Origin of the sequence: Burkholderia anthina, assembly GCF_902498995.1 — a bacterium.
Lineage (GTDB): Bacteria > Pseudomonadota > Gammaproteobacteria > Burkholderiales > Burkholderiaceae > Burkholderia > Burkholderia anthina.
Genome location: NZ_CABVLY010000022.1, coordinates 1 through 55,650, shown reverse-complemented (window position 1 = coordinate 55,650; position 55,650 = coordinate 1). Strand labels below are relative to the sequence as shown.

At 67.1% G+C, this 55,650-nt stretch carries 57 protein-coding genes and 2 pseudogenes (1 of these 59 only partly in view); 30 read left to right on the top strand and 29 right to left on the bottom strand.

Annotation, left to right across the window (positions count from 1 at the left end; genetic code table 11):
- From BME24068_RS25320 to BME24068_RS25310, 3 genes are all read left to right on the top strand, one after another.
- Positions 1–612, top strand: partial view of an acetate/propionate family kinase gene (locus BME24068_RS25320; RefSeq protein WP_174927755.1) — the 3' portion only. 588 nt of this gene lie to the left of the window's left edge; the window shows 612 of its 1,200 coding nt (coding positions 589–1,200); the start codon falls outside the window, past its left edge; its stop codon occupies positions 610–612.
- 69 nt (positions 613–681) lie between these two features.
- Positions 682–1,185, top strand: a complete 504-nt coding sequence (locus tag BME24068_RS25315; protein ID WP_174927754.1) for a universal stress protein — start codon at positions 682–684, stop codon at positions 1,183–1,185.
- Entirely contained in the window at positions 1,182–2,018 is an 837-nt protein-coding gene (locus tag BME24068_RS25310; protein ID WP_174927753.1) for a universal stress protein, read from the top strand. Before BME24068_RS25315 ends, BME24068_RS25310 begins: the two co-directional genes overlap by 4 nt.
- A 55-nt stretch (positions 2,019–2,073) precedes the next feature.
- Here BME24068_RS25310 and BME24068_RS25305 read toward each other — a convergent pair whose 3' ends face one another.
- The gene (locus BME24068_RS25305) at positions 2,074–2,544 is read right to left on the bottom strand and encodes a universal stress protein (RefSeq protein WP_096505896.1); all 471 of its coding nucleotides are present in this window, start codon (positions 2,542–2,544) and stop codon (positions 2,074–2,076) included.
- A gap of 248 nt (positions 2,545–2,792) precedes the next feature.
- Here BME24068_RS25305 and BME24068_RS25300 point away from each other — a divergent pair, with 248 nt between their 5' ends.
- The 3 genes from BME24068_RS25300 (at position 2,793) to BME24068_RS25290 (ending at position 6,576) form a co-directional block, all read left to right on the top strand.
- Positions 2,793–4,790, top strand: a complete 1,998-nt coding sequence (locus tag BME24068_RS25300) for a PAS domain S-box protein (RefSeq protein ID WP_174927752.1) — start codon at positions 2,793–2,795, stop codon at positions 4,788–4,790.
- Positions 4,787–5,434, top strand: coding sequence for a response regulator (locus tag BME24068_RS25295; protein ID WP_096505892.1), 648 nt, complete (start codon positions 4,787–4,789; stop codon positions 5,432–5,434). Before BME24068_RS25300 ends, BME24068_RS25295 begins: the two co-directional genes overlap by 4 nt.
- A gap of 368 nt (positions 5,435–5,802) precedes the next feature.
- Complete coding sequence (locus BME24068_RS25290) at positions 5,803–6,576, top strand: helix-turn-helix domain-containing protein (protein WP_096505890.1); 774 nt, start codon at positions 5,803–5,805, stop codon at positions 6,574–6,576.
- 25 nt (positions 6,577–6,601) lie between these two features.
- Here BME24068_RS25290 and BME24068_RS25285 read toward each other — a convergent pair whose 3' ends face one another.
- Complete coding sequence (locus BME24068_RS25285; protein ID WP_174927751.1) at positions 6,602–7,591, bottom strand: zinc-dependent alcohol dehydrogenase family protein; 990 nt, start codon at positions 7,589–7,591, stop codon at positions 6,602–6,604.
- Between the two features lie 175 nt (positions 7,592–7,766).
- On the opposite strand from BME24068_RS25285, the gene BME24068_RS25280 reads away from it, so the two are divergent.
- From BME24068_RS25280 to BME24068_RS25260, 5 genes are all read left to right on the top strand, one after another.
- Positions 7,767–8,774 (top strand): Acg family FMN-binding oxidoreductase, encoded by a 1,008-nt coding sequence (locus BME24068_RS25280; RefSeq protein ID WP_174927750.1) that lies wholly within the window; start codon positions 7,767–7,769, stop codon positions 8,772–8,774.
- 19 nt (positions 8,775–8,793) lie between these two features.
- Complete coding sequence (locus BME24068_RS25275; RefSeq protein WP_174927749.1) at positions 8,794–9,129, top strand: c-type cytochrome; 336 nt, start codon at positions 8,794–8,796, stop codon at positions 9,127–9,129.
- Positions 9,130–9,184: 55 nt separating this feature from the next.
- A complete protein-coding gene (locus tag BME24068_RS25270; protein WP_239008019.1) occupies positions 9,185–10,093 on the top strand; it encodes an LOG family protein in 909 nt (302 codons plus the stop codon).
- 137 nt (positions 10,094–10,230) lie between these two features.
- Positions 10,231–10,446, top strand: coding sequence for a hypothetical protein (locus BME24068_RS25265; protein ID WP_174927748.1), 216 nt, complete (start codon positions 10,231–10,233; stop codon positions 10,444–10,446).
- A gap of 194 nt (positions 10,447–10,640) precedes the next feature.
- Positions 10,641–12,410, top strand: coding sequence for a SulP family inorganic anion transporter (locus BME24068_RS25260; protein ID WP_174927747.1), 1,770 nt, complete (start codon positions 10,641–10,643; stop codon positions 12,408–12,410).
- A 48-nt stretch (positions 12,411–12,458) separates the two neighbouring features.
- Here BME24068_RS25260 and BME24068_RS25255 read toward each other — a convergent pair whose 3' ends face one another.
- Both BME24068_RS25255 and BME24068_RS25250 read right to left on the bottom strand, forming a co-directional pair.
- Positions 12,459–12,698 (bottom strand): hypothetical protein, encoded by a 240-nt coding sequence (locus BME24068_RS25255; RefSeq protein ID WP_174927746.1) that lies wholly within the window; start codon positions 12,696–12,698, stop codon positions 12,459–12,461.
- Positions 12,699–12,753: 55 nt separating this feature from the next.
- Positions 12,754–13,404, bottom strand: coding sequence for a BON domain-containing protein (locus BME24068_RS25250; RefSeq protein ID WP_174927745.1), 651 nt, complete (start codon positions 13,402–13,404; stop codon positions 12,754–12,756).
- Between the two features lie 230 nt (positions 13,405–13,634).
- On the opposite strand from BME24068_RS25250, the gene BME24068_RS25245 reads away from it, so the two are divergent.
- The gene (locus tag BME24068_RS25245) at positions 13,635–14,300 is read left to right on the top strand and encodes a nitroreductase family protein (protein ID WP_096505878.1); all 666 of its coding nucleotides are present in this window, start codon (positions 13,635–13,637) and stop codon (positions 14,298–14,300) included.
- Positions 14,301–14,405: 105 nt separating this feature from the next.
- Here the strand turns inward: BME24068_RS25245 and BME24068_RS25240 are convergent, their stop codons facing one another.
- The 4 genes from BME24068_RS25240 to BME24068_RS25225 form a co-directional block, all read right to left on the bottom strand.
- On the bottom strand, positions 14,406–14,840 hold the full coding sequence (locus BME24068_RS25240) for an Hsp20/alpha crystallin family protein (protein WP_174927744.1): 435 nt from the start codon (positions 14,838–14,840) through the stop codon (positions 14,406–14,408).
- A gap of 178 nt (positions 14,841–15,018) precedes the next feature.
- On the bottom strand, positions 15,019–15,294 hold the full coding sequence (locus BME24068_RS25235; RefSeq protein WP_174927806.1) for a DUF1488 family protein: 276 nt from the start codon (positions 15,292–15,294) through the stop codon (positions 15,019–15,021).
- 23 nt (positions 15,295–15,317) lie between these two features.
- Entirely contained in the window at positions 15,318–15,791 is a 474-nt protein-coding gene (locus BME24068_RS25230) for a universal stress protein (RefSeq protein ID WP_174927805.1), read from the bottom strand.
- A 143-nt stretch (positions 15,792–15,934) separates the two neighbouring features.
- Positions 15,935–16,573: a hypothetical protein gene (locus BME24068_RS25225; RefSeq protein WP_239008020.1), complete on the bottom strand. Its 639-nt coding sequence runs from the start codon at positions 16,571–16,573 to the stop codon at positions 15,935–15,937.
- Between the two features lie 207 nt (positions 16,574–16,780).
- On the opposite strand from BME24068_RS25225, the gene atpD reads away from it, so the two are divergent.
- The 9 genes from atpD to BME24068_RS25180 all read left to right on the top strand — a co-directional run bounded on the left by atpD (position 16,781) and on the right by BME24068_RS25180 (position 23,379).
- Positions 16,781–18,211, top strand: coding sequence for a F0F1 ATP synthase subunit beta (gene atpD / locus BME24068_RS25220; RefSeq protein ID WP_174927803.1), 1,431 nt, complete (start codon positions 16,781–16,783; stop codon positions 18,209–18,211).
- A complete protein-coding gene (locus BME24068_RS25215; RefSeq protein ID WP_096505868.1) occupies positions 18,208–18,666 on the top strand; it encodes a F0F1 ATP synthase subunit epsilon in 459 nt (152 codons plus the stop codon). The genes atpD and BME24068_RS25215 overlap by 4 nt, the downstream gene beginning before the upstream one ends.
- Positions 18,667–18,740: 74 nt before the next feature.
- Positions 18,741–19,010, top strand: a complete 270-nt coding sequence (locus BME24068_RS25210) for an AtpZ/AtpI family protein (RefSeq protein WP_425117364.1) — start codon at positions 18,741–18,743, stop codon at positions 19,008–19,010.
- A 3-nt stretch (positions 19,011–19,013) separates the two neighbouring features.
- Positions 19,014–19,298 (top strand): N-ATPase subunit AtpR, encoded by a 285-nt coding sequence (locus tag BME24068_RS25205; protein ID WP_174927743.1) that lies wholly within the window; start codon positions 19,014–19,016, stop codon positions 19,296–19,298.
- On the top strand, positions 19,295–19,993 hold the full coding sequence (locus BME24068_RS25200) for a F0F1 ATP synthase subunit A (RefSeq protein ID WP_174927742.1): 699 nt from the start codon (positions 19,295–19,297) through the stop codon (positions 19,991–19,993). Before BME24068_RS25205 ends, BME24068_RS25200 begins: the two co-directional genes overlap by 4 nt.
- Positions 19,990–20,238, top strand: a complete 249-nt coding sequence (locus tag BME24068_RS25195) for a F0F1 ATP synthase subunit C (RefSeq protein WP_096505860.1) — start codon at positions 19,990–19,992, stop codon at positions 20,236–20,238. Before BME24068_RS25200 ends, BME24068_RS25195 begins: the two co-directional genes overlap by 4 nt.
- Positions 20,239–20,247: 9 nt before the next feature.
- Positions 20,248–21,000 (top strand): F0F1 ATP synthase subunit B family protein, encoded by a 753-nt coding sequence (locus tag BME24068_RS25190; protein ID WP_174927741.1) that lies wholly within the window; start codon positions 20,248–20,250, stop codon positions 20,998–21,000.
- Complete coding sequence (locus BME24068_RS25185) at positions 20,978–22,525, top strand: F0F1 ATP synthase subunit alpha (RefSeq protein ID WP_174927740.1); 1,548 nt, start codon at positions 20,978–20,980, stop codon at positions 22,523–22,525. The genes BME24068_RS25190 and BME24068_RS25185 overlap by 23 nt, the downstream gene beginning before the upstream one ends.
- Positions 22,522–23,379 (top strand): F0F1 ATP synthase subunit gamma, encoded by an 858-nt coding sequence (locus BME24068_RS25180; RefSeq protein WP_174927739.1) that lies wholly within the window; start codon positions 22,522–22,524, stop codon positions 23,377–23,379. Before BME24068_RS25185 ends, BME24068_RS25180 begins: the two co-directional genes overlap by 4 nt.
- Positions 23,380–23,508: 129 nt before the next feature.
- Here BME24068_RS25180 and BME24068_RS25175 read toward each other — a convergent pair whose 3' ends face one another.
- Together BME24068_RS25175 and BME24068_RS25170 are read right to left on the bottom strand one after the other, a co-directional pair.
- Positions 23,509–24,828 carry a chloride channel protein gene (locus BME24068_RS25175; RefSeq protein ID WP_174927738.1) on the bottom strand — a complete coding sequence of 440 codons (1,320 nt, stop codon included), beginning with the start codon at positions 24,826–24,828 and terminating at the stop codon, positions 23,509–23,511.
- 81 nt (positions 24,829–24,909) lie between these two features.
- Positions 24,910–25,068, bottom strand: a pseudogene (locus BME24068_RS25170) (MFS transporter); the annotation flags it as partial.
- Positions 25,069–25,263: 195 nt separating this feature from the next.
- Between BME24068_RS25170 and BME24068_RS25165 the strand changes: the two are divergent.
- A complete protein-coding gene (locus tag BME24068_RS25165) occupies positions 25,264–25,566 on the top strand; it encodes a hypothetical protein (RefSeq protein ID WP_174927736.1) in 303 nt (100 codons plus the stop codon).
- A 216-nt stretch (positions 25,567–25,782) separates the two neighbouring features.
- Here the strand turns inward: BME24068_RS25165 and BME24068_RS25160 are convergent, their stop codons facing one another.
- The 8 genes and pseudogenes from BME24068_RS25160 to BME24068_RS35115 form a co-directional block, all read right to left on the bottom strand.
- The gene (locus tag BME24068_RS25160; RefSeq protein ID WP_174927735.1) at positions 25,783–26,208 is read right to left on the bottom strand and encodes a MarR family winged helix-turn-helix transcriptional regulator; all 426 of its coding nucleotides are present in this window, start codon (positions 26,206–26,208) and stop codon (positions 25,783–25,785) included.
- Between the two features lie 548 nt (positions 26,209–26,756).
- A complete protein-coding gene (gene arsN2 / locus BME24068_RS25155; protein ID WP_174927734.1) occupies positions 26,757–27,185 on the bottom strand; it encodes an arsenic resistance N-acetyltransferase ArsN2 in 429 nt (142 codons plus the stop codon).
- 22 nt (positions 27,186–27,207) lie between these two features.
- The gene (arsH, locus tag BME24068_RS25150) at positions 27,208–27,945 is read right to left on the bottom strand and encodes an arsenical resistance protein ArsH (protein ID WP_239008021.1); all 738 of its coding nucleotides are present in this window, start codon (positions 27,943–27,945) and stop codon (positions 27,208–27,210) included.
- Entirely contained in the window at positions 27,923–28,345 is a 423-nt protein-coding gene (arsC, locus tag BME24068_RS25145) for an arsenate reductase (glutaredoxin) (RefSeq protein ID WP_174927732.1), read from the bottom strand. The genes arsH and arsC overlap by 23 nt, the downstream gene beginning before the upstream one ends.
- A gap of 21 nt (positions 28,346–28,366) precedes the next feature.
- On the bottom strand, positions 28,367–29,446 hold the full coding sequence (gene arsB / locus BME24068_RS25140; RefSeq protein ID WP_096505846.1) for an ACR3 family arsenite efflux transporter: 1,080 nt from the start codon (positions 29,444–29,446) through the stop codon (positions 28,367–28,369).
- 65 nt (positions 29,447–29,511) lie between these two features.
- Positions 29,512–30,006: an arsenate reductase ArsC gene (locus BME24068_RS25135; protein ID WP_174927731.1), complete on the bottom strand. Its 495-nt coding sequence runs from the start codon at positions 30,004–30,006 to the stop codon at positions 29,512–29,514.
- Between the two features lie 23 nt (positions 30,007–30,029).
- Positions 30,030–30,365: an ArsR/SmtB family transcription factor gene (locus tag BME24068_RS25130; protein WP_096505844.1), complete on the bottom strand. Its 336-nt coding sequence runs from the start codon at positions 30,363–30,365 to the stop codon at positions 30,030–30,032.
- A gap of 184 nt (positions 30,366–30,549) precedes the next feature.
- Positions 30,550–30,645, bottom strand: a pseudogene (locus tag BME24068_RS35115) (ABC transporter substrate-binding protein); the annotation flags it as partial.
- Between the two features lie 559 nt (positions 30,646–31,204).
- Here BME24068_RS35115 and msrB point away from each other — a divergent pair.
- From msrB to BME24068_RS25110, 4 genes are all read left to right on the top strand, one after another.
- Entirely contained in the window at positions 31,205–31,783 is a 579-nt protein-coding gene (gene msrB / locus BME24068_RS25125) for a peptide-methionine (R)-S-oxide reductase MsrB (RefSeq protein ID WP_174927730.1), read from the top strand.
- A 42-nt stretch (positions 31,784–31,825) separates the two neighbouring features.
- Positions 31,826–33,709 carry a cytochrome c biogenesis protein DipZ gene (locus BME24068_RS25120; RefSeq protein WP_174927729.1) on the top strand — a complete coding sequence of 628 codons (1,884 nt, stop codon included), beginning with the start codon at positions 31,826–31,828 and terminating at the stop codon, positions 33,707–33,709.
- A gap of 54 nt (positions 33,710–33,763) precedes the next feature.
- Positions 33,764–34,507 carry a peptide-methionine (S)-S-oxide reductase MsrA gene (msrA, locus tag BME24068_RS25115; protein ID WP_096505838.1) on the top strand — a complete coding sequence of 248 codons (744 nt, stop codon included), beginning with the start codon at positions 33,764–33,766 and terminating at the stop codon, positions 34,505–34,507.
- Between the two features lie 199 nt (positions 34,508–34,706).
- Positions 34,707–35,828 carry an aromatic ring-hydroxylating oxygenase subunit alpha gene (locus BME24068_RS25110; RefSeq protein ID WP_174927728.1) on the top strand — a complete coding sequence of 374 codons (1,122 nt, stop codon included), beginning with the start codon at positions 34,707–34,709 and terminating at the stop codon, positions 35,826–35,828.
- Positions 35,829–35,913: 85 nt separating this feature from the next.
- Here BME24068_RS25110 and hydA read toward each other — a convergent pair whose 3' ends face one another.
- The 5 genes from hydA to BME24068_RS25085 form a co-directional block, all read right to left on the bottom strand.
- Positions 35,914–37,371 (bottom strand): dihydropyrimidinase, encoded by a 1,458-nt coding sequence (gene hydA / locus BME24068_RS25105; RefSeq protein WP_096505834.1) that lies wholly within the window; start codon positions 37,369–37,371, stop codon positions 35,914–35,916.
- A gap of 82 nt (positions 37,372–37,453) precedes the next feature.
- A complete protein-coding gene (locus BME24068_RS25100; RefSeq protein WP_174927727.1) occupies positions 37,454–38,962 on the bottom strand; it encodes an NCS1 family nucleobase:cation symporter-1 in 1,509 nt (502 codons plus the stop codon).
- Positions 38,963–39,061: 99 nt separating this feature from the next.
- Positions 39,062–40,369 carry an NAD-dependent dihydropyrimidine dehydrogenase subunit PreA gene (gene preA / locus BME24068_RS25095; protein WP_096506094.1) on the bottom strand — a complete coding sequence of 436 codons (1,308 nt, stop codon included), beginning with the start codon at positions 40,367–40,369 and terminating at the stop codon, positions 39,062–39,064.
- Between the two features lie 73 nt (positions 40,370–40,442).
- Entirely contained in the window at positions 40,443–41,780 is a 1,338-nt protein-coding gene (locus BME24068_RS25090) for an NAD(P)-dependent oxidoreductase (RefSeq protein WP_174927726.1), read from the bottom strand.
- A gap of 129 nt (positions 41,781–41,909) precedes the next feature.
- The gene (locus BME24068_RS25085) at positions 41,910–43,190 is read right to left on the bottom strand and encodes a Zn-dependent hydrolase (protein WP_174927725.1); all 1,281 of its coding nucleotides are present in this window, start codon (positions 43,188–43,190) and stop codon (positions 41,910–41,912) included.
- 364 nt (positions 43,191–43,554) lie between these two features.
- On the opposite strand from BME24068_RS25085, the gene BME24068_RS25080 reads away from it, so the two are divergent.
- Positions 43,555–44,247, top strand: coding sequence for a TetR/AcrR family transcriptional regulator (locus BME24068_RS25080; protein WP_096505826.1), 693 nt, complete (start codon positions 43,555–43,557; stop codon positions 44,245–44,247).
- A gap of 135 nt (positions 44,248–44,382) precedes the next feature.
- On the opposite strand, the gene BME24068_RS25075 is transcribed toward BME24068_RS25080, so the two are convergent.
- From BME24068_RS25075 to BME24068_RS25065, 3 genes are read right to left on the bottom strand one after another with little or no spacing between them, the layout of a single operon-like run.
- Positions 44,383–45,573, bottom strand: a complete 1,191-nt coding sequence (locus BME24068_RS25075) for an acetyl-CoA C-acetyltransferase (protein ID WP_096505824.1) — start codon at positions 45,571–45,573, stop codon at positions 44,383–44,385.
- Between the two features lie 18 nt (positions 45,574–45,591).
- Complete coding sequence (locus BME24068_RS25070) at positions 45,592–46,359, bottom strand: 3-hydroxyacyl-CoA dehydrogenase (protein WP_174927724.1); 768 nt, start codon at positions 46,357–46,359, stop codon at positions 45,592–45,594.
- 20 nt (positions 46,360–46,379) lie between these two features.
- The gene (locus tag BME24068_RS25065) at positions 46,380–48,053 is read right to left on the bottom strand and encodes an acyl-CoA synthetase (protein ID WP_174927723.1); all 1,674 of its coding nucleotides are present in this window, start codon (positions 48,051–48,053) and stop codon (positions 46,380–46,382) included.
- Positions 48,054–48,188: 135 nt separating this feature from the next.
- Between BME24068_RS25065 and BME24068_RS25060 the strand changes: the two genes are divergently transcribed.
- Positions 48,189–49,193, top strand: coding sequence for an AraC family transcriptional regulator (locus BME24068_RS25060; RefSeq protein ID WP_174927722.1), 1,005 nt, complete (start codon positions 48,189–48,191; stop codon positions 49,191–49,193).
- A gap of 17 nt (positions 49,194–49,210) precedes the next feature.
- Here BME24068_RS25060 and BME24068_RS25055 read toward each other — a convergent pair whose 3' ends face one another.
- The 3 genes from BME24068_RS25055 to BME24068_RS25045 form a co-directional block, all read right to left on the bottom strand.
- Positions 49,211–50,620 (bottom strand): purine-cytosine permease family protein, encoded by a 1,410-nt coding sequence (locus BME24068_RS25055; RefSeq protein WP_174927721.1) that lies wholly within the window; start codon positions 50,618–50,620, stop codon positions 49,211–49,213.
- A gap of 320 nt (positions 50,621–50,940) precedes the next feature.
- Complete coding sequence (locus tag BME24068_RS25050; protein WP_174927720.1) at positions 50,941–52,332, bottom strand: aspartate aminotransferase family protein; 1,392 nt, start codon at positions 52,330–52,332, stop codon at positions 50,941–50,943.
- 109 nt (positions 52,333–52,441) lie between these two features.
- Positions 52,442–53,947, bottom strand: coding sequence for an aldehyde dehydrogenase (locus tag BME24068_RS25045; RefSeq protein WP_174927719.1), 1,506 nt, complete (start codon positions 53,945–53,947; stop codon positions 52,442–52,444).
- A 383-nt stretch (positions 53,948–54,330) separates the two neighbouring features.
- On the opposite strand from BME24068_RS25045, the gene BME24068_RS25040 reads away from it, so the two are divergent.
- Positions 54,331–54,930, top strand: a complete 600-nt coding sequence (locus BME24068_RS25040; protein ID WP_174927718.1) for a hypothetical protein — start codon at positions 54,331–54,333, stop codon at positions 54,928–54,930.
- Positions 54,931–55,040: 110 nt separating this feature from the next.
- Entirely contained in the window at positions 55,041–55,424 is a 384-nt protein-coding gene (locus BME24068_RS25035) for a nuclear transport factor 2 family protein (RefSeq protein WP_174927802.1), read from the top strand.
- Positions 55,425–55,650: the final 226 nt, after the last annotated feature.

Below are 55,650 nucleotides of genomic sequence, written 5' to 3'. Positions count from 1 at the left end.
GCACGCGCGCACGGCCGCGTGATCGCCGCGCACCTCGGCAGCGGCGCGAGCCTGTGCGCGCTGCGCGAGCGCCGCAGCGTCGCGACGACGATGGGCTTCTCGGCACTCGACGGATTGATGATGAGCACGCGCTGCGGGACGCTCGATCCCGGCGTCGTCCTGCACCTGCTCGAGGCCGGGCAATTGTCGGGCGACGCACTCGGGCACCTGCTCTATCACGAGTCGGGGCTCAAGGGCGTCTCCGGTGCGTCGGGCGATCCGCGTGTCCTGCTCGCGTGCGAAGCGGCCGGCGACGCGCAGGCCCGCGATGCGCTCGCACTGTACGTCCATCGCATCGTGCGCGAAGCGGGTGCGCTTGCCGCGCTGCTCGGCGGCCTCGACATGCTGGTCTTCACGGCCGGCATCGGCGAACACTCGGCGCCATTGCGCGAGCGGATCTGCGCGTCGCTCGGCTGGCTCGGCATCGCGCTCGACCCGGGCGCGAATGCCGCTCATGCGCACGTCGTGTCGTCCGCGTCGAGCGCGGTCACGGTGGTCGTCGAACCGACCAACGAAGCATGGGTCGCGGCGCGCGCCGCGGTACGCGTGCTTCGCGGCAATCGGGACGCTTGATCCAGATCAGCGCGGGCGGCGCGCATGCGCCGAAGATGATTCCATCGCCATCCGTTCAAGGGAAACGCCATGTACTCGAACATTCTGGTTGCGCTCGACGGCAGCGATACGTCGTCCCGCGCACTCGACGCCGCGCTGAACCTCGCGTCGGAGACGGGTGCGCGGCTGACCCCCGTCTATGTCGTCGATTTCCTGGTGCCGGCCTACGACACGTACGGCTACGATCCGTCGATCCTGATCGATGCATTCCGGGAGGAGGGGCTGCGCGTCACGGAGGACGCCGCGAAACGCATGAAGGCACACGGCGTGACCGGCACGCCGCAGATCTCCAATGTCGCGCCGGCGGGCGAAGACATTGCGCAACGGATCGTCAGTCTCGCCGCCGAGATCGAGGCCGACCTGATCGTGATGGGCACGCACGGCCGGCGCGGTTTTCGTCGCCTCGTCCTCGGCAGCGTGGCCGAACGCGTGCTGCGCCATGCCACGCGCCCGGTCCTGATGATTCCGGCGGGTTGTGCGTCGACGGCATCCGCCGGAACCCCTGCCGCATCGACCGAAAAGGAACCGTCATGAGCTACAAGACCCTGCTCGTCCATCTCGACGACAGCGCGCGCTGCGCGACGCGCGTCGAGCTCGCGCTCGAACTCGCGGGACGCTGGAACGCGCATCTGACCGGCCTCTACGTGGTCTGCCAGGATCTGTTCGAACCGTTGCGACGCCCTGACGAACCGCTGAAGCTGGCCGTCTACGAACGCCTGTGCGACCAGCGGCGCCAGGAAGCCGAGGAGCGGTTCCTGGCGGCCGCCGAGCGCGCGGGACGCAACAACGTCGAGTGGCAGGCGCCGACCGGCGACGCGACGGCCGCCGCGATCCTGCATGCGCGCCACGCCGACCTGCTGGTGCTCGGCCAGGAGGATCCGGACGACCGCATGACCTACGTGGCCCGCCATTTCGTCGAGGACGTCGTGATGGGCAGCGGACGGCCGGCGCTCGTCGTGCCCTACGCGGGCGACGTGCGAACGCTCGGCGAGAACGTGCTGATCGGCTGGGACGGCGGACGCGAAGCCGCTCGCGCGATGGCCGACGCACTGCCGCTGCTCGCCCGCGCGCGCTTCGTCAACGTCGAGACGGTCACCCACGGGCATCCCGATCCGGACAGGACGCCGGCGGGCGTCGACGTCGCCGCGTATCTCGAACGGCACGGCATTCGCGCGTCGTTCTCCGCCACGCCGCGCGATCGGTCGGTGAGCGTGGGCGCGACGCTGCTGAACCGGGTGACCGACCTGCATGCGGATCTGCTGGTGATGGGGCTGTACAGTCATGCCCGCATGCACGAACGCGTGCTGGGCGGTGCCACGCGCACGATCCTCGAGACGATGACGGTACCGGTCCTGCTGTCTCACTGAGTGAGCGCGTGAAAGCGGGTAGCCGCATCCGGCTGCCCGCCTCCCGTCACGACCGTCACAACACGCCGGCGCACGCGCCCGGCCCCTCCCGTACGACCAGCACCGGCCGGTCCGCGATGCGCACCAGCGATTCGGCGACGCTGCCGAGCACCGCCCGGCGCACGCCGCGACGGCCATGCGTGCCCATCACGATCAGGTCCGCGTCGCATTCGGCGGCGGCGCGCGCCAGCACCTCCGCAACGTCCTCGCCATACGCGTCGATCGTTTGCGCGATGCCGCGCACGCCGGACAGCTGAAACGCCGTTTCCGCGTCCGAGACCGCGATCGCGGCCTTGTCCGCGTCCAGTCCGCCCGGCGCGTACTGGTCGATATAGCCGCTGTCCACATCGGCCAGCCGCAGCGCGTCCGATACCACGCACATGGCGATGACCAGGCTGCCCGCATCGCGGGCGAGCGAAATCGCCTCGTCGAGCGCGAGCCGCGCACTGCGGCTGCCATCGAGTGCCGCGAAGATCCTTTGGTACATGACGCCTCCCTGCTGTCGTCCGGGTTCGATCGGCCGGTCCAGCCAGTCTGCTCCCCGCGGGCACCTTTCCGTTGATGCCGGTCAAGCGCGCGACGCGCCGCCCGTCCGCACCGGTCCCGATTGGCGAACGCCGGCAAAGCGGGCACAATTTCGGGCGACATCGCAGTTCCGGCCTGCCCCGCTTTTCGTGCCCCGCGCCCGGCCCGCCGCCAGCCAGCCGCCGGCGCAATCCGTCAGGATGAACGGCAATGACAGTGAATGCGCCCCCCTTCAAGGCCGGGCCGGTTCCGCACCGGACGCGCCCCGCCCGCCATGCAGCCGCGGCCGCGCTGCTGACGCTGGCGCTGGGTCTGGCCGCAACGTTTGCGGCGTCCCGGTCGCTGCAGAACGCGGCCCGGCAAGCCGCCCAGGCCCGGTTCGAGCAAACCGCGACGCTCGCGACCGCCGACCTCAGGCGCAGCCTCCTCGGCGCGGCCGCCATCTTGCGCGGCGCGCGCGGCTTCGCGTCGGCACTGGCCGCGCCGCAATCCGGCGCGGCGTGGCGCGGCTATCTCGCCAGTCTCGATCTGGACGGATTGCAATCCCCAGTCCGCAGCCTCGGAAGAATCGAACCGGGCGCCGCCATCGGCGATCTGTCGACCCGGCAGGCACTGCGGCGCGCGGCGGAAACCGGCAAGGTCGCGCTGGCCGCGAACGCGCTCCAGGACGGCACCGATGCGGCGCTCGCCCGGACGGCACTGACGCTGTACTTGCCGATTGATGCGAACGCCGAAGACGGGCCGTTGTCCGGGCCCCGGCACGCGAGCGCGACCGGATACGTCTATGCGTCGCTGAATCCCGATCGTCTCGTCGATGCGTCCGTGCTCGGCCGGCTTCACATGGAAATCGTCGCCGACGATCCGGCGGCGCCCGTGTATTCCGGCGGCTTCGGCGGCGGCGATGACGCCGACGTCCGCGATACGTTCAGGCGAACCGACTCGCTGACGTTCGGCGGCACGCCGCTCACGCTGCGCTACGGCGCACCGCGCGCCGCCCTGTCCGGCGCCGCGACGGCCGTGCTGCCGGCCGGCATCGCGCTGTCGCTGACGCTGGCCGCGCTCGTGCTGCAGATCACCGCGAAGCGCGCGCGCGCCGGTACGACACACGCCAACGACAACCCGCCCGGCGATGACCGGATGATGGCCATCATCCGGTCGTCGATGGAGGCCATCATGACCGTCGACGAACGCCAGACGATCGTGATCTTCAATCCGGCCGCCGAACGCGTGTTCGGCGTCTCGGCGATGGATGCGATCGGTGCGCCGCTCGCCCGCTTCATCCCCGAGCGCTTCCGCGCCGCGCATGCGGCGCACGTCGAGCAATTCGGCGTGACCGGCGTGTCGGAGCGGCAGATGGGGCGGCAACGCGTGCTGTTCGGCTTGCGCGGCGACGGCACCGAGTTTCCGATCGAGGCGTCGATCTCGCAGATCCGCGACGGCGCCGGCAAGCTGTATACGGTCATGCTGCGCGACGTCACCGAGCGGGTGCGCGCCGAAAACGCGCTCAAGCAGTCGCGCGAGGAGCTGCGCGAGCTGTCCGCCAACCTGCAGAACGTGCGGGAGGAAGAGAAAACGCGCATCGCCCGCGAGCTGCACGACGATCTCGGCCAGCAGCTCACCGCGCTCAAGATGGATCTCTCCGCCGTCGAGCTGGGGCTCGCGGGCGGCGTCGTCCCCAACACCGGCGTGCGCGAGCAGTTGGGCGGCATGCATCGCCTGATCGATTCGACCGTCGCGTCGGTCCGGCGCATCGCGGCCGATCTGCGGCCCGTGATGCTCGACGACCTGGGCCTCGTCCCGGCGATCGAATGGCTGGCGAACGATTTCACGCGCCGTTACCGGATCACGGTCGAGCGCGACCTCGCCCCCGTCGATGCCGCGCTCACCAGCGCCGGCGCAACCACGCTGTTCCGCATCGTGCAGGAGGCGCTGACCAACGTCGCGCGGCACGCGGACGCGACGAACGTGAAGCTCGCGCTGAAAATCGAAGACGGCTACTGCATGCTGCGCATCGCCGACAACGGTCACGGCGTGCCCGCCCCCCGCCGCGACGCGCACGATCGGCCGTCGTTCGGCCTGATCGGCATCCGCGAGCGCGCGCACATGCTCGACGGGACGGTGACGATCGACAACCGGCCGGGAGCGGGATTCACGATCACCGTGGCGCTGCCGCTTCACGCCATCCAGCAAGGAGACGTGCTGTCATGATCAGGGTACTCATCGCCGACGACCACGCCCTCGTCAGGGACGGCCTGCGGCACATCCTGCAGAACGCAAGCGGTTTCGACGTCGTCGGCGAAGCGCAGGACAGCGCGTCGACGATCGCGCTCGTGCGCGGCAAGGACGCGAACGTGCTCGTGCTCGACCTGTCGATGCCCGGCCGAAACGGCGTCGAGCTCATCAAGCAGATCAAGGACGAGAAGCCCGCCTTGCAGATCCTCGTGCTGACGATGCATGCCGAACAGCAATATGCGGTGCGCGCGTTCCGCGCGGGCGCGTCCGGCTACATGACCAAGGAAAGCGCCAGCGCCGAACTGGTCGCCGCGCTGACCAAGATCGCGGCCGGCGGCGTCTATGTCAGCCTGACGATGGCCGAGCAATTCGCGCAGAGCCTGAACGAGCCGACCGATCTCCTGCCGCACCAGCGCCTGTCCGACCGCGAGTTCGACGTCTTCCGCCGCGTGACGTCCGGCGAGCCGATTTCCGAAATCGCGCAGGCGCTCTGCGTCAGCGTCAAGACCGTCAGCACGTACAAGACGCGGATCCTCGAGAAGATGCAGATGCCGAACGACACGGCGCTCGTGCGCTACGCGATGCGCCACAAGCTGTTCGACGACCCGGACGAGCTCTGACGGCGGCAAGGCCGCCGGCTGCCGTCGCGTTGCCGCGGCATGCGCTCCCCGCCCGCAACACGCGCGACAAGACGCCGCACCGCTGTAGGAATCGGCCTACAGCGCTTCCACCTCACCTACCGCATCTTCAATTCCGGCTGATTTTCTTGACGCCGCGCAACGTCCATACTGCACCTCAAGAAAAACAACCCAGCGTGCCTCCCGGAGCAAAGGCAGCATCACCGTCGAGACCTGTGTACCGGTTTCTCGGCCCGCCCGGTGCGGCGCTTCCATCAGGAAGGCGGCAACAGCCAGGGCCGCCGGTACAACGGCCAGCGCGATCCCGTCTGACGGCGATTCGCCGCTGCCGCCACGAATTGGAGCCGATCATGCAGAGCAATGCCGATGTCTCGACGACCATGCCGTTACGCCCGTTCATCCCGCTGCATTCCGTCGCGCCGGTGGACCAGCCGAAGCGCGCCGCGTCCCGCTGTTCGACGTGCGCACTACGCAGCGTGTGCATGCCGTCCGATCTTTCTCCTGACGATTTCGCGCGCGTCGACGCGATGATCTGCACGACGCGCCACGTCAGGCGCGGCGAAACGCTGTTTCGCGCGGGCGACACGTTCAACAGCATCTATGCGGTGAGAACCGGGTCGTTCAAGACCATCGTGATGCATCGCGACGGCGACGAGCAGATCACCGGCTTCCAGATCGTCGGCGAGTCGCTCGGGCTCGACGGCGTGTACACCGGACGCCACAACGGCGACGCCATCGCACTCGAGGACAGCACGGTCTGCATCATCCCGTTCGGCCAGCTCGAGCAGATGTGCCGCGAAGTGCGGCCGATGCAGCACCACGTGTATCAGATGATGGGCGGCGAAATCGTGCGCGAATCCTCCCAGATGCTGCTGCTCGGCACGATGACGGCCGAGCAGCGCGTGGCCGCGTTCCTGCTGAATCTTTCCGCGCGCTTCAAGGCGCGCGGTTACTCGGCCGCCGAATTCGTGCTGCGGATGACGCGCGACGAGATCGGCGAATATCTCGGGATGAAGCTCGAAACGGTCAGCCGCATGTTGTCGAAGTTCCAGCACAAGGGGCTCGTCGCGGCGCAAGGCAAGCAGATCCGGATCGTCGATCCGGACGGCCTCCGGCAGATCTGAGCGCGCCGCCGATGCGGCGCGCGGATCAACCGCGCGTGTCCAGCACGGCGGCGCCCGACACGCGCCCGCCGCGCAAATCGTCGAGTGCGCGGTTCGCATCGGTCAGCGCATAGCGCACCGTCTCGACCCGCAGCGGCATCGCGGCGGCGATCCGCATGAATTCGACGGCATCCGCACGCGTCAGGTTGGCCACCGACGCGATGCGGCGCTCGCCCCATAGCCATGCGTACGGAAAGCCCGGGATGTCGCTCATGTGAATGCCGCCGCACACGACGATCCCGCCTTTGTCGACCGCACGGAGTGCGGCCGGCACCAGGGCGCCCACCGGCGCGAAGATCAGCGCGGCGTCGAGGGGCTCGGGCGGCGCTTCGTCGCTGCCGCCGGCCCATGCCGCGCCCAGCGACAGCGCGAACTGCTGCGCCACCGTATCGCCAGGCCTGGTCAGCGCAAACACCTTGCGTCCCTCGCCATGCGCGACCTGCGCGACGAGATGGGCCGCCGCGCCGAAACCATAGATGCCGATGCGGCGAGCGTCGCCCGCCATCCGCAAGGTGCGATAGCCGATCAGCCCGGCGCACAGCAGCGGCGCGGCTTCCGGATCGGCATAACGCCGCGGCAGATGCACGCAATACCGATGATCGGCAACGGCGCACTCGGCATAGCCGCCGTCGACCGTATAGCCGGTGAATCGCGGGTCGTCGCACAGATTCTCGCGACCGGACATGCAATACGCGCACTGCCCGCACGTCGCGCCCAGCCACGGAACGCCCACCCGGTCGCCAACCGCGAAGCCCGTCACGCCTTCGCCCAGCCGGCGCACCGTGCCGACGATTTCGTGTCCGGGAATCAGCGGCAGCTTCGGGTGCGCGAGCTCGCCGTCGACGACGTGGAGATCGGTCCGGCATACGCCGCATGCGTGTACGTCGATCAGTAGCTGCCCCGCCGCGGGCGACGGGGCCGGCACGTGCGCTTCGCGCAGGTGCGGTGTCGTGCCGTCAAACATCATCGCAAGCATGTTCGCCTCCTCGCGCGATCGTCGCCGCACGCCGTGCCTTCCAAGGCTAGTCGTTGCGCGTCGCGCGCGCACCACGGCGTGCCGGACGCTTGATGTGGGTCAACGGCCGCCGGACGGTTGCTGACACGATGAAGTGGTGCGACGCCGCCAGCGCGGCGACCTGGAGACGATCCAAATGATAGCCGTTCCCCCGCTTGCCGCAAGCGCCCATCCCGACCAGCAGTTGCGGTCGCTCGTGGGCTATGCGGTGCTGGCGCCGTCCAGCCACAATTCCCAGCCGTGGCGCTTCCTGGTCAACGGCGCCACGATTTCGGTCTGCGCGGACCGCATGCGCGCGTTGCCCGTGGTCGATCCGTTCGATCGCGAGCTGATCATCAGTTGCGGAGCGGCGTTGCTCAATCTGCGCGTCGCGCTCAATCACGCCGGGCTCGCGCACACGATCAGCACGTTTCCTTCCGAAGTCGACCCCGATCTCCTTGCGCTCGTCCGGGTCTGCGACGACGGCTATTCCGATGCGTCGCTCGGTACGCTGTTCGATGCGATTGCGGATCGCGTCACGACGCGCGCGCCGTTCGAATCGACGGCCGTTCCGGACGAGATCCAGCAGGCGTTGATCGCCGCCGGCGTCGCGGAAGGCGCCGACATCGCTTGCGTCGACGCGATCGCGCATCGGGCACGCGTGGCCGAGCTCGTCGCGGAAGCCGATCGCCAGCAGTTCGCGGACCCGCGCTTTCGCCGCGAGCTGGCGAGCTGGATCGATCCGCGCCGGCACGTGGACGGCATGCCGGCGTTCGCGGCCGGCGTGCCCGCGTTGCTGGACTTCGCGGCGCCGCTCGTGACGACGGCGGTACGGACCTTCGATCTCGGCAACGGGCTGGCTGCACTGCATCACCAGCTCGTCGGCGCATCGCCGCTGATCGTCTGCATCGCGACCGCGCGCGACGATCGCGATGCGTGGCTCGCCGCCGGCCAGGCGCTGGAGCGGATCCTGCTCGTCGCGACAAGCGCCGGGTACACCGCGTCGTACCTGAATCAACCGATCGAGACGGCCGAGCTGCGCGCCCACCTGCGCCACATGCTCGGCCTGCGCGGCGAGCCGCAGTTGCTGCTGCGCGTCGGGCGCGGCCCGCATACGCCGCATTCGCCGCGTCGCCCGCTCGACGAAGTGATCTCGTTCTCCTGATCTCGACGAGGAAACGAACATGAGCATCATGCGTTGCGCCGCCTTCTGCGCGATTGCCGCGACGGCCGGCATGGCCGCCGCGCAGACCGCCGTGCCCGAGCCGACCGAACTCGTCGACGCGCAGCACTGCATGTTCTGCCACACGCCCGACATGACGTTCCTCGGGCCGTCATTCCACGAGATTGCGGATCGGTACCGCAGCGATCCGAATGCCGGCGCGGAACTCGAACGCAAGCTGCGCGTCGGCGGCCGCGTGCACTGGGGCGACACGCCGATGCCGTCCGCGATCGATCGCGGCGGGCCGCTTTCCCCCGACGACGCGCATCGGCTCGTGCAATGGGTGTTGAGCCAGTGACCGTCGCTCGCGCCTTCGACTCGTGTCGACCGTGGTCAAACGCGTGCGCCCCGGCATGACGAACGGCAACGGCGGGCTGCAGCGCGCCCCGCGTCGCGCACGGCGCATCGCCAAACGCCCGAACCGCACCCCGGCCGATGAAGACGCGGCGCTGCTGCAACGCGCGGGCATGCGGGGCATCCGGCTGCAACTCGACTACTGGAAGGCCGAAGAGCGTCTGCAGAACGACCGCATCGGCCATGCGGTCGTGATCTACGGCAGCACGCGCATCGTTGCGCCGGCCGTCGCAAATGCGCGGCTGGAGGAAGCGAATCGCCTGCTCGCGGAACGCCCGCACGACTCGGGCCGGCGGCGCGCCGTCACGAGCGCGAGCCGGCTCGTCGAGCACAGCGTGTATTACCGCATCGCGCGCGAGTTCGGGCGCATCGTCGCCCACGCCGATCGATGCACGCGCACCGCGCGGCTCGCGATCGTCACGGGCGGCGGCCCCGGCATCATGGAAGCCGCCAACCGCGGCGCGTACGAGCGCGGCGCGCCGAGCATCGGCTTCAATATCGAGCTGCCGCGGGAGCAGGCGCCGAATCCGTACATCACGCCGGATCTCTGCTTCCGGTTTCACTATTTCGCGATCCGCAAGCTGCACCTGCTCGAACGCGCGAAGGCGGCGGTATTTTTCCCGGGCGGCTACGGCACGTTCGACGAACTGTTCGAAGTACTGACGCTGCTGCAGACGCGCAAGATCGCGCCGCTGCCGGTCATTCTCGTCGGCGAAGCATACTGGCGCCGCGCGGTCGACCTGGCGTTTCTCGCGGACGAAGGCATGATCGACCGCCGCGACCTCGCGTTGCTCACGTATTGCGAATCCGCCGCGGAGATCTGGCACGCGATCGGAAGCTGGTATGCGCGATGTCGGGAACGCGCGCCGGCACGCCGCCATGCTTCGTCGAAGGCGCGCGTCGTCTAGAATCCGCCGACGGCATCGGCACGATTCCTACCACGGCTTCGGGCAGGGCCGATTGAATCGCACCGTGACGACAACGAGACTGAAAGCACCGAAAACGGTTGTACGATATACCGCTCGCAGGCACGAGGAGAGATGCCATGTCACACGCCCCCTACCGCACCGCCCCGGACAATCCGTCCGACACGCAGGCACTCGACATGCAGGCACGCGTCGCGCTCGCTCGCGACGCCGGCATGCCCGTGATACTCGACGGACAGATCGGGCGCGAGCGCTACGAAAGCGTGACGGGATCGGTCGCCACGCTCGCCCGCTTCGCCGGGGCGCTGCGATTGCCGGTGCCCGAAGCTGCGTGAAGCGGAACGTGGCCGCATCGTGACGCGGCACCCGCATCCCGTGCGACGGCATCGCCGCGAACCTTCGACGCCAGGGTTGCGCGCGCACCGCCGTCTCGTCCGCCTGCCGGCACCGGCGGCATTCCGATGACCGCACGTGTGCCGGGCCGAGGCCCGACTGCCGCCCGGCTTGCGCCCGGACGACGGACATCGCGATGAATCGCGCCCCGTCCGGACGGATCGCCCGCATGCTCCCCGGCGTGACGCTGCTCGCGAACTACCGGCGCGAGTGGCTTTCGCGCGACCTGTCCGCGGGGATCGCGCTTTCCGCCGTCCTGGTGCCGGTCGGCATGAGCTACGCGCAGGCGGCCGGATTGCCCGCCATCACGGGGCTCTATGCGTCGATCGCCGCGTTGCTCGCGTATGCGCTGCTCGGTCCGAGCCGGGTTCTCGTCCTCGGCCCGGATTCCGCGCTGGCGGCACTGATCGCGGGCGCCGTCGTCCCGCTCGCCGGCCATGATCCGCAGCACGCGATCGCGCTTTCCGGCGCGTTGGCGCTGTCTGCCGGCGCGATCTGCATCCTGCTCGGCGCGCTCGGCCTCGGCTTCGTCACCGATCTGCTGTCGCGCCCGATCCAGTACGGTTACCTGAACGGCATCGCCATCGCGCTCGCGCTCGGGCGGCTGCCCGAACTGCTCGGCATGCAGGTGTCGGGGAGCGACGTGCTTTCCAGCGTGCCGCACATCGCGCAGGCGCTCGTCAACGGCCGTTTTTCCACGGCTGCCGGCGTGCTCGGCATCGCCGTCCTTGCGGCGATCTTCCTGATCAAACGCGCGGCACCGCGCTGGCCCGGCGTATTGATCGCCGTGCTGGCGGCAACGCTCGTCGCCCGCCTGGCACCCTGGCACGGGATCGCGACGGTCGGCGCGTTGCCGGCCGGCATGCCCGTCCCGCGCCTGCCGGTCGTTTCGCTGGCCGACGCGAGCGCTCTCGCGTCCGGCGCGATCGCCGTGGCGCTGGTGTCGTTCGCCGACATCAGCATGCTGTCGCGCGCGCTTTCCGCGCGTGCGGGCGATACGCCGAACCGCAACCAGGAGCTGATCGCGCTGGGCGCGGCCAACCTGCTCGCCGGCGTGACGCAGGGCTGCGCGGTCAGCAGCAGCGCGTCCCGCACGCCGGTCGCGATCGCGGCCGGCGCGCAAAGCCAGGTCACGAATCTCGTCGCGGCCGCGTGCATCGCGATGCTGCTCATGGCCGCGCCGGCGTTGCTGACGTTCGTCCCGCGCACGGCACTGGCCGCTGTCGTGATCTATGCGGCGTTCGGCATCGCCGACGTCCGCAGCGTCGTGCGGTTGTACCGGATGCGCCGCGGAGAATGCCTGATCTCGGTGCTGTGTTTCGCCGGCGTGATCGGCATGGGCGTCGTACCCGGCATCCTGCTCGCCAGCGCGCTGTCGCTGCTGTCGTTCGTCTGGCGGGCCTGGCATCCGTACGACGCGGTGCTGGGCCGGCTGACGGGCGTGCGCGGCTATCACGACATCGCACGGCATCCGGACGCAGCGCAAACGCCCGGACTCGTGCTGTTCCGCTGGGATGCCCCGCTCTTCTACGCGAACGTCGAGATCTTCTGCGAGCATCTGCGCGCGGCGATCGCGCGATCGGCGGGCCCGGTCACGCGCATCGTCGTCGCGGCCGAACCCGTCACCGACATCGACGTCAGCGCGGCGGACCGGCTCGTGGCACTGCACGCGGAACTCCGGGCGCGCGGCATCGCGGTGAATTTCGCGGAAATGAAGGGGCCGGTGAAGGATCGGCTGCGCGCATACGGCCTGTTCGACGTGTTCGGGCCCGGCAGTTTCTTTCCGACCGTGACCGATGCCGTGGCCCATCACGTTCGGCGGCCGGGCCGACATCCGGGTCGCCGTACGCGTGCCTGCAAAAGAAAGCGTGCCCCGCGCCGGCGCGTGTCGCACAAGCCGAGGTAGAAGAGCGGAGCACGCGTCGCTGCGGCGCTCGCCGCAGCGCGCGACGGTTCAGTCGGTAAAGGTGTTCGACTTCCGCATCTCGATCCATGTCATGCCGGCCCGCAGCCCGTCGACGGCGGCGTCGCGCTCGGTCGCATGGGTCCGGCTGTGCTCGAATGTGCGCTCGCACACGCCATCCGGCGACGTGAGCGTGATGTGGATCCGGCAGCGGAAGCCGCCCGATTCGGCCGCGATCGTCTCGATCGCGACCGACCAGTCCGCTTCGTGAAGTTCGCCTGAAAGTGTCATCCGACCGCCCTCCTGGATCTCCGCGGGCCACGCCTGCGCCGGCCGCCTGCGGGATTTACTCGACCACCAGGTCGTCGACGACGGCACGCACGCCTCGCGCGGACCACGCGGCGCCGCGCACGGCCTTGCGCTCGGAAAACGAGCCGACCTTGCCGGACAGCCGCACCGTGCCGTCGCGCACGTCGATCGCGATGTGCTTCGCCTCGCGCTCCGCGTGACGCATGATCGCGCGCTTGATGTTGCCGCCGATGTCGTCCGCACCGACCGCCCCCTGTACCGCGATGTGGTCGGTCACGCCCGTCACGCTGCGCATCTGCGAGATCGCGCGCACGGCGAGGTGGCTCTGGTACGCCCAGTCGACCTTGCCGGACAGCGTGATCCAGCCGCGTTCGACCTGCACCTTGACCGCGTCGTCGTGCAGGCCGACCGTCCAGTGCAGCACCGAACGCACGGCTTTCGCGATGTCCTCGTCGGTACGCACGTCGTCGTCCGGCAGATGCACGGTCATGTCGACGACGAGTGCCTTGACGCCGGACACGCGGTTCGCCGCGCGCTCGATCGCCAGCTTCTCCGCATAGCTCGGCGGGTGACCCGACAGCGTCACGATCCGGTCGGCCACCTCGACGCCGATACGCGTCGCATCGATCGACGGGTCGGATTCCAGTTCTTCCTGAACGTCCTGCTTCAACTGCTTGTCGGTTTTCATCGTCTGCTCTCCTGTGAGCCGCGGCGTGCCTGTTCGCCGCACGCAGCCAGATTGGCACACGCGCGGCCCCGGCCCGCTGATACAGGTCAACGGATGCCTCGCGCCGTCCCGCACCGCCAGTCGATGCGTCGCTTGACGAAGGTCAACCCGATGCGGCGCGACCGTCCTATCGTGAGATCGCCGATGCGCGACGTTCCAGGCACGCGCAACCACGCTTCAAGGAGACTCGCATGACCGAACAGCAATTGCTGGCCTATTCGCCGGCGCCCGCGGCGCAGCCGGCGTCGCCCCAGGGCGAGTCGCCGGCGATCGTCGACTTGCCGCGCCCGATGCTCGACAGCGACGTGTCGCTGATGGCCGCGCTCGCGAGCCGCACGAGCTCCCGCGAATTCGCCGCCACGCCGCTCCCGCCCGCGACGCTCGGCACGATGCTGTGGGCGGCGGACGGCATCAACCGGCCGGCGAGCGGCGGTCGCACCGCGCCGTCCGCGCACGCATTCAATGAAATCGACCTCTACGTCGCGCTGCCGTACGGGGTCTACCGATACGACGCAGCCGCGCATCGGCTCGTGCTCAAGCATGCGGTCGATGCGCGCAACCTGACCGGCTATCAGGACTTCGTCGGACGCGCCCCGCTGGATCTCGTCTACGTCGTCCGGACGGCCGCGATACTCGACATGCCGCAGCAACAGCGCGACGTGTTCTCTGCCATCGCGGCCGGCGCCATCGCGCAGAACGTGTCGCTGTACTGCGCGGCGGCCGGCCTCGGCACCGTCGTGCGCGGCTGGATCAATCACCGTGCGCTCGCCGACGCGCTGCGACTGAACGAGGACGAGTTGCCGATCCTCGCCCAGACGGTCGGCTATCGGGCCGGTACTACGGCACCGCACGCGTGAGCGAACCCGCGTCGGCATCCATGAAAACGGCGCGCGGATCGCTCCGCGCGCCGGCTCCTCCCGACGGGCGATGCGTGCCTGCATCGCCCGCTGCCCGTCATCCGCTCAATTGATCGCCAGCTTCTTCTGCCCGACCGGCGCCTTCTTCGGCAATGTCAGCGACAGCACGCCGTCCAGATAGGTCGCCGTCGCGTTCGCGTCGTCGATTTCGGCGGAAAGGGAAAACGACCGGCTGATCGCACCGCTGTAGCGTTCGCGCCGAATCACCCGCTCGCCGTCCTTCTGTTCGCGGTTGCGCTCGACCTTTGCGTTGATCGATACGGTCGAGCCCTTGACTTCGATGTCGATGTCCTCCTTCGCGACGCCGGGCAATTCCGCATTGACCTTGTAGGCGTCGTCACTTTCCGTCACGTCGATCTTCATCGACGCGAGATCGGGCTGGTCGGCCAGCGCCATGCCGCGCAGCGGCCTGAACAACCCCTGAAACAGGTCGGACACGGGTTCGATCGAAAACGGGTCGTAACGCGTCATGTTGCTCATGATTCGCACTCCTCATACAGATGACATGCGACCGCCGCTTTCGTCCCGACAGCATGGGCCGCAATGAAGGCCGGATGGCGCGGCACCGCATGCCGCGCAAGGGACGAATGATCTTTCGAACTCCAGCGTACCTGCCCGCACCGGCACGTGCTTGATGCGGGTCAAAAGCGGCGGCCGATTACGTACAGAACCGGAAATAGCCGCTATGAAGCAGGATCGGCCGCCCGCCGACTTCCTCGAGCAGGCAGCGTGCCGCCCGCTCGATGGAGGGACGATGTCGTGCAAAGGCGTCGACGAGATCCTGCTCGCGGGGCGACGCCGCGCGGAAGTGGTCTTCCAGCGCCTCCGCGGTGATCGCGCATCGCACGCGGCGGCCTTCGACGAGCGCCGGAAAGGCCAGCGCCAGGTCCAGGCCGCAGTACGTCGGCTGTTCGACGGGAAAGGATATCTGCATGACGGTCACCCTGCGGCGCGACGCTAGGCCGCCGCCACGGCGGCAGGCGCGGCATCGTGACTGCGCACGAGCAGTACCGGACAACTCGATCCGCGCAGGAAGCGTTCGGCGACACTGCCGAGGAGCAGCCGCCGCACACCGCGTCGTCCGTGCGTTCCGATCACGGCCAGATCGATCGAACGCTCCGCGACATAGCGCTGCAGCCGCTCGGCGATATCCTGACCGAGTTCGGTTTCGACGATTTCCGTCTCGCCGTTGACTGCCGCATGCGAGATGGTTCGTTCCGCGTTTCGCAGAACCGCCGCGCCGTCCCGCCGGACTTCGTCGAGCAGCGCGTCCGGGTCCAGTCGCCCGGCATACGTGATCAGCAACGACTTGTCGACGACGAAAACGGCGAACAGGCGCGCGCCGCACGATCCGGCCATCTTCAAGCCTTCGTCGAGCGCCCGGTTCGATGAAGGACTGCCGTCCACGGCGACCATGATGTTCGTGTACATACCGACCTCGCTGGATGATCCGACGCGCCGGCGGCGTCCGGATATGTTTTCATCATCGGCGCACGCGGGAAACCGGCGTTGACGGAAGTCAATGGTTTGAAAACGCCATGAAACCGGCCCTGGGGCGAGACGAGAGCGCCGGGTTATCGAGGCTCGACCGGTTGCGTCGGCGTTTCCGGTGCATGCGGCGGCTTCCCATACGACTGGAAGCCTCGTTCGATCTCGATGATTTTCATCGCGCACGCATCGTATTGCCAGCCCGGGCCGCCATCGCTGTCATACATGCCCTTGCACATGGCCTTGAGCCGGATCACCGCGCCGCCGTCGCCCGACGCCACGCGAGACGCCCACAGATAGACTTCCCCGGCGAGATACGGTTGTGCGGTTTCGATCCGGTCCGCACCGAAGCGCGTGATGCGGGTCGACGAATGCGCTTCGACGTAGCGTCGTGCGAAATTCCACGCACGGTCGCATTCGGATGGCGTCGAACACTGCAGCGCAGCAGCCTGCCGTGCCGCGAGCAAGCGCGTTTCAGTCGACCTGAATGCCGCGCCCTGCCCGACTCCGGCACACGCCCCCAGCACGAGCAGGGCGCTCGCAGCCAACACCCGTTGTTTCATCGCCAATGCCTCGCAGAGCCATGAGGTCCGCCTGCAATCCCGGCAGCACGATCGTGCCCGACGTCGTTTCGGCCATGTCGTGACGACCCGTGCCGCCCGCGTTGCGCAAGCGTCCGAATCGACTGTATCGCCGGCCTGCCGAATGCGGTTGTCCTGCGTCAATCGCGCGCCGATTGCCGAGTCACGCCGGCATGCCGGCGTGACCGTCCGCATCCCCGCCTCCCGGCCGGCCCGCCGACACGCTCCTTGATCACGATCAATCGTCGACAGGATGCGCCGCAGTAAAAATTGGCCGTGGCCTTTTCCCGCGACCCGGCTCCGGACTGCACCGACCCGTGCACGGGCGCCCTCCAACACCGACAACAACCGATGAACACCGCATCGATCGGCAGTGTCTCCAGCCCGCAGCTTCCCGGACGCGTCGTCGCGGTGCGCGGCGCGGTCGTCGATCTCGCGTTCGCGGCGGGCTCGTTGCCGCCGGTGGACACCGCGATCTCGATCGAAGTCGACAGCGGCAGTGCGATCGTTGCGGAAGTACAAGCCCACCTCGATGAGCAGACCGTCCGCGCACTGGCGATGCAGTCGACCAGCGGATTGCCGAGAGGCGCGCCGGCGCAGGCGTCCTGTCGGCCGATCTCGGTTCCGGTCGGCAACGCCGTACTCGGACGCCTGATCGACGTGATGGGCGCGCCGGGCGACCAGGGCCAACCGCTGCCGGCCGACGTCCAGCGCCGGCCGATCCATCAACCGCCGCCGGCGTTGTCCTCACAGGACAGCGCAACCGGCATCTTCGCGACGGGCATCAAGGTCGTCGATCTCCTCGCCCCGCTCGCCCGGGGCGGCAAAGCGGCGATGTTCGGCGGCGCCGGCGTGGGCAAGACCGTGCTCGTCATGGAGCTGATTCATGCGATGGTCGAGCGCTACAACGGAATATCGGTGTTCGCCGGTGTCGGGGAGCGCTCGCGAGAAGGCCATGAACTGCTGATGGACATGCAACATTCCGGTGTGCTGCCGAAAACCGTGCTCGTGTACGGCCAGATGAACGAACCCCCGGGCGCCCGCTGGCGCGTTCCGCTGACGGCCCTGACCGTCGCCGAGCACTTTCGCGACGAACAGCGCCAGAACGTGCTGCTCCTGATGGACAACGTATTCCGCTTCGTCCAGGCCGGCGCCGAAGTGTCGGGCTTGCTCGGCCGGCTCCCGTCACGCGTCGGCTATCAGCCGACCCTGGCAAGCGAAGTGGCGGCGTTGCAGGAGCGCATCGTGTCCGTCGGCGGCGTCTCGATCACGGCGATCGAGGCCGTCTACGTTCCGGCGGACGATTTCACGGACCCTGCCGTCACGACCATCGCCGCGCACGTCGACAGCATGGTCGTCCTGTCGCGCACGATGGCCGCCGAAGGCATGTATCCGGCGATCGATCCGATCACGTCGTCATCGATCCTGCTCGATCCGCTGGTGGTCGGCGCCGAACACGTTCAGGTCGCGACCGACGTGCGGCGCACGATCGAGCACTACCGCGAGCTGCAGGATGTCATCTCGCTGCTCGGCATCGAGGAACTGGGCGCGGACGATCGCCTGATCGTCGGCCGGGCCCGCCGTCTGCAGCGGTTTCTGACCCAGCCGTTCGCCGTCACCGAAGCGTTCACGGGGGTGCCGGGCCGCTCGGTCGCGGTCGACGACACCGTCGCGGGATGCCGCGCCATTCTCGACGGCGAATGCGACGCATGGCGGGAACAATCGCTGTACATGATCGGGACGCTCGACGAAGCCCGCGAGCGGGAGCGGGCAACATCATGAGCACGGTGCTTCATCTGAGCATCGCGACGCCCGCCGGGATGCTGGTCGATACGCCGGAGGTCGTCGCCTTCCGTGCGGAGGACGCAACCGGCAGTTTCGGTGTGCTGCCCGGGCATACGGATTTTCTGACCGTGCTGTCGCCCTGTGTCATGCGTTGGCGCACCGCAGACGGCACGCGCCGGTTCTGTGCGGTAAGCGGCGGCGTGTTGCGGATCGTCAACGGCAAGGACATCCGTATCGCGTGCCGTGACGGCGAACTCGGCGATGCGCTCGAGACGCTGGAAACACGCGTCCGTGAAACGCGCGCGGCGCGTCTCGATGCGGCGCGTAGAGTGCGGGTCGAGCAAACGCGCCTCAATACCCAGGCCATTCGGCAGATCCTGAAGTATCTGCGCCCCGGCACGGCGGACGCGGCCGGACGCGCGGACGGGACAAACGAGGGGGGCCGGCCATGAGCGGTAAGCCCCGAAGAAGGAATTCGCCTGCGCGGCCCGGGCCGGAGGCGAAAACGCGGGAGCCCGACGCACCGGTGCTCGAAGAGACCGCGCAACGCGCCGTCCGGCGAGACAGGCAGGCACGCGACGTGCCGGAGCCGACACTGGGCGCCAGACTCGGGCAGATCGGCATGCTTGGCTGGATGATCGTGATTCCGGCCTTGCTGGCGTTATGGCTGGGGCATTGGCTCGACCGGCACTTTCATACCGGCGTGTTCTTCTCCGCGCCGCTGCTGATGCTGGGCGCGGCGTTCGGTCTGTGGTCCGCATGGCGCTGGATGCATCGCCAGGGTCCAGGGAGCTGATACATGATGCCGATCCAGACGTTGTCGATTCCCCTCCAGGCTGCCGCGGGCGGCATAACCGGCGGCGTCATCGGCCTGGCCTATTTCGCGTCGCTACTCGCCAGCGCCCGCTGGTATGTGCGCAATGCATTCGGCATCGCCATCATCGTGCATCTCGTTCGTTTCGGCATGCTCGCCCTGGTGCTGTTCGGCCTCGCGCACATTGGAGCCGCCGCGTTGCTGAGCGGCCTCGCCGGCATCATGCTCTCTCGCCGCGTGATGATCCGGTCGCCGGGAGGCGCGTCATGATGCATTCCCCTCTCGTGACCGAACCGCTGTTTCGCATCGGGGCAGTGCCCGTCTCGACGCCGGTGGCAATCACCTGGGCGCTGATGACGCTCATTGCCGTCGCCTCGATAACGTTGCGCCGGCAACTGTCGCTGACCCCGGGCAAACTCCAGACGGCGGCCGAGTTGTTCGTCTCGACGCTCGACAGCCAGCTGCAGGACACGATGCAGGTTGAACCCGCGCGCTGCCGGGCGTTGCTCGGGACGTTGTTCCTGTTCATCCTGGCTTGCAACTGGTCCGGCCTGATCCCGGGTGTCGAGCCTCCTACCGCCCATCTTGAAACCGACGCCGCCCTCGCCGGTGTCGTCTTCGTGTCGACGGTGCTCTACGGCATCCGCGAACGCGGGCTCGCCCGATATCTCGCATCGTTCGCACAACCGACCTGGATCATGATTCCGCTGAATCTGGTCGAGCAGATAACCCGGACCTTTTCACTGATCGTGCGCCTGTTCGGCAACGTCATGAGCGGCGTGTTCGTGATCGGCATCGTACTGTCGCTCGCGGGCCTGCTGGTTCCGATTCCGCTCATGGCGCTCGACCTGCTGACGGGCACGGTTCAGGCGTACATCTTCACCGTACTCGCAGCAGTATTCATCGGCGCCGCGCTCGGCGGCGAAGGCGCGCCCGCATCACATCCACGGCAAGGAGCATCATGAACGACTGGATTCAACTGGCAAGCATCGCCGCGGCCGCCATCGCCGTTTCCTTCGGCGCAATCGGCCCCGCGCTGGCCGAGGGCCGCGCCGTCGCTGCCGCGATGGACGCATTGGCGCGCCAGCCGGAATCGGCCGGCACGATTTCGCGAACGTTGTTCGTCGGCCTGGCGATGATCGAAACCATGGCGATCTATTGTCTCGTGATCGCCCTGCTCGTTCTGTTCGCCAATCCGTTTACCCGGTAGGCCGTCGCCATGCGAATCGACTGGTGGACATTCGCCTTCCAGACGATCAACGTCCTCGTTCTGGTCTGGCTGCTGTCGCGCTTTCTGTTCAAGCCGGTCGCGAGGATCATCGCGGATCGTCAGCAGGCCGCGGCGCGGCTGATGCAGGATGCAGCGGCCGCCCGCGATGCGGCGCAGCAGGATCGCGACCGGGCGGCCAACGACCTTGCCGCACAGGACGCCACGCGCCTGGAGCGAATGCGTGCAGCCGCGGCCGAGGCCGAGCGCTTCAAGGCATCGCTGCTCGCCGACGCCCGCGCCCAGGCCGATACGCTGAGAGGCGCCGGCGAGGCTGCAGTCGCAGCGATGCAGCAAGACGCACGGCGGGCCAACGCGGCACGGGCCAGCCGGTTTGCGATCGACATCGCGGCCCGGTTGCTCGGGACACTCCCGGCCAGCTCGCTGGTGGAAGGCTTCATCGAGCCGCTCGCCGAAGCCGTCCGGGCACTGCCTGCGGAGGATCGCGCACGCCTCGGCCGCGACGGCGAAATGCTTCGCCTGATCGCCCCGCGTACGTTGAGCGACGACGAGCTGGCCCGGTGCCGCTCGACGCTCGCAACGGCGTTGGGACACGACATGCCGCTGCACGCGGACGTCGATCCTGCCTTGATTGCAGGACTCGAACTTGTCGCGCCGCACGTCATCGTGCGAAACAGCTTTCGGCATAGCCTGGCATCCCTGACAAGCGACCTCATTTCCCATGGCGACGAACGAAACGCGTGACGGCCCCGACGACGCGTGGCTGACGGACGGAAGAGCCGTGCTGGCGGCGCTGAATCTCGCACCGCGGGCGGAATCCGTCGGGCGCGTCGAGCACATCGCCGACGGCATTGCACGGGTGAGCGGCCTTCCGCACGTTCGCCTGAACGAGCTGCTGCGGTTCGGCGGAGGACAGTTCGGCTTCGCGCTCAAGCTCGACGTCGACACGCTCGATTGCGTGTTGCTCGACGACGGGAGCGGCATTTCCGCCGGTACATGCGTCTCGGGCACCGGCCGCGTCGTCGAAGTGCCGGTTGGCCCGAACCTGCTCGGGCGTGTCGTCGATCCGCTCGGGAGGCCGCTCGATCGCGGCCAGCCGCCGAAATGTCCGTCGTCGCTTCCGATCGAACGCGCCGCGCCGTCGATCATCGAACGCGCCGCGGTCGCTCAACCGGTCGAAACGGGCATCCTCCTGATCGATGCGCTGTTCGCGATCGGCCGCGGACAGCGCGAGCTGATCATCGGCGACCGGGCAACGGGCAAGACGTCCATCGCGGTCGACGCGATCGTCAACCAGAAGCATTCCGACATGATCTGCGTGTACGTGGCGATCGGCCAGCGGGCCACGGCAGTCGAACGCGTGATCGATGCGGTACGACAGCACGGCGCACCGGAACGCTGTATCTTCGTCGTCGCATCGGCGGCCGATCCGCCCGGCCTGCAATGGATCGCGCCGTTTGCCGCGTTCAGCATCGCGGAATACTTCCGGGATCGGGGCGAGCACGCGCTCGTGGTCATCGACGATCTCGCCAAGCACGCCGCAACCCATCGCGAGCTGGCGTTGCTGGCACGCGATCCGCCCGGGCGAGAGGCCTATCCGGGCGATATCTTCTATCTGCATGCCCGCCTGCTCGAACGCGCCGCCAAGCTGTCCGCGGAGCGCGGCGGCGGTTCGTTGACCGCGCTGCCCATTGCGGAAACCGACGCGGGGAATCTCGCCGCGTACATTCCGACCAATCTGATCTCGATTACCGACGGGCAGATCGTGCTCGACACCCATCTGTTCGCCGCCAACCAGCGCCCGGCTATCGACGTCGGACTCAGCATCAGCCGGGTGGGCGGAAAGGCCCAGTTGCCGGCACTGAGAGCCGCATCCGGAAGGTTGCGACTCGATTACGCGCAGTTTCTCGAGCTCGAGATGTTCACGCGCTTCGGCGGGCTCAGCGATACGAGAATCAAGGCCCAGATCGCGCGTGGGGAACGCATTCGCGCATTGATTGCGCAACCGCGATTCGCGCCGCTACGCCCGATCGGCGAGATCGCGTTGCTGTTTGCGCTGGCCGACGGCGTATTCGATGCGTGCGCACCGTCGGCGATCGCCGCGGTGCGAGCCGCCCTTCCCGCCCGCCTCGATTCGACGGGCATCGCGACAAGGCTCGAGCCGATGCTCACTGCCGGCGACGACGTGTCACCCGATGACCGCACGGCGCTCGTTCGAATCGTCCGCGAGCTCGTGCCGCAGTCCGCGCCAATCCGGAGCGCCCAATGAGCAACAGGCTCGGAGATGTCCAGAACCGGCTGGGTACGGTCCGCGAACTGGAATCCGTGGTGGGCGCGATGCGCGGCATCGCGGCGACACGAACGCGAGAAGCACTCGCACGCCTGCCGGGCATCCGCGCATGCGCCGATCTGATCGGCCTTGCGATCGCCGACGCGATGAGCATTGCGGTACGAGAGCCGCAGGAGAGCCCGGGATCGCCGCTGCCGGGCGACACCCATGTCTATATCGTTATCGGCGCGGAACACGGCTTCGTCGGCACGTACAACCAACGTGTGTTTCAGGCGATCCGCCCGCCGGCGACCGGCGCAGTCGAGTACTTCGTCATCGGCGATCGCGCAAGAATTGCAGCCGACGCACTCAATCTGCCCGTCGCCTGGTCGTCGGAGATGATCGTTCACGCCGATGCCGTGTCCGATCTTGCAGCGAAAATCATCGACACGCTGTACGTCCGTTTGCGGCACGGAAACGCCTCGCACGTCACGCTCGTGTACGGCGCGCCGCAAGCGATCGGCGAATCGGCTATCCAGGCCACCTCGCTGCTGCCCTTCGATTTCCGGCGATTCGCGCCGGCCACGCGCCCTTTCCCGCCAGTCGTCGCGCTCCCGGTCCGGCAATTGCAGGAAAGCCTGGCCGAGGAATATGTCTACACGCAGGTTTGCGAAGCCATCATCCTGTCGTTCGCCGCGGAGAACGAAGCGCGCATGCGCGCGATGATCGCGGCGAAACGCAATATCGACGACACGACACAGCGACTGAACCGGGACTATCACCGTTTGAGGCAGGAGCAGATCACTGCCGAGATCGTTGAACTATCGACCGTCGACGGGAGCTTCGCCTCATGATTCGCCGCGGGATCGCGATGGCCTGTTCAAGCTCGCTCGTCGACCACTGAAAAACAACGACGACATCGAGACCTTTACGTTTCTGCCCGATCGGCTACCTTGGCTACCCCTGGAACCAGGCCTCGAAGATCATCGGTGGTCAGCGGGAAAATAGCGTGTCGACAACGCTTCGTACAGCGGCGGCGCAAAGAATCGCGACACGCGGCTGGCGATCAGCGCCGTGGCCATCAACGAAATGACCAGGGCGTGGCCGTTGATCATCTCGATGACGATCACGAACGCCGTGATCGGGCTCTGCGTCACCGCGGCCAGATAGCCGCCCATCCCGAGCGCGATCAGCATCTGCAGTTGCATTCCCGAGAACAGGATATGCAGCGTGTTGCCGATCCCTGCGCCGATCGCGAGCGACGGCGCAAACAGGCCGCCCGGCGCGCCGGGCAGGTACGAGCCGATCATCGAAACCATCTTGAACACCGGGTACAGGACGCTCACGTCCGTGTGGCTTTCGAGCATGCCGCGGGCTTCTGCGTATCCGCTGCCGAACGTATGGCCGTGCGTCGCAACGCCGACGACCGCGACGACCAGCCCGCACGCTGCCCCGAACAGCACGGGCCGACCGGCACGAAAATCCTGAAGCCCGCGCGGCATCCAGCGTCGCGTGTTGAGCAACAACCAGCAGAAGATTCCGCCCATGACGCCCGCGATCGCGCCGATGAGCACGACCGCAAGAGCCAGCGACTGGGGCAGGCGCGCCCCGACGTCGATCGTGCCGAAATAAACGTAGTTGCCCTGAATGCCGAGCGACACGATACCGGCGAAGATGATCGCCGTGATCAGCACGCCACTCGTTCGTTGTTCGAAGCTTCGCGTGAGTTCCTCAATCGCGAACACGACACCGGCGAGCGGTGCATTGAACGCGGCGGAAAGGCCTGCGGCCGCGCCCGCAAGGGCCAGCCGGTGCTCGAGCACGCCGGGGCGAATCGCACGAAACCGCTGCGGATAGAACTTCCGCAGGTTGAACATGAGCGCGGCGCCGACGTGAATCGTCGGGCCTTCGCGACCGATCGTGAACCCGCCGAGAATGGCCAGGAACGAGACGAGTATCTTCCCGATCAGGATCCGGAACTTGAGCAACCGCGCGGCCGTGTTGCCTGGGGCATGCAGCATGGCAATCACCTGTGGAATGCCGCTTCCCTCCGCGCCGTCGAAGAACCGCCGCGTCAGCCAGACCGTAACCGCACCGATCAGCGGCGTGACGATCAGCGGCAACCATGCGTGTCGGGCCGCGTAGCCCAGAAACACCGCATAGCCGAAATCGATCAGCTTCGCGTAAAGCACCGCTACGAGGCCGACCGCCACCGCACCCAGCCAGAACACGCCATAGTGAAGCCACAGACGCCGCGCATGCAGCAGCGCGCGTCGATCCGCGAGCGCGGAAATGCGGCTCATCGGTCTCCCCCTACCCACTCGTCAGTCTTTTGCATTTTCAAGCGATGTCCGGATCGTTCAGGTTCGCTGCGGCGGCGGCATTCATGCTGAGATGCTGAGTGCGATCGCCAGCCATACCGCAACCACGCCGGCACACGTCAGAAACACCCTGTCCGGGCCGCCTTGCTTCGGCAGCCAGCCGAACGCGATGCCGCCGAGCGCGAGCCCGATCGGCTGCGTGGTGTCGTAGACGCCCGTGGCCCGACAACGGACAAAAAAAACCGGCTGGACAGCCGGGTTCAAGAAGCTCGCCCCGGCCTTTCGTTTCGTATCGGGACGACCGGACGTCGAGCGACGTGAGCTGCGGAAGCACATCCGAATTCATGATTCCGCAGAATTCGCGCATCGTAACATGGCAACTAGTCACGATGTGACATTTCTCCCGATCTGATAGCGGTGATCGTGTCGACGATCCATGTGACCGGGAAAATCTTTCGAATCGCCCTTCAGTTCATTTACGAACCTCCGTCGCCCGTCACAATGGAGCAGCGCCGTTCACTGTGCGTCCGGCAGCGGCGCCGCCGCCCGCGCCAACACTTCCGTCCATTCATCGCTATGCAGGGCCACCGCAAGGCGCCGACGCGGACCGGCCAGTTCGACGCCGAGTTGCATGCTGCCCCGTTGCCGGCATGCGCTTCGCCCGGCGCGACCGCAATGAAATTGCGTTGCGCGAGCGCGCCGGGCGTCACCGACGGATGATCGTGCGAGATGGCCCGGCGCATGCGACGACGATGATTCCGGCGTCACGCCGGAGCATGCCTTTCAGATTGACGCTCGAGGTCGTGCTCATATGCCGCGCCTTGCAAACGCCCTCCCCCTGCGGCGTGCGCGTTCGTTCTCCTGTGCTGCCCGTTATTGCGGCGACCGGCAGGTATCGGCCGTCGCGGCGAATCCGCGCACGTCGTTGTCGCGCGTTCAGCTGATATCGGTGACGTCCTGGAAAGCCCAGCCGAACGACTGGATTTCCGACTTGTGCAACGCCGCGACCTTGCGCAAGCAATCCGCCCCCTTTTCCGTCAGATGGATCTCCACTTGCCGTCGATCCTGCTCGCTCGTCTGGCGCCGGACGAGCCCTGCTGCTTCACAGCGTGTGACGAGCGCAACCGTGCCGTGCGAGGATGCCTGCAACCGCTCGGCAATCTCGCCGACTGTCGCCCACGAGCGGTCCGGAAACGCACAGGTGTGCAGCATCAGCATGTATTGCAACGGTGTCAGCCCCTCGGCACGCAGGATTTCCTCCGAGAAACGCAGAAACCGCCGCAGCCGGTAGCGAAATTCGGATAGCTGCTCGAGGTCGTGTTTCGTGGCGCTTGCGCCGGCCTTTCGATTGCTTGCCGCCATCACGAACTCCGGGAACACCGGGAGTTTTCTGGAATCATGTCATCACGTGACCTAAAATACAGGCACGCGTGACGGGTAGAGCAAAGTGCTTTCATCAGTCGCTACTCCGGTTGCTGCGTGGATTGATCCGATCAACCTGAATCAGTGAGGAGAAGTGGACGGCATTTCGATACCGCTGCTGGTCGCCCTGGCCATCGTACAGCCCGGTCATTCGACAAGCCCACATGCAGGAACGGCCAGCCACGTCGTTGTCCCGGCGCGGAATATACTGCATGTGGGCAATTCGCGGGCGTGGCCAGGCTTCATACCGAACGTCCGCCGGCAGGCGGCAAGCGCGTCGACGTCCACCCCGGTCTACATCCCGAGCGCGACGTATCACCTCGGCGGTCAGGGCGCGCACGCCAGGTTGGCGGGCGACCGGTTCAGGTGGTAACCGACCAACGCCCGGGTGTGCTCGCCGCGGCAGGGTGCCTCGCCTTCGCCCGCGGTTCATGGTCATTCCAGCCATCTGAAGCGTCGCGCCGATCTGCCGGCGCCGGCCTCGAAGACTACAAAACCCGCAGCATCGAAACGGCCGACCCCGGACATACTCCCTGGAATTGGCTCGACGTCCGCACCAGCGGCGGTACGTCATCGCGCGCGACGCACACGAAACCAAGACGGGCGAAATAGTCCTCCGCCGTCGTTGTGAGGAGCACCAGGGACCGAACTTGCAGCAAACGGCACGCGGTGATCGACCGGGCCACGATACGCCGCCCCAAACCAGCGCCGCGCGCATGTTCCGCCACGGCAATCGAGCGCAAAAGTGCGGCGTCGCCATAATGCTCAAAGCCACCGCATCCGCACATCGTCGAACCTTCCATCGCGACCACACAATTCCGCACATGGTCGCTCACGCCGACGACGGGCAGACCGCATCGATGCAGCAGGGCTTCAATCGACGCCAGGTCGTTGACCGTGGCGGGACGGATCTCCATTTGCTACGCCTTGGACGGGGTTCTAGATACGCCGCTGATTCACGCGCTTCGACAGTGCCTCGGCGCTTTCCTTCCGCTCGCTGTACCGATCGACCAGATAGGGGCCGATATCCCGCGTCAGCAAAGTAAATTTGACCAGCTCCTCCATGACGTCGACAACACGATCGTAATAGGACGACGGCTTCATTCGGCCGGCTTCGTCGAATTCGGCGAACGCCTTGGCGACCGACGACTGGTTAGGGATGGTCAGCATGCGCATCCAGCGCCCCAGCACGCGCATCTGGTTCACGGCGTTGAAAGACTGCGATCCGCCGCTGACTTGCATCACCGCAAGCGTTTTGCCCTGCGTCGGCCGGACCGCGCCGACCGACAGCGGAATCCAGTCGATTTGCGACTTCATGATCCCCGTCATCGCACCGTGCCGTTCCGGCGAGCACCAGACCATCCCTTCCGACCACATCACCTGTTCGCGCAGCTCGACCACCTTCGGATGACTCTCGGGCGCGTCGTCGGGCAGCGGCAGGCCGCTCGGATTGAACACGCGCACCTCCGCACCCATCGCCGTGAGCAGACGTGCGGCTTCCTCGATCAGCAAGCGGCTGAACGAGCGCTCACGGAGCGAGCCATACAGAAGCAGAAACCGCGGCGGATGCGTCGACGGTGTCGCTGGCCGCAATCGATCGGCATCCGGCACGCGAAACAGCGTCGGGTCGAGTTGCGGCAGATCTTTCAATTGCTCAGACACGCTTGCCCTCCGCATCGATCACGACCTCGCCGTCTTCCTTGGTGAACGGCCCTTTCTGCGGGTTCGGCAGTATGTCCAGGACGGCTTCCGACGGCCGGCAAAGCTTCGTGCCGATCGGCGTGACCACGATGGGTCGATTCATCAGAATCGGATGCTGCCCGATGAAATCGAGCAACTGCGCATCGGTCCACTTCGGATCGCCAAGGCCGAGTTCCGCATAAGGCGTGCCCTTCTCGCGCAGCACCTCGCGTACCGTCAGGCCCGCGTCGGCCAGCAGCTTGATTAGCGTTTCACGCGACGGCGGCGTCTCGAGGTACTCGATAACGATCGGCTCTTCGCCGCTGTTACGGATCAGCACCAGCGTATTGCGCGACGTGCCGCAGCCGGGGTTGTGGTAAATCGTGATGGCAGTCATGTCGAGCGTCCTGTGTTCTGATCAAGCGCGGCACTCGTACCAGCGCTTCGACTGGTTCACGATACGCACCACCAGCAGCATGACCGGCACTTCGATCAACACGCCGACGACAGTGGCCAGCGCCGCGCCGGAATGGAAACCGAACAGGCTGATCGCGGCCGCGACGGCCAGTTCGAAGAAGTTCGACGCGCCGATCAGCGCCGACGGGCATGCGATGTTGTGCTTCTCGCCGACCGCGCGGTTGAGCCAGTAGGCCAGCGCCGAATTAAAGAACACCTGGATCAGGATCGGCACCGCGAGCAGCGCGATCACCAGCGGCTGCTTCAGGATCGCTTCGCCCTGGAACGCGAACAGCAACACGAGCGTGGCGAGCAGCGCGGCGATCGACCACGGGCCGATCTTCGCCATTGCCGCATCGAACGCCGCCTGCCCCTTCGCGAGCAACACCTTGCGCCAGATCTGCGCGAGGATCACCGGAATCACGATGTAGAGCACGACCGACGTGAGCAGCGTCGCCCACGGCACCGAGATCGCCGACATCCCCAACAGCAGCCCGACCAGCGGCGCGAATGCGATCACCATGATGCTGTCGTTCAGCGCGACCTGCGACAGCGTGAACAGCGGATCGCCTCCCGTCAGCCGGCTCCAGACGAACACCATCGCCGTGCAAGGCGCGGCCGCCAGCAGGATCAGCCCTGCGATGTAGCTGTCGAGCTGGTCCGCCGGCAGCAACGGCGCAAACAGGTGGCGGACGAACAGCCAGCCGAGGAACGCCATCGAGAACGGCTTGACGAGCCAGTTCACGATGAGCGTGACGCCGATGCCTTTGACGTGCTGACGCACTTCATGCAATGCACCGAAGTCGACCTTGACCAGCATCGGGATGATCATCACCCAGATCAACAGCCCGACCGGCAGATTGACCTGTGCGTACTCCATCCGGCCGATCTGCCGGAACAGGCCGGGCAGCACCTGGCCGAGCGCGATCCCGGCGACGATGCACAACGCGACCCAAACGCTCAGGTAGCGCTCGAAGAAGTTGATGGCGGATTTCGCGGCTGCGGCGGCCGTGGCCGGCGACGTCACGTTGGGTCTATTCATTTGACAGTGTTCATTCCCGAAGTCGTTGGCGGCCGTGCTTTTCGCGCGGGCCGTCCAGTGCACGATCAGTTCTGCGAAATTTCGATCAGCGCTGCCTGGAGTTCGGCATGACTCATGCGGTCGAGCGGCAGCGCCAGCAACTGCAGCATCCGATAGCCGACCGCTTGCCGCGTCAGTTCGAACGCGAGACGCTTGCCTTCGTCGCCGCCCACCGCATTCGACGGATCGGCATAGCCCCAGTGAACCTTGACGGGACTCCCGGGCCAGTACGGACAGGTCTCGGATGCCGCGCTGTCGCACACCGTCACGACGACGCGCATTTCAGGCGCAGCGTCGCCGACGAATTCGTCCCAGCTCTTGCTGCGATAGCCGCTGACGTCCACGCCGGCGTTCGTCAGTGCTTCCAGCGCAAACGGATTGAGACGGCCGCTCGGCGCGCTGCCGGCACTGTAGGCACGCACGTCCCGGCCGAGTTTCCCGGCCCAGTGATTGAGCATGCCCTCGGCAAGCACGCTGCGGGCCGAGTTGTGGGTGCAGAGGATCAGGATGTTCGTCGTCATGGGCGGAGGCACGCGAATGCGCATCAGGATGGGCAGGTGCCCGACGGCGAGCATGCCGACACCGGCGAGCACGGATTGCCGCCGCAGCAGTTCTCCGTGAGGTAAGCCAGCAGGCCGTTCATCGTGGCGAAGTTCGCGCAGTAGAAGACGAAGCGGCCTTCCTGGCGGCTGGTGACGAGTTGCGCATGCGCCAGTTCCTTCAGATGAAAGGACAGCGACGATGGCGGCACGTCCAGCAACGTGGCAATCTGCCCGGCCGGCATGCCTTCCGGACCCGCCTGCACGAGTGCGCGGAACACGGCGAGCCGGGACTCGTGTGCGAGTGCCGCAAGGGCGGCAATGGTCTGGTTCGTTTCCATAATTTGATAATAGTCGAAATATGGAAACTTTGTAAGTGCCAACCTGTTGATCGGCGGCCGCCAACCGCATCTCGTCACTCCCGACAACCTGCCGCGCACGCCGCCCGCGTCTCGGTACCCCTTCCGCGAATGCCCAGGCAGCGATACCGGCATACCGAGCGCACTACGCGCGCCGGTCACGCGTTCACGTCCTCGGCAATCCTGGCGGATTGGTCTGCGACCTGTCGATCGCCTCGGCATCGAGGCTCCAGCGGCCGAGCACCTTACGATAACTGCCATTCTCACAACGTGTCCTCGTCCCCGTCATCGCCGTCACGCCTCCATTTCCACTGCAAGCGTTCATCCTCGTTCAGCACATGGAGGCCCGACCATATGGCGTGCCTCACCTCTTTCACTGCACAACCGCGCACGTTCCAACTCTCCCCCTGAAGTTTCTACGTAAAAACTGTCAAACTTTCCGCGCCCACACGCGCACCGCACGTCGGTCGCGCTAGCTTGCAAACTCATCCGCCTATCGATGCGCATCAGACGCTCGGTGTGATTCGCGACCGCAGTCATACAACGCTCGTGTCCCGGTCCGATTTGATCGGCAAGCCAAAGTCCGGATTCACCACGCAACGCTACGAACACTAAAAATCGCGGCGCGAACCGGCGCTCGGGTAAACATCGTCGGCTCACCCGCTCGAAGGCCCGTGCCAGTTGGCGCTTCGACAGATTCCACCGCATCCCCACGGAACCCCGCGAACCTCACGAATCGTTTAACTTTCCGTGAGGACTTCGACACCGGCCGCTGCCTACTCTGTGCGCATGTTTTCAGCACCTGTTTCCAGGAGCCCGCCATGCCCACCCGTAGAGATCTGCTGTTCGCCGGCGCCACCGGCCTTGCCGCGCTCGCGGCGCTGTCGTCGGTCGGCCGCCGTGCGCTGGTCGGTCGCGCGTTCGCCGCGCCGCCGGCCACCGGCGCCGAACCCGCCGCCAAGCCAATGGCCGCCCCGCGGATGGCCGCCCCACGGATGGCCGCCCCGTTCGAAGTCACCCTCAGCGATACCGAATGGCGCCGCCGCCTGACGCCAGCCCAATACACGGTGCTGCGCGACGCCGGCACCGAGCCGCCGTACAGCAGCCCGCTGAACGACGAGCACCGCCACGGCATGTTCGCGTGCGCCGGCTGCGGCCTCGCGCTGTTCTCGTCGAGCACCAAATTCGACAGCCACACCGGCTGGCCGAGCTTCTGGAAGCCGCTCGACCACGCGGTCGCGACCGAGGTCGATACGTCGTTCGGGATGGCGCGCACCGAAGTGCACTGCCGCCGCTGCGGCGGCCATCTCGGCCACGTGTTCGACGACGGCCCGCCGCCCACCGGGCTGCGCTACTGCATGAACGGGCTCGCGCTCGTCTTCCACCCGGCCGCCGCCTGAGCCGCCGCCACCTTCCTGAACTGAACGACCGGAGATGCCTCCATGCTGCTCATCGTCCTCGCCTATCTCGGCGGCGTGCTCACGATCCTGAGCCCGTGCATCCTGCCCGTGCTGCCGTTCGTGTTCGCGCGCGCCGACCAGCCGTTCGTGCGCACCGGCCTGCCGCTGCTCGTCGGCATGGCGCTCACGTTCACCGTCGTCGCCACGCTCGCCGCCGTCGGCGGCGGCTGGGTCGCGCAGGCCAACCAGGCCGGCCGCTGGCTCGCCATCGCGCTGCTCGCCCTGTTCGGCCTGACGCTGCTGCTGCCGCGCCTGGCCGAACACCTGACGCGTCCGCTCGTCGCGGCAGGCAACCGGCTCACCGGCTTCGCGCAGCGCGACGGCCGCGCGGCCAGCCCCGTGTCGTCGCTGTTGCTCGGCGTCGCCACCGGCCTGCTGTGGGCGCCGTGCGCGGGCCCGATCCTCGGACTCGTGCTGACCGGCGCCGCGCTGCGCGGCGCGAGCGTCGGCACGACGGTGCTGCTCGTCGCGTACGCGGCCGGCGCGGCAACGTCGCTCGGCATCGCGCTCGTGATCGGCGGCAAGGTGTTCGCCGCGATGAAGCGCTCGCTCGGCGCCGGCGAATGGATCCGGCGCGGCATCGGCGCGACGCTGCTGGCCGGCGTCGCGGCGATCGCGCTCGGCCTCGATACGGGTGCGCTCGCGCAGTTGTCGACCGTCACGACCGGCGGGCTGGAAACGAAGCTCGTCGACCGGCTCGGCGGCCACTCGAACGGCGCGCCCGTGGCGATGGCCGCGACCGGCAACGCCGGAGGCAGCGTCGGCGCAGCGAGCGGCGCGATGATGGCCGCAACGTCCGGCGACGCACCGGCCGCGGGCGGTGCAATGACCGGCAGCGCGATGATGCGCGCGGCCGACACGACGCCCGCGATGCACGCCCCGGCCGCACTGCCCGTCGAAGGCGCGCTGCCGTCGCTCGACGGCGCCGTGCAGTGGCTGAACTCGCCGCCGCTGACGGCGGCCGGCCTGCGCGGCAAGGTCGTGCTCGTCGATTTCTGGACGTACTCGTGCATCAACTGCCTGCGCACGCTGCCGTACACGACCGCGTGGGCGCGCAAATATGCGCCGTACGGGCTCGTCGTGATCGGCGTGCACGCGCCGGAGTTCGCGTTCGAACGCGACATCGGCAACGTGAAGAAGGCCGTGCACGACCTCGGCATCGACTACCCGGTCGCGATCGACAACCGCTATGCGATCTGGCGCGCATTCGGCAACGAATACTGGCCCGCGCACTACTTCATCGACGCGCAAGGGCGGATCCGCCATCACCACTTCGGCGAAGGCGAATACGCGCAGTCGGAACGCGCGATCCAGTCGCTGCTCGCGGAAGCCGGCCACCCCGAAGCGCTGAACGTGCCGCTCGGCCTCACCGGCACGCCCGCGAAGGGTGCGCTCGCGGCGGCCGACAGCGCGGACGTGCGCTCGCCCGAAACCTATGTCGGCTATGCACGCGCCGACGACTTCACGTCGCCGGGCGGCGTCGTGCGCGACGCGACGCACCGCTACGACGCGCCCGCGCATCCCGAACTGAACGACTGGGGCCTCGCCGGCGCGTGGCAGGTCGGCGCCGAGCGCGCGACGCTCGCCGCGCCGGCCGGGAAGATCGTCTACCGCTTCCATGCGCGCGACCTGCACCTCGTGCTCGGCCCGAGCGCGAACGGCAAGCCGGTGCGCTTTCGCGTGACGCTCGACGGTGCGGCGCCCGGCGCCGCGCACGGCACCGACGTCGATGCGCAGGGCTACGGCACCGTCACCGGGCAGCGCCTGTACCAGCTCGTCCGGCAGCCCGGCGCGATCGCCGATCGCACGTTCTCGATCGAGTTTCTCGACCCCGGCGTCGATGCCTATGCGTTCACGTTCGGTTGATCGCGCACGCCGCCCGACCGCCGTCTTCCGTCCCGCATTCCGAAGGAGCAAACCATGATCCCGACATCCACTCGCGATTGCCCGCCGCGGCGGCGGGCGGTCATGCTGCGCCGCATCGGCGCGATCGCCGTCGCGGCCGCCGCCGTGTTCGGCTACCAGCGCGTCGTCGCGTCCGCGGAACCGATGCATGCGGTGCCCGCACCGACGCTCGACGAAACACCAGGCGCGGCGCACGAAGAAACGGCCGTGCTGGCAGGCGGCTGCTTCTGGGGCGTGCAGGGCGTGTTCGAGCACGTGAAGGGCGTGAAGCAGGTCACGGCCGGCTACGCGGGCGGCGCCTCCGAAACCGCGCACTACGCGCTCGTCGGCACCGGCCTCACGGGCCATGCGGAATCGGTACGCATCGTGTACGACCCGACGCAGATCACGTACGGCCGGCTGCTGCAGGTGTTCTTCTCCGTCGCGCACGACCCGACCGAACTCAACCGGCAAGGCCCCGACGACGGCACGCAATACCGGTCGGCGATCTTTCCGACCACGGCGCAGCAGCGCGCCGTCGCGACGGCGTACATCGCGCAGCTCGGCGCCGCGCACGCATTCGCGGCGCCCGTCGTCACGCGCGTCGAAGCGTACAAGGGCTTCTATGCGGCCGAGGCGTATCACCAGAACTACCTCGAACTGCACCCCGACGCGCCGTACATCGCATACAACGACCTGCCGAAGGTTGCCGGACTCAAGCAGCGCTTCCCCGCGCTGTACCGCGCCGACGCGGTGCTGTGGCGCGATGCGCGGATGTGACGGCGTACCGGGCGGGCGGCGCGGCTCGAGCACCCCGCGCCGCCGCCCTGGTTTGCGCTGCATCAAGGAAACCCGCGCCGCGCCGACCGGGCATACCCGTATCGCACCCGCTTGGCACGCCAACTTCGCGTAGACTGCTTCAGATTCCCGCCGCGTTTCGCGGTGCTCGGAACCCCAGTCGAGCCAGGAGGCGTCACGCATGCGCGCAGTGCCTTTGTCTGACAGCGGCACCCTCGAACAACCGTCCACCGGCGCGGTCGTGCGCGACCTGCGCCGCGTGCCGATCCATCCCGATCACTGGTATCCGCTCGCGTGGTCGCGCGAACTCAAGCGCGGCAAGACGCTCGGCGTGCATTTCGCCGGCGACCCGATCGTGCTCGTCCGCACCGAATCCGGCGCCGTGTATGCGCTCGAAGATCGTTGCGCGCACCGCCAGGTGCCGTTGCATGCGGGCGTCGTGACCGGCGAAACGCTGCGGTGCTGCTACCACGGCTGGACCTACGCGTGCGACAGCGGCCACTGCGTCGACGTCCCGTATCTCGGCCGCGATCGCCTGCCCAACGGCGTGCGCGCATACCCGTGCCGCGAAGCGCACGGGCTGATCTTCGTCTTCCCCGGCGACGCGACGCTCGCCGGCGAGCGCCCGTTTCCCGCACTCGAATCGGCGGACGATCCCGCATACAAGACACGCCGTTTCGGCCGCGAGGTCAAGTGCCACTACTCGTTCATGCACGAGAATCTGATGGACATGAACCATCAGTTCCTGCATCGCAAGCAGATGGGACAGATGCGCGCGCGCAGCGTCGGCCGCCGCCGCGGCGACGACTGGGTCGAGGTCGACTACACGTTCGCGCGGATGGAAGGCAAGCAGCCGGTCGGCGAGGCGCTCGTGTTCGGTTCGAGCAAGAAGCCCGGCGACCAGGCCAACAAGAGCGTGATGACGGTCCGCACGGGCTACCCGTACCAGACGCTGCAGATCCGCTCGAGCGAAGGCACGCTCGTGATGGACCTGTGGATCGTCTACGTGCCGCTCGACGCGGCGCAGCGTACCAATCGTACGTTCGGACTGCTGTCGATCCACAAGCCGGGCATCCCGTTCGCGCTCGATCTCGCGTGGCCGCTGCTCGTCTGGTTCACCGAGCGGATCTTCCGCGAGGATCGCTGGATCGTCGAACGCGAGCAGGAAGCGCACGACCGGCAGGGCGCCGATTGGAACCACGAGGTGTTTCCGGTCATCAACGAACTGCGCGACCTGCTGCGCGAATGCGGCGCGCGCACGGTGATCCCGATCCACCAGACAGGCGCGGGCGACGCTCGTTGACATCGCAACGAACGCGCCCGCCCGGCGGCCGCTTGACGGGCTCGCTTGACGGGCTCGCTCGACCGAGCCCGCGCAGCCGGCCCGCTTAGCCGGCCCGCTCGACCGGGTGCGGCTCGCGCAGCCGGTTCGCGATGCGCGCGGCCTCGTAGTAGCCGGCGGCAGGCGGCCGCTTCAGGTAGCGGCCGGCCCCGCGCTGCGCACGCAGCTCGCCGTCGGCCCACGCGAGCGCTCCACGCGTGAGCGTGTGCGTCGCGACGCCCTGCACCGTCATCCCTTCGAACACGTTGAAGTCGACCTGCTGGTGATGGGTCTTCACCGAGATCGTCTTCGTCGCGGCCGGATCCCACACGACCAGATCGGCGTCGGCCCCGACCTGCACGGCCCCCTTGCGCGGATACAGGTTGAAGATCTGCGCGGCATTGGTCGACGTGATCCGCACGAACTCGTTCGGCGTGATGCGGCCGTGGTTCACGCCGTGATGCCACAGCACCGACATGCGGTCCTCGACGCCGCCGCAGCCGTTCGGGATCTTCGTGAAGTCCTCGCGACCCATCGCCTTCTGCGATGCGCAGAACACGCAGTGATCGGTCGCCGTCGTATGCAGCTGCCCTGCCTGCAGCCCGCGCCACAGCGCCTCGCGATGTTCGGCCGAGCGGAACGGCGGGCTCATCACGTGCGCGGCCGCGCGCGTCCAGTCCGGATCGCGATACACCGCCTCGTCGATCACCAGATGGCCCGGCAGCACCTCGCCGAACACACGCAGTCCTTCGCTGCGCGCGCGAGAGATCGCATCGACCGCATCCTTCGCCGATACGTGCACGATATACACAGGCACGCCGAGCACTTGTGCAATGCGGATCGCACGGTTCGCGGCCTCGCCTTCGACCTCGGGCGGACGCGACAGCGGATGCGCTTCCGGCCCCGTCATCCCGCGCGCGAGCAGCGCCTTTTGCAGCTGGAACACGAGCTCGCCGTTTTCCGCGTGCACAGTCGGCAGCGCGCCGAGCTCGAGCGAACGCGAGAAGCTGTTCACGAGGATCTCGTCGTCGGCCATGATCGCGTTCTTGTACGCCATGAAGTGCTTGAAGCTCGACACGCCGTGCTCGCGCACGAGCGTGCCCATGTCGCGGTGCACCGATTCGTCCCACCACGTGACGGCCACATGGAAACCGTAATCGGCCGCCGCCTTCTCGGCCCAGCCGCGCCACTCGCGGAACGCATCCATCAGCGGCTGCTTCGGGCTCGGGATCACGAAGTCGATGATGCTCGTCGTGCCGCCCGACAGGCCGGCTGCCGTACCCGAGTAGAAATCGTCGCTCGCCGTCGTGCCCATGAACGGCAGTTCCATGTGCGTATGCGGATCGATGCCGCCCGGCATCACGTACTGGTCGTGCGCGTCGACGATGCTCGCGCCGGCCGGCGCGTCGATCTTCTCCGCGATCTGCAGGATCGTGCCGCCGTCCTGCGGGTCGGCACACAGGATGTCCGCACGATAGGTCCGGTCTGCATCGACCACGGTGCCGCCGCGAATCAGGATTGCCATTTCGTTGCCTCCTCGTTGACTGTCGGGTGCCGCATGCGGCGCCGATGCCGGATGTGTCCGCGCATCGGCTACATCGGGTGCATCAGGCGCTCGCGATCTGCGCGCGCTGTCCGGCGCGCCACTTCATCCAGGTGCCGTACACGCCGGACGCCAGCACGAGACCGACGAACCACGCATACGTGTAAAGCGTGTTGAAGAACGCCGGCACGTTCGCGAACGATGCCGGAAATGCCGTGTGCAGGAAGCCGGGCAGGTTCGGCAGCACGCCGACCGCGAGCGCGACCAGCGCGGCCGGGTTCCAGCCGCGCGTGTAGCTGAAGCCGCCGCGCTCGTCGAACAGCGCGCGCGTGTCGAGCCGCGTGCCGCGAATCAGGAAGTAGTCGACCATCAAAATCCCCGCGACCGGCCCGAGCAGCGCCGAATACCCGACGAGCCAGGTGAAGATGTAGCCGTCGGTCGTGGCGAGGATCTTCCACGGCATCATCACGATCGCGATCGTCGCGGTAATCAGGCCGCCCGTGCGATACGAGATCGCCTTCGGCCACAGGCTCGAGAAGTCGTACGCGGGGCCGACCAGGTTCGCCGCGAGGTTGCAGCACATCGTGTCGAGCGTGAGGATCACCAGCGCGATGCCGACGCCGATGCCGGTCATCCGGCTCGTCAGGTCGATCGGATCCCAGATCGCGTTGCCGTAGATCACCACGGTGGCCGACGTCACGACGACCGACACCACCGACAGCAGCGCCATCGGCAGCGGCAGCCCGATCGACTGTCCGATGATCTGGTCGCGCTGCGAATGCGCGAAGCGCGTGAAGTCGGGGATGTTCAGCGCGAGCGTCGCCCAGAAGCCGACCATCGCGGTCAGGCCAGGCCAGAACGTCGCCCAGAACAGCCCGGCCTTCTTGCCGCCCACCGCGAACTGCGACGGCGCCGACAGCATCGAGCCCACGCCGCCCGCCTGCGACGTCGCCCACCACACGAGCGCGACGCACATCACGACCTTGATCGGCGCGGACCAGCTTTCGAGCCAGCGGATCGAATCGGTGCCGTGCAGGATGAAGTAAAGCTGCAGCGCCCAGAACACCAGGAAGCATGCGAGCTGCCCGAGCGAAATGCCGGCGATCGGCAGCGCCGCGCCGTGCAGCGCGTTGCCGGTCAGGATGTTCAACAGCGTATAGATCGCGCTGCCGCCGAGCCAGGTCTGGATGCCGTACCAGCCGCACGCGACGATCGCGCGCAACAGCGCGGGCAGCTTCGCGCCCTGCGTGCCGAACGACGCGCGCACGAGCACCGCGTACGGAATCCCGTGCTTCGCGCCGGCATGACCGATCAGCAGCATCGGCGCGAGCACGATCAGGTTGCCGAGCAACACGGTCAGCACCGCCTGCCACGGCGACATGCCTTCCTGGATCAGCCCGGCCGCGAGCATGTACGACGCGATGTTCATCACCATCCCGACCCACAACGCCGCGAAGTGATACCACCGCCACGTGCGCTGCGCCGTCGTCGTCGGCGCCAGGTCGTCGTTGTACAGGCTGCCGGCCGGCGCCGCGGCGCTGTCGGAATCGGCGGGAATCGCTGCTGGTTTCATCGAGGGCGCTCCACGTAAACGTCAGCGCCGGCATCGCACGATGCCGGCCGAACAGAACACAAGCAGCGGCGCGGCCGGTGCCGCGCCGCCGGCCGCCGGTCAGGCCGCCTTCGCGTGCTTCTCCGGTTGCGCGGGGCTCGCGCCCGCATCCACGCGCGCCGGGTTGTTCGGATGCGTGGTCCAGTTCGCGTAGTCGCCCGCGTCGACACGCTCCATCGTGATGCATTGCTCGACCGGACACACATGCATGCAAAGATTGCACCCGACGCACGCCGCATCCACCACTTCGAAATGCCGCACGCCGTCCTTCTCGGCCGTGATCGCCTGGTGCGACGTGTCCTCGCACGCGATATGGCACAGCCCGCACTGGATGCAGCGGTCCTGGTCGATGCGCGCCTTGATGTCGTACTTCAGGTTCAGGTATTTCCAGTCGGTGACGTTCGGCACCGCGCGGCCGCGCACGTCGTCGAGCGTCGCGTAGCCCTTCTCGTCCATCCAGTTCGACAGTCCGTCCGCCAGATCCGTCACGATCCGGAAGCCGTAGTGCATCGCGGCGGTGCATACCTGCACGCTGCCGGCGCCCAGCACCATGAATTCGGCCGCGTCGCGCCACGACGAAATCCCGCCGATGCCGGAGATCGGCAGGTTCGGCGTTTCCGGGTCGCGCGCGATTTCCGCGACCATGTTCAGCGCGATCGGCTTGACCGCCGGACCGCAATAGCCGCCATGCGTGCCCTTGCCGTCGACGGTCGGCATCGGCGCCATCTGGTCGAGGTCCACCGCGACGATCGAGTTGATCGTGTTGATGAGCGACACGCCGTCCGCGCCGCCCTTGTACGCGGCGCGCGACCCCATCCGGATGTCGCTGATGTTCGGCGTGAGCTTCACGAGACACGGCAGCTTCGTGCCCTCCTTGACCCAGCGCGTGACCATCTCGACGTATTCCGGCACCTGCCCGACGGCCGCGCCCATCCCGCGCTCGCTCATCCCGTGCGGGCAGCCGAAGTTCAGTTCGACCGCATCGGCGCCCGTATCCTCGACCAGCGGCAGAATCCATTTCCAGTCGCGCTCGTTGCACGGCACCATCAGCGACACGATCAGCGCGCGGTCCGGCCAGTCGCGCTTCACCTGCGCGATCTCCTTCAGGTTCACGTCGAGCGGGCGATCGGTGATCAGCTCGATGTTGTTCAGCCCGGCGATCCGCTGCCCGTTCCACTGCACCGCGCCATAGCGCGAACTGACGTTGACGACGTGCGGATCGAGCCCGAGCGTCTTCCAGACGACGCCGCCCCAGCCGGCCTCGAATGCGCGGTTGACGTTGTACGCCTTGTCGGTCGGCGGCGCGGAGGCGAGCCAGAAGGGATTCGGCGAGGTGATGCCTGCGATGGTGCAGCGAAGGTCGGCCATGTTCGGCTCCGTGAGAATGGGGACGTTTATCGTGGCGCGCGTGACGTGCGCGCTGCCGTTGCGTATGCCGCGCTCACGCGGCCCTGGCGTCGCGCTGCGCGAGCGCCGCATCGATCGCGGCGGCCGCGTGCTTGCCGTCCTGCACGGCCTGTACCGTCAGATCGATGCCGCCCGTCGCCGCGCAGTCGCCGCCGGCCCAGACGTCGGGCAACGCCGTGCGGCCGTCGGCATCGACCGCGATGCGCGTGCCGTCCGCCGTCAGCAATGCAGCGTCGACGCCGTCCGGCACCAGCGTCTGGCCGATCGCCTTCAGCACCATGTCCGCGTCGACGGTGAAGCGCTCGCCGGACGCCGCCTCGAATTCGATGCCCGTCACGTGCCCGTCCGCGCCCGCGATACGCACCGGCTTCGCATGCGTGACCAGCGTGACGCCGCTTTTCTGCGCGAACTCGCGTTCGGCCCAGGTCGCGCTCATCGCCTCCACACCGCGCCGGTACACCATCGTCACGCGCTGCGCGCCGAGCTTGCGGCTCTGCACGGCTGCGTCGATCGCGGTATTGCCGCCGCCGATCACGACCACGCGCCGCCCGACCGGCACATTCTCCAAAGCGTCGGCCTGCCGCACCCGCTCGATGAAGTCGACCGCGTTCATCACGCCGTCCAGTTGTTCGCCGTCGATCGCGAGCGTACGCACGCCGCCCAGGCCCATCGCGAGAAACACCGCGTCGTGCCGCTCGCGCAGCGCGTCGAGCGTCACGTCGCGTCCGAGTGCGACGCCGGTCTCCAGCGTGATGCCGCCGACCGACAGCAGCCACTCGACTTCGCGCTGCGCGAAATCGTCGACGGTCTTGTATGCGGCGATCCCGTATTCGTTCAAGCCGCCCGCCTTCGGCCGCGCGTCGAACAGCGTGACGCGATGGCCGGCAAGCGCGAGCCGGTGCGCGCATGCAAGCCCGGCCGGCCCCGCACCGACCACGGCGACATGCCGCCCCGTATCGGGTGCGCGCGTGAAGCGTACCGCGCCGGTCGCCATCGCCCAGTCGGTCGCGTGCCGCTGCAGCGCGCCGATCGCAACCGGCTGCGCATCCTGATGATTGCGCACGCAGGCGCCTTCGCACAGGATCTCGGTCGGACAGACCCGCGCGCACATCCCGCCGAGCGGATTCGCCGACAGGATGTCCATCGCCGCCCCTTTCAGGTTGCCGTTGCCGATCTTGCGGATGAAGCTCGGGATGTCGATCTGCGTCGGGCACGCCTGCACGCAGGGCGCGTCGTAGCAGTAGTGGCAGCGGCTGGCAGCGGCCGCCGCGGCAGTCGGATCGAGCAGCGGCGCGATGTCGGCGAATTCGCACGAGAGTTGCGTGGACGACAGGCGATGCGCGGCGATATCGCCGGTTGGCTTGGTGGTCATACGCGTTCCTTCGACTGGGTGGAGACAAAGCCGTCCCCGCCGGCTGCGGATGCACAGTCGGGGCGGTTTTTATAAGGAATGCTACGGTCTGATGCCGGGCAGCCTCCTGGCTGCGTTACGTGCGATGCGTCATGAAGCCGGCTCGCATGCGCGCGACAGCATCGCGTGCAGCAGCACGTTCGCGCCGGACTCGATCCATGCAGGCGTCGCGTCCTCGATCTCGTTGTGGCTGATGCCGTCGACGCATGGCACGAACACCATCGACGTCGGCGCGACCTGCGCCAGATAGCATGCGTCGTGGCCCGCGCCCGACACGATGTCGCGATGCGAGTAGCCGAAGCGGTCGGCCGCGGCACGCACGGCCGCCACGCAGGCCGGATCGAATGCGACTGGCTCGTAGTAGAAAATCTGCTCGAGCTCGGTTTCGAGCCCGATATCGGCGGCGATGCGCGCGACGCCGTCGCGCAGCGCGGCGTCCATCCGCGCGAGCACGGCGTCGTCCGGATGCCGGAAATCGACGGTGAAGAACACGCGGCCCGGGATCACGTTGCGCGAGTTCGGGTGCACCTGCATCATGCCGACCGTCGCGCAGCCGAACGGCGCGTGATCGAGACCGATCCGGTTCACGAGATCGACCACGCGCGACGCGCCGAGCAACGCGTCGCGGCGACGCGGCATCGGCGTCGGGCCCGCATGCGCTTCCTGCCCGGTGAACGTGATCTCGTACCAGCGCTGCCCCTGCGCATCGGTCACGACGCCGATCGTCTTGCACTCCGCTTCGAGAATCGGCCCCTGCTCGATATGCAGCTCGAACGCCGCATGCAGCTTGCGCCCGCCGCACGGCACGTCGCCCGCATAGCCGATGCGGGCGAGTTCCTCGCCGATCGTCTTGCCGTCGACGTCCTTGCGCGACAGCCCGTATTCGAGCGGGAACACGCCCGCGAACACGCCCGATGCGACCATCGCCGGCGCGAAGCGCGATCCTTCTTCGTTGGTCCAGATCACGACCTCGACCGGATGCTCGGTCTCGATGCCGTGATCGTTCAGACTGCGAATCACTTCGAGACCGCCCAGCACGCCGTAGATGCCGTCGAACCGGCCGCCCGTCGGCTGCGAATCCGCGTGCGAGCCGGTGACGACCGGTGCCGCATCGGCCACGCGGCCCGCGCGGCGCATGAACACGTTGCCCATCGTATCGACCGTCACCGTGCAGCCGGCGGCCTTCGCCCAGCCGACGATCAGGTCGCGCCCTGCCTTATCGAGATCGGTCAGCGCGAGGCGGCAGACACCGCCCTTCGGCGTCGCGCCGATCTTCGCCACCTCCATCAGGCTGTCCCACAACCGCTTGCCGTCGACCTTGATCGACGTGTCGAATGCTGCCCGTTTCACTGTTTCCGATACCGCGTTCATTCGTATCGCTCCTGTGGGGTCGTCATGTCGTCATCCCGGTCGATGCCGGTGCACGCATTGCTTCTGTCGGGGCAAACCCGCACACGCAATGTGCATGTGCGCATCGTTCGCGTCATGCGTCCGATCGAGCGACGGAGACATTGGCACTCGATTCCGTCACGCGTCGAATCCTGTCCGATTGGACAGGTTTTAGACGATCAAAATGTGCAATGCAATGTCTTTCTTTCGCGGGTCTCGCCGAGCGAGAAACGTGCCACCGCATCGCAGCATGGCGCGCACTGCCGTGATGCAAGCGCGTGCGCTCAACGCAGACGAGCGGCTAGAATGAAGCCCAACGCGGCATGCACGCCGCGCGAGGGCAACGATGAGACATGACAAAGCGGGCGCCGAAGCGGCCGGCTCCGACGAAACGCACACGCCTTTGCGGCGACGCAAGGCACACATCCGCGAGTCCAACGAAGCGCATTTGCTCGCCTGTGCGGAAGCCGTATTCGCGGAGCGCGGGCTCGACGGCGCGAGCACCGCGATGATCGCCGAACGCGCGGGCCTGCCGAAGGCGAACCTGCATTACTACTTCCCGACCAAGCTCGCGCTGTATCGCCGCGTGCTCGACGATCTGTTCGAAGACTGGCACCACGCGGCCGGATCGTTCGAGGACGGCGACGATCCGGTGGAGGCGATCGCCAGCTACGTACGCGCGAAGATGGATCTGTCGCGCCGCCGCCCGCTCGGCTCGAAGGTGTGGGCCAACGAGATCATCCACGGTGCGACGCACATGCAGGACATCCTGTCGGAACGCGTGAAGCCGTGGTTCGACAAGCGCGTGGCCGTGGTCGAAGGCTGGATCGCGCGCGGCTTGCTCGCGCCGGTCGATGCGCACGCGTTGCTGTACCTCGTGTGGGCGACCACGCAGCACTATGCGGATTTCGATGCGCAAATCCGCGCGCTGAGCGGCAAGCGTGCGTTTACGCAGAAGGGGTTCGACGAGAAGACCGAGCAGGTCGTGCAGCTCGTGATCCGCGCATGCGGCGCGGTGTCGCCGAACGCGAACGCGTAACGCGCGCGCCATCCCCGAAAGACAAAACGGGCGGCGAGCACGACGCAGGAAGACCCTGCGCAATGCCCGCCGCCCGCGTCGCGATACGGCGTGCCGGCCGTATCGCGCACGATGCGTTGGCGTCGTGCGTTCGCGTCAGCCGATGCGTTCGATTGCGATCGCCGTCGCCTCGCCGCCGCCGATACACAGCGACGCGACGCCGCGCTTCTGACCATACGCTTCGAGCGCGGCCAGGAGCGTCACCATCACGCGCGCACCCGATGCGCCGATCGGATGTCCGAGCGCACACGCGCCGCCGTGCACGTTGACCTTGTCGTGCGGCAGGTCGAGATCGCGCATCGCGGCCATCGCGACCACCGCGAACGCTTCGTTGATCTCGAACAGGTCGACGTCGCGCAGGTTCCAGCCGGTTTTTTCCGACAGCTTGCGGATCGCGCCAATCGGCGCCGTCGCAAACAGGCCGGGCTTGTTCGCGTAGGTCGAATGCCCGACGATCACGGCTTTCGGCGTGAGACCGAGCCGTTCCGCTTCCGAGCGACGCATCATCACGAGCGCGGCCGCGCCGTCCGAAATCGACGACGAGTTCGCCGCCGTCACCGTACCGCCTTCGCGGAACGCCGGCCTGAGCGTCGGAATCTTGTCGAGCTTCGCGTTGCCCGGCTGCTCGTCGATCGACACGACGGCTTCCGTCTTGCCGGCCTTCACCGTCACCGGTGCGATCTCCGACACGAAACGCCCTTCCGCGATCGCGCGTTGCGCGCGCGTCAGCGACGTGATCGCGAACGCATCCTGCTCCTCGCGCGTGAACTGGTAGGCCTGCGCGCAATCCTCGGCGAAGGTGCCCATCAGCCGGCCCTTGTCGTATGCATCCTCGAGCCCGTCGAGGAACATGTGGTCGAGCACCTGGCCGTGCCCCATGCGCATCCCCGCACGCGCCTTCGGCAGCAGATACGGCGCATTCGACATGCTCTCCATCCCGCCCGCGACGGCGACGTCCGCCGAGCCGGCCAGCAGCAGGTCGTGCGCGAACATCGCGGCCTTCATCCCCGAGCCGCACATCTTGTTGACCGTCGTCGCGCCCGCGCCCAGCGGCAACCCGGCCTTCAGCGCGGCCTGCCGTGCGGGCGCCTGCCCCTGACCGGCCGGCAGCACGCAGCCGAACACGATTTCATCGATGCGCTCGGCCGGTACGTTCGCGCGCTCGAGTGCCGCGCGGATCGCCACCGCGCCGAGGTCGCTTGCGCTGGCAGCGGCCAGGTCGCCCTGGAAACCGCCCATCGGCGTGCGTGCCGCCCCAACGATTACGATCGGATCCTGTGTCGTCATGATTGATTTCCTCCAGTGTCAGCGCGGTGCCATGCGCAGCGCGCCATCGAGACGGATGACTTCGCCGTTCAGCATCGTATTCTCGGCGATGTGGCGCACCAGCGCCGCAAATTCGTCCGGGCGGCCGAGCCGCGGCGGGAACGGTACGCTCTTGCCGAGCGCATCCTGCACGTCCTGCGGCATGCCGCTCATCATCGGCGTCGCGAAAATGCCCGGCGCGATCGTCACCACGCGAATGCCGAACCGCGCGAGTTCGCGCGCGATCGGCAGCGTCATGCCCACCACGCCGCTCTTCGATGCCGCATAGGCGGCCTGTCCGATCTGCCCGTCGAACGCCGCGACCGACGCGGTATTGACGATCACGCCGCGCTCCCCTTCCGCGTTCGCGTCCTGCTTCGACATCGCGTCGGCCGCCAGCCGGATCATGTTGAACGTGCCGATCAGGTTGATCGACACCGCGCGCGCGAAGCGGTCGAGCGCATGCGGACCTTCGCGGCCGACCACTTTCTCGCCCGGCGCGACGCCCGCGCAATTCACGAGCGCATCGATCCGGCCGAACGCGTCGCGCGCGGCGGCGACGGCCGCCTGACCTTCTGCGTCGCTCGTCACGTCGGTCTTCACGAAGCGCGCGGCCGCGCCGAGTTCATGCGCGAGGCTCGCGCCGGTGTCTTCATTGACGTCCAGCAGCACCGCCTTGCCGCCTTCGGCGGCCACCATCCGCGCGACCGCGGCACCGAGGCCCGAACCGGCGCCCGTAATCAGAAAAACGCGATCCTTGATATTCATTCGCAGTCCGTATTCAGTATTCAGGATTGAACGGCCTTCTCGGCTTCCATCTTGCGCAGCACGAAGCGCTGGATCTTGCCGCTCGGGGTTTTCGGCAGCGCGTCGACGAAGTCGATCGCGCGCGGATAGGCGTGCGCGGACAGCCGCCGCTTCACGTGCTGACTCAGTTCGTCGGCCAGCGCGGGCGTGCCTTCGACGCCCTTCGACAGCACGACGTACGCCTTGACGATCTCCGTGCGCTCCGGGTCCGGCACGCCGATCACGGCGGCCTCGCTCACGGCAGGATGCTCGATCAGCGCGCTTTCCACGTCGAACGGGCCGATCCGGTAGCCGGACGACGTGATCACGTCATCCGCGCGGCCGATGAAGCTCACGGTGCCGTCCGGCTCCAGCTCGACGTTGTCGCCGGTCCGGTAGTAGCCGCCCGCGATCGCCGGCGTGTCCTGCTGCCAGTAGCCGTGGAACCACAGCAGCGGCGAGCGCGCGATGTCGATCGCGAGGTTGCCGGGCTCGCCGGGGCCGAGCTCGCGGCCTGCATCGTCGAGCACCGCGACACGGTAGCCGGGCATCGCGAAGCCGGCCGAACCGGCGTGGACGACGTGCGCGAGCCCGTGATGATTGTTCACGACCATCCCGAGTTCGGTCTGGCCGTAGTGGTCGTAGATCGGCGCGCCGAGCGCCGCGTCGAACCAGCGCACGACTTCCGGATTCAGCGGCTCGCCCGCGCTGCTGACCACGCGCAGCGCCCCTTTCAGGCGCGCCGCCGCGTCGGTGCCGGCCGCCATCAGCATCCGGTACGCGGTCGGCGAGCCGGCGAGGCTCGTGATGCCGAGCCGTTCGATCACGTCGTAGGTGCTGTCGACGGTGAAGCCGCCTTCGTACAGCGTCGTCGCATGGCCGAGCAGCAGCGGGCCGGTGATCGCGTAATAAAGACCGTAGGCCCAGCCCGGATCGGCGATATTCCAGAAGCGGTCGCCTTCGCGCAGGTCGACCGCATCGCGCATGTACGCGCCGAACGCGAGCAGCCCGCGCAGCGGCACCGGCACGCCCTTCGGCAAGCCCGTCGTGCCCGACGTCGACATCATCATGAACAGGTCGGCGCCCTTGCGCAGCACCGGTTCGAACGTGTCGGACTGCGCATCCAGCGCCGCGCGGAAATCGATGTCGCCGGCCGGCAGCGCGTCGCCGGGCTCGCGCACCGTCGCGACCCGGGGACAATCGGCGATCTCGTCGAGCTTCGCGCGATTCGCGACGTTGGTCACGACCAGCCGCGCATCGCTCATGCGCAGCCGGTGCTCGATCGCCTTCGGGCCGAATGCGGTGAACAGCGGCTGATAGACGGCGCCCGCGCGCCACGTGCCGAGAATCGTCGCGACGAGCTCGGGCGTACGCGGCAACAGGCCGGCCACCACGTCGCCCGGCTTCACGCCCTGCGCGACCAGCAGGTTCGCGACGCGCGCCGACAGCGCCTGCATCTGCACAAACGTGAAACTGCGGTGCTGGCCGCCGGCGTCGATCCAGTCGAGCGCGATCGCGTTCGCGTCCGCCGCCGCATGCCGGTCGCAGCATTCGACGCATGCGTTCAGGCCCCGCTCCAGGTCGCCGTGCAACTGCGTTGCGGCGGTCTCGATACGGAAGCCGGCCACGGCATCGGCGTAGGCCGGCACCACCCGGGCGTTTGCTCCATCACGCATGCGTGTCTCCTGTTCGTTATGACCGTCGGCGAACCGGCGGTATATCGATGATGGTAGACAGCCGTCACATTGCAATCAATGACAAACAGAATCTAGAATCGTGATCGCTTTTGCCATGTCAGGAGGGCACGAAAAATGGGGCCGCAGATGATCTCGCCGGATTTCGTCGACGATGCACTCGAGAGCCTGCGCCGGCAACGGATTCCGGTCGGCCCCGTGCTGCGCGCCGCGGGCTTGCCGGACACCGTGCGCGAGCCCGTCACGCCGCAACAGTACGGCCGGCTGTGGCTCGCGATCGCCGGCACGATCGACGACGAATTCTTCGGCCTCGCCGCCCGCCCGATGCGGCGTGGCAGCTTCACGCTGCTCTGCCATGCCGTACTGCATGCGGGCACGCTCGAGAAGGCGCTGCGGCGCGCACTGCAGTTCCTGCGTGTGGTGCTCGACGAGCCGCGCGGCGAACTCGTCGTCGCCGACGGGCAGGCGCAGATCGTCCTGACGCAGTCGGGCGCACCGTATTCGGCGTTCGCTTACCGGACGTTCTGGCTGATCCTGCTCGGCGTCGCGTGCTGGCTGATCGGGCGCCGCATTCCGCTGCAGCGCATCGATTTCGCATGCCCGAGCCCCGATCAGCGCAGCGATTACCACCAGTTCTTCGGCGTGCCGGTGCATTTCGACCGCCCCGACAGCCGGCTCGCCTTCAACGCCGCATACCTCGCGCTGCCGACGATCCGCTCCGCGCAGGCGCTGAGGACGTTCCTGCGCGGCGCGCCCGGCAATCTGCTGGTCCGCTACCGGCACGACACCGGCTGGGTCGCGAAGACGCGCGCGCACCTGAAGGCGCGGCCGGCCGCCGAGTGGCCGGATTTCGATACGCTGGCCGTCCGCCTCGGCACGACGCCCGCGACGCTGCGTCGACGTTTGCGCAGCGAGGGGCAGAGCTTCGCGTCGATCAAGGACGAACTGCGTGGCGCGCTCGCCCAGTCGCTGCTGCGCGGGCACACGCTCAGTGTCGCGGAAATCGCGGCCGAGCTCGGTTTCACCGAGCCCAGCGCGTTTCATCGTGCGTTCCGGAAATGGACGGGCACGAGCCCGGGCGCGTTTCGCCGCGACGTCAATGCGGCGCAGCAGGAGCATTGACGCCCGGCGCTGCGCGGTCAGCGCGACATGCCGTCGATGCTCGGCGCAACGTCATGCATCGGTCGCGAGAACAGCTTGCACCCCGCGTAGTAGACGAGCGACGTCAACGACAACCCGACGATCCACGAGATGTCCGCACCGCCCAGCCGGTTTGCCAGCTCCCCGGTATAGAGATCGGTCGCCATGAACGGCGCCTGCGCAACGATGCCGATCAAATACGACCCGACCGCGATCGCGTTGAAGCGCCCGTAGATGCCGCCGTCCTGCCGGAAGAACGAATCGACGTCGTATTCGCCGTGGCAGACGAGGTAGTAATCGACGAGATTGATCGCCGTCCACGGCACGAGCACGTACAGCAGCAGCAGGATGAAGTTCGTATAGCCGGCCAGGAAATTGTTCTGCCCGAACAGCGCGATCGCGAGCGCGACGCAGCACAGCACGATCGCCGTGATCGCCCGTGCGCGGGCCCGGCCCGACCACGACGGAAAGAGCGTCTGCAATACGGTGATCGCCGACAGCGCGCCGCAATACAGCTCCATCGCGTTGCTGGCCGCGATGCCGAACGACAGCACGACGATCACGAGCACGCTGATGCCCTGCGTGAGGCCCGTGAGGCCGTTCACGACGTTGCCGTCGGGCGTGGCGAGGCCCACCAGGCAGCCGAGCAGCATCGGGAAGAACGAGCCGAGCACGCAGCCCCAGTAGCTCGACCAGAACGCCGTGCGCGGCCCCGTATCCGGCGGCAGATAGCGCGAGTAGTCGGACACGTACGGCGCATACGCGATCTGCCACAGCGCGGCCACCGACATCGAACCGAGAAAGCCCGACAGGTTCAGCGAATGCTTCGAAAACGTATCGCCCGGCAGTCCGTGCACGAAGATGATCCACACGAATGCAAGCACGAGCACGGTGCCCGAACACCAGCTCAGCAGCCGTGCATACGCGTGGATCAGCTTGTACCCGTAGATCGATCCGAGCAGGCTGATCAGGCCAATCGCCACCACACCGGCGTCGAGCGGGATCCCTAGGCTGAGGCTGTGCAGCGCCTGCCCGCCGAACACGCAGTTCGACGCGAAGAAGCCGACGTACATCACGACGACCAGCGCGACCACCAGCAACGCACCGAACGAACCGAACTGCCCTCGCGTCTGGATCATCTGCGGCACGCCGAGCTGCGGCCCCTGCGCGGAGTGCAGCGCCATGAAGATCGCGCCGATCAGGCTGCCGAGGAGCGTCGCGAGCGCCGCCCACCAGAATGGCTGCTTGAACACCGTCGTCGCGAGCGACCCGGTGACGATCGTCAGCATCATGATGTTCGAACCGAACCAGATCGTGAACAGGTCCTTCGCGCTGCCGTGCCGCTCGGTCAGCGGAATCTGCTGGATCGTGCTTTCCTCGAGATGAGCAATGGACTCGCCCTGACTCATTTCGTCTCCTTGTCTCTGTTGTGATGTTCGTTGGCTTGCGCGGGATCGGGGCAAGTCAGTTGCACGAGCAACGGAGGCGTTCTTCTGCATGCACGGGAAACGCTGCCTTCATGCATGGAATATTCAATTCGTATTCCTACATGACATCCAGAAAACGACCCAGCGCCGATGTGCTTGCTACCCTCGGTCGATCCGATCGGGTTCGCTCCGGATCGCCACTTGCCGAATCACACGCAATCGTGCGAGCCGCGGAAGCGGCATCCGTCGCGAGGCGCGACTCCGCTCGTCCCGCATCGAGCGGAGTCGCGCCACGCAACCGGTCAGCAGTCGATCCCGAGTACTTCCCTGGCGGTTGCATCCACGGCCTTGCGCATCGTGCCGACCAGTTCGTCGATTTGCGCATGGTCGATCACGAGCGGCGGCGCAACGATCAGCCGGCCGTTCGTCGAACGCACGATCGCGCCGAGTTCGAACCCGACCGTCCGGCTGTGCCAGGTCAGATCGGCCTCGTTCGCGAAACGCTCGCGTGTCGCCTTGTTCTTCGCGAACTGGATGGCACCGACCGCGCCCACGCCCTGGATTTCGCCGACGAGCGGATGATCGTCGAACGCATCGCGCAACGCCTGCTGCAGGTACGGGCCCGTATCCGTCTTCGTCCGCTCGACGAGACGCTCGCGCTCGAGCACGTCGAGGTTGGCCAGCGCGACGGCGGCCGCGACCGGATGCCCCGAATAGGTCAGCCCGTGCGCATAGACGCCGCCCTTCTCGACCAGCGCATCGCCGACGCGCCGGCTCATGATCAGGCCGCCCATCGGCACATAGCCCGACGTCAGCCCCTTCGCCATGCAGATCAGATCCGGCTCGAAGCCGAAGTGGCGATGTGCGAACCATTCGCCGGTACGGCCAAAGCCGCCGATCACCTCGTCCGCGCACAGCAGCACGTCGTATTGACGGCAGATGCGTTCGATCTCCTGCCAGTAGCCGTCCGGCGGGAAGATCATGCCGCCCGCGCCCTGGAACGGCTCCGCGACGAACGCGGCGACACGATCCGCGCCGATCTCGAGGATCTTGCGTTCGAGCGACAGCGCCGCCTGCTTGCCGAATGCCTCGGGGCTCAGGTCGCCGCCGTTCGCGTACCAGTACGGCTCGTCGACGTGCGTGATGTTCGGAATCGGCAAGTCGCCCATCTCGTGCATGAACGCCATGCCGCCCAGCGACGCGCTGCCGACCGTCGAGCCGTGATAACCGTTCACACGGCCGATCAGCACCTTCTTCTCCGGCTTGCCCATCACGTCCCAGAAGCGGCGCACGGTGCGAATCAGCACCTCATTCGATTCGGAACCCGAATTGGTGTAGACGACATGGCTGAAACGATTGCCGAGCAGTGCAAAGAGCCGCTCCGACAGTTCGATCACCGACGGATGCGTCGTATGAAAGAACATGTTGTAGTACGACAGTTCCTTCATCTGCCGCGCGGCCGCGTCGATCAGCTCCGGCCGGCCATAGCCGACGTTGGTGCACCACAACCCCGACATCCCGTCGAGATAGCGGTTGCCGTCGTTGTCCCACAGGTAGACGCCTTCGCCGCGCACCATCACGCGCGCGCCTTCCTGGTTCAGCGCCTTCTGGTCGACGAATGCATGCAGGTGATGCGCGGCGTCGCTGCGTTGATAGTCCTGGGTCGTGCGATGCGGAAAGTTGGGCGCATTCATGTGCGAGTCTCCGGTTTCGTTGTGTGAAGCAAGGGGCAGGTGCGCTGCCGGTGCGGCAGGCTTCGTCTGCACGGCAGCGGTGCGAGGTGATGCGGGTCGCCGCACCGGATCAGTAACTGATCCAGGTCGTCTTGAGTCCCGTGTACTTGTCGATGGCATGCAGCGACAAGTCGCGACCGAAACCCGACTGGCGAAACCCGCCGAATGGCGTCTGCGCGCTCAACGCGTCGACGGTATTGACGGACACGGTGCCGGCACGCAGGCGGCCCGACACGCGATGCGCGCGCGACAGGCTGCCGGTCCACACCGACGCGGCAAGCCCGTAGATCGAGTCGTTCGCGAGACGGACCGCCTCATCCTCGGTATCGAACGGAAGCACCGACAGGACGGGCCCGAAGATCTCGTCGCGCGCGATCGGGTCGCCATGCTTCACGTCGATGAAGATCGTCGGCTCGACGAAGTAGCCTTTGCCATCGATACGCGGCGCGCCTCCGCCGATCGCGAGCGTGGCGCTCTTGCGGCCGCGCTCGATCCAGTCGCACACGCGACGATGCTGGTGTTCGTCGACGATCGCGCCCATGCCGCTCGCCGGATCCAGCGGATCGCCCGGCATGAACGCGGCGGCATGCGCAATCAGTCGATCGACGAACGCATCGTGAATCGAGCGCTGTACCAGCAGCCGCGAATTCGCGGAGCACACTTCGCCCTGGTTGAAGAAGATGCCGAAGCAGGCCTTGCGGGCCGCAAGATCGAGATCGTCCGTATCGTCGAAGACCAGATTCGGGCTCTTGCCGCCGCATTCCAGCCATACCTGCTTCATGTTCGACTGCGCGGCGTACTCGAGGAATTTCTTGCCCACGGCCGTCGATCCCGTGAACGCGAGCACGTCGACGTCGGGATGCAGGCCAAGCGCCCGCCCGGCGGTCTCGCCGTATCCCGGCACGACGTTCAGGACACCCGGCGGCAAGCCGGCCTCGAGCGCGAGTTCCGCGAGACGCAGCGCGGACAACGGCGATTGTTCGGCGGGCTTCAGCACGACGCTGTTGCCGGCCGCCAGCGCCGGCGCCACCTTCCACGCGACCATGTCGAGCGGGAAATTCCACGGCACCACCGCACCGACGACACCGAGCGGCTCGCGCGTGACGATCGCGAGGTTGCCGGGATCGGTGGAAGCGACCTCGCCGTTCAGCTTGTCGACGGCTTCGCCGTACCAGCTGAAGAGCCCTGCAGCAGCCGGCACGTCGATGCTGATCGCATCCGCGACGCGCTTGCCCATGTTCAGAGAATCGAGCAGCGCGAGCTCCGCGCCATGCGCGACGATCAGTTCGCCAAGCCGGCACAGCACACGCTTGCGTTCGGCCGGCGCGCAACGCGACCACACGCCCGATTCGAATGCTTCGCGGGCCGCGCGCACGGCATCGTCGATATCCGCTGCGTCGCACGACGCGACTTCCGCGATGACGGCTTCCGTGGCCGGATTGATTGCGGCGAACGTATGGCCGCTTCGGGCTGGCACGTTGCGGCCGGCGATATGCGCGAGCGTTCGTGGCGCAATCTGCGCGGCGAGTTGTCTCCAGTCCGCATGCCGATAGTTTTCTGTTGAAGTTGGGTTCATTCGAGACTCCGTTGTGACGACCAGACGTTTGTGCGTTGTTCTCCGCCTGGACTCGACCCGACGAAAGACGCCAGCGGGCACGACCGATGCCGCTGACCGCCGTGAATCGCGGCAGTCATCCGGTTGTCAAACTGTCGGTCATCAAAAAGAGATCTGAAAGAACAGTTTTTCTTCTCATTGAAGAGGTTATTTCTATTCACTCGACCGTCGTGCAGTCGGTTTTCCTGTGACTTCGCGATCGTTGGGTGGTTTGTTTGGATTCGATCGTTTCGAGGTTCGACGGCGATGGACGGCGCGACTCGCGGCGCCGAATAGCGGTGCGGCGTTGCACATCGTCCGGTCCGACCACATACTGGTCAGCCCATACGAACAAGGCTGCTTCGATGGTGACCGTCGATCAGGATGCTGCTTCGGTGCTGGGTGTGATCGGATCTGCCGTGTCCCTGCTGGCAGCGATTCCGTACGCGCTCGCGATCTATCGGCGCACCGTCCGTCCGCATCTGTTCACGTGGCTCGTCTGGTCGGTCGTCACCGCGATCGCGGCCGCCGGCCAGTTCGTTGCGGGTGCCGGTCCTTCGGCATGGTGTACGGCAGCGATCGCCGTCACCTGTTTCCTGACCTTCGTCGCGAGCATTTTTCGAGGCGAGCGCGGCTGGACGCGCATCGACTGGGTTTTTCTGTGCGCGGCGTTGTCGGCGATTCCGCTCTGGATGCTGACCGACGACCCGACGATCTCGATCTGTCTCGTCACGCTGATCGAGCTTGCCGGCCTCGGCCCGACCGTGCGCAAGACGCTGCACGATCCGTGGAGCGAGAGTCTCGCGTATTTCGCGCTGTGCGTGCTCAAGTACGCGTTGGCGTTGCTGGCGCTAAGCAGGTGGAATGTCGCGGTCGCGTTCTATCCATCGGTCAACATCATCGCGTCGATCGGCATCTGCACGCTGATGATCGTCCGGCGCCAGGCGCTGCCGAAAGCGGAGTAACGTCTGTCGGGTAACCGTGATGCCGGCATGCCCGCAACGTGTGAGTCGCCGCGAGAACCGTGCGACCATGCATGGCGCCATGCTTCTTCGAAATGATGTGGGGCCGCGATATGGATGCCGTTCGGGATACAGTCCGTGCAGTGATCGAACCGTATGAAGCCGCACTTCGCGCGGCCATGCTGACCAACGACGCCGAGGTACTCGACACGTTACTGGATGACGATTTGATCTTCACCGTTCCGAGCGGGGTGATCATTTCGAAGAACGACGACCTGTCCGCGCACCGGGCGAAGCTGCTGCATCTCGACGCACTGGATATCCAGGAAATGCGGGCGGATGCGATCGGAGAGCTGATCCTGACGACGACAAGAGCAATGCTTGCAGGTCGTTTCGACGGCACCGCCTTCAGCGGTACGTTTGCCTATACGCGCTTGTGGCGCCGGTCGGGGAGCAGTTGGCGTGTCGTCGCTGGATATGCATCGCAGATCGGGTGAACTGCGATATGCAGGCGAATCGCTGAAGGATGGAGTTCAAAGGTGAGTCGGCGTCGCGGCCGGCTCGCACCGACATACGATCGACCAGCCAAAGCAATCTGCCACTGCCCGCTCGCATTTCCGTCGCGCAAATGCAAAAACCCCCGCCTTTCGGGCGGGGGTTCTCGGCTTAGGGAGCCTGACGATTACCTACTTTCACACGGGTATCCGCACTATCATCGGCGTA

Coding starts and splice junctions, on each gene's coding strand:
- BME24068_RS25270 (WP_239008019.1), top strand. CDS start 9,185: ATGACGAACGGCAACGGCGGGCTGCAGCGCGCCCCGCGTCGCGCACGG.
- BME24068_RS25295 (WP_096505892.1), top strand. CDS start 4,787: ATGATCAGGGTACTCATCGCCGACGACCACGCCCTCGTCAGGGACGGC.
- BME24068_RS25065 (WP_174927723.1), bottom strand. CDS start 48,053: ATGCGTGATGGAGCAAACGCCCGGGTGGTGCCGGCCTACGCCGATGCC.
- BME24068_RS25275 (WP_174927749.1), top strand. CDS start 8,794: ATGAGCATCATGCGTTGCGCCGCCTTCTGCGCGATTGCCGCGACGGCC.
- BME24068_RS25240 (WP_174927744.1), bottom strand. CDS start 14,840: ATGAGCAACATGACGCGTTACGACCCGTTTTCGATCGAACCCGTGTCC.
- msrA (WP_096505838.1), top strand. CDS start 33,764: ATGATCCCGACATCCACTCGCGATTGCCCGCCGCGGCGGCGGGCGGTC.
- BME24068_RS25085 (WP_174927725.1), bottom strand. CDS start 43,190: ATGAACGCGGTATCGGAAACAGTGAAACGGGCAGCATTCGACACGTCG.
- BME24068_RS25080 (WP_096505826.1), top strand. CDS start 43,555: ATGAGACATGACAAAGCGGGCGCCGAAGCGGCCGGCTCCGACGAAACG.
- msrB (WP_174927730.1), top strand. CDS start 31,205: ATGCCCACCCGTAGAGATCTGCTGTTCGCCGGCGCCACCGGCCTTGCC.
- BME24068_RS25110 (WP_174927728.1), top strand. CDS start 34,707: ATGCGCGCAGTGCCTTTGTCTGACAGCGGCACCCTCGAACAACCGTCC.
- BME24068_RS25075 (WP_096505824.1), bottom strand. CDS start 45,573: ATGACGACACAGGATCCGATCGTAATCGTTGGGGCGGCACGCACGCCG.
- BME24068_RS25060 (WP_174927722.1), top strand. CDS start 48,189: ATGGGGCCGCAGATGATCTCGCCGGATTTCGTCGACGATGCACTCGAG.
- BME24068_RS25265 (WP_174927748.1), top strand. CDS start 10,231: ATGTCACACGCCCCCTACCGCACCGCCCCGGACAATCCGTCCGACACG.
- BME24068_RS25135 (WP_174927731.1), bottom strand. CDS start 30,006: ATGACGACGAACATCCTGATCCTCTGCACCCACAACTCGGCCCGCAGC.
- BME24068_RS25205 (WP_174927743.1), top strand. CDS start 19,014: ATGATGCCGATCCAGACGTTGTCGATTCCCCTCCAGGCTGCCGCGGGC.
- BME24068_RS25255 (WP_174927746.1), bottom strand. CDS start 12,698: ATGACACTTTCAGGCGAACTTCACGAAGCGGACTGGTCGGTCGCGATC.
- BME24068_RS25040 (WP_174927718.1), top strand. CDS start 54,331: ATGGTGACCGTCGATCAGGATGCTGCTTCGGTGCTGGGTGTGATCGGA.
- hydA (WP_096505834.1), bottom strand. CDS start 37,371: ATGGCAATCCTGATTCGCGGCGGCACCGTGGTCGATGCAGACCGGACC.
- arsC (WP_174927732.1), bottom strand. CDS start 28,345: ATGACTGCCATCACGATTTACCACAACCCCGGCTGCGGCACGTCGCGC.
- BME24068_RS25235 (WP_174927806.1), bottom strand. CDS start 15,294: ATGCAGATATCCTTTCCCGTCGAACAGCCGACGTACTGCGGCCTGGAC.
- BME24068_RS25045 (WP_174927719.1), bottom strand. CDS start 53,947: ATGAACCCAACTTCAACAGAAAACTATCGGCATGCGGACTGGAGACAA.
- BME24068_RS25285 (WP_174927751.1), bottom strand. CDS start 7,591: ATGCTTGCGATGATGTTTGACGGCACGACACCGCACCTGCGCGAAGCG.
- BME24068_RS25130 (WP_096505844.1), bottom strand. CDS start 30,365: ATGGAAACGAACCAGACCATTGCCGCCCTTGCGGCACTCGCACACGAG.
- arsN2 (WP_174927734.1), bottom strand. CDS start 27,185: ATGGAGATCCGTCCCGCCACGGTCAACGACCTGGCGTCGATTGAAGCC.
- BME24068_RS25300 (WP_174927752.1), top strand. CDS start 2,793: ATGACAGTGAATGCGCCCCCCTTCAAGGCCGGGCCGGTTCCGCACCGG.
- BME24068_RS25250 (WP_174927745.1), bottom strand. CDS start 13,404: ATGAAAACCGACAAGCAGTTGAAGCAGGACGTTCAGGAAGAACTGGAA.
- BME24068_RS25185 (WP_174927740.1), top strand. CDS start 20,978: ATGGCGACGAACGAAACGCGTGACGGCCCCGACGACGCGTGGCTGACG.
- arsB (WP_096505846.1), bottom strand. CDS start 29,446: ATGAATAGACCCAACGTGACGTCGCCGGCCACGGCCGCCGCAGCCGCG.
- BME24068_RS25070 (WP_174927724.1), bottom strand. CDS start 46,359: ATGAATATCAAGGATCGCGTTTTTCTGATTACGGGCGCCGGTTCGGGC.
- BME24068_RS25120 (WP_174927729.1), top strand. CDS start 31,826: ATGCTGCTCATCGTCCTCGCCTATCTCGGCGGCGTGCTCACGATCCTG.
- BME24068_RS25310 (WP_174927753.1), top strand. CDS start 1,182: ATGAGCTACAAGACCCTGCTCGTCCATCTCGACGACAGCGCGCGCTGC.
- BME24068_RS25305 (WP_096505896.1), bottom strand. CDS start 2,544: ATGTACCAAAGGATCTTCGCGGCACTCGATGGCAGCCGCAGTGCGCGG.
- BME24068_RS25290 (WP_096505890.1), top strand. CDS start 5,803: ATGCAGAGCAATGCCGATGTCTCGACGACCATGCCGTTACGCCCGTTC.
- atpD (WP_174927803.1), top strand. CDS start 16,781: ATGAACACCGCATCGATCGGCAGTGTCTCCAGCCCGCAGCTTCCCGGA.
- BME24068_RS25280 (WP_174927750.1), top strand. CDS start 7,767: ATGATAGCCGTTCCCCCGCTTGCCGCAAGCGCCCATCCCGACCAGCAG.
- BME24068_RS25175 (WP_174927738.1), bottom strand. CDS start 24,828: ATGAGCCGCATTTCCGCGCTCGCGGATCGACGCGCGCTGCTGCATGCG.
- BME24068_RS25180 (WP_174927739.1), top strand. CDS start 22,522: ATGAGCAACAGGCTCGGAGATGTCCAGAACCGGCTGGGTACGGTCCGC.
- BME24068_RS25100 (WP_174927727.1), bottom strand. CDS start 38,962: ATGAAACCAGCAGCGATTCCCGCCGATTCCGACAGCGCCGCGGCGCCG.
- BME24068_RS25055 (WP_174927721.1), bottom strand. CDS start 50,620: ATGAGTCAGGGCGAGTCCATTGCTCATCTCGAGGAAAGCACGATCCAG.
- BME24068_RS25190 (WP_174927741.1), top strand. CDS start 20,248: ATGCGAATCGACTGGTGGACATTCGCCTTCCAGACGATCAACGTCCTC.
- BME24068_RS25050 (WP_174927720.1), bottom strand. CDS start 52,332: ATGAATGCGCCCAACTTTCCGCATCGCACGACCCAGGACTATCAACGC.
- BME24068_RS25230 (WP_174927805.1), bottom strand. CDS start 15,791: ATGTACACGAACATCATGGTCGCCGTGGACGGCAGTCCTTCATCGAAC.
- BME24068_RS25245 (WP_096505878.1), top strand. CDS start 13,635: ATGACCGAACAGCAATTGCTGGCCTATTCGCCGGCGCCCGCGGCGCAG.
- BME24068_RS25195 (WP_096505860.1), top strand. CDS start 19,990: ATGAACGACTGGATTCAACTGGCAAGCATCGCCGCGGCCGCCATCGCC.
- BME24068_RS25200 (WP_174927742.1), top strand. CDS start 19,295: ATGATGCATTCCCCTCTCGTGACCGAACCGCTGTTTCGCATCGGGGCA.
- arsH (WP_239008021.1), bottom strand. CDS start 27,945: ATGCGGAGGGCAAGCGTGTCTGAGCAATTGAAAGATCTGCCGCAACTC.
- BME24068_RS25160 (WP_174927735.1), bottom strand. CDS start 26,208: ATGGCGGCAAGCAATCGAAAGGCCGGCGCAAGCGCCACGAAACACGAC.
- BME24068_RS25090 (WP_174927726.1), bottom strand. CDS start 41,780: ATGACCACCAAGCCAACCGGCGATATCGCCGCGCATCGCCTGTCGTCC.
- BME24068_RS25260 (WP_174927747.1), top strand. CDS start 10,641: ATGAATCGCGCCCCGTCCGGACGGATCGCCCGCATGCTCCCCGGCGTG.
- BME24068_RS25035 (WP_174927802.1), top strand. CDS start 55,041: ATGGATGCCGTTCGGGATACAGTCCGTGCAGTGATCGAACCGTATGAA.
- BME24068_RS25315 (WP_174927754.1), top strand. CDS start 682: ATGTACTCGAACATTCTGGTTGCGCTCGACGGCAGCGATACGTCGTCC.
- BME24068_RS25215 (WP_096505868.1), top strand. CDS start 18,208: ATGAGCACGGTGCTTCATCTGAGCATCGCGACGCCCGCCGGGATGCTG.
- preA (WP_096506094.1), bottom strand. CDS start 40,369: ATGGCCGACCTTCGCTGCACCATCGCAGGCATCACCTCGCCGAATCCC.